Genomic DNA, 55,446 nt, shown 5'->3' on the forward strand with positions numbered 1-55,446 from the left:
GAGCGTCTCGGCCGAAGGCTTGGCCAACAAGGTATCGACCGCCTTGTCGAGCGCCTGCGCGGTGGTCAGCGAATCCTCGTATTTGGCAAGCGCGATGTCGGCATAGGTCTTGATGACCGCCTTGGGATCGCTCTCGGCCTTGGCCGGCAGCACGAACACCGCCGCCGTCAGCAGCGCCGTGGCACTGATCGCCGCAAGCCTGCTGCCATGTCGTGCCGTCATTATCACTCTCCAGTTTTTCGGGAATTTTGTGAACGGCGCGCGCGACAACCGGCGCCAGGCCATGTGCAGGCCGTCATTCGCGGGGCATGCCGCGCTGTCGCGCGGGTCGAAGAAGAAAGACACCAAAATGCCTCCAATCGAAAGGGTTCAAGGCCCAGACATCAAAGGGATGCGCCGATGCGCGAGGCCCCATAAAGCTTCAGGACCGATGGAAGTCAACGAAAATCGACAGGAAAACTCAATCGAAACAACAGTTTAGAATTATTCTAAACTGCGATAGTCAACTTTAGCCGCCTGCACCGTGTGCCGACTTCATCGCCGAACCGTCCGATTGACAGCCGCCGTTCCGGGTGCGACCCGCAAATGGCCTCTTGCGGCGGCGCCAGACAATTGCCACGTGGCGAGACATCCTAAAATCAAGCTTGGGATCGGAATGCGATGAAGAACGGCGTGGTCATTGTCGGTGCGGGACATGCGGGCGTGCAGGCGGCGGCAAGCCTGCGCGAGGAGGGTTACGACGGGCCGGTGATCCTCGTCGGCGACGAGAACGAACTGCCCTATCACAAGCCGCCGCTGTCGAAGACCTTCATCAAGGATGCCGAGGCCAAGCCGCAACCCTTGCGTGGCGAGGCATTTTACACCGGCAACGCCGTCGACTACCGGCCGGGCGTTCGGATCGACCGCATCGATGCCGGCAGTCGCCGTTTGGAGATATCAGGCGGCGGCGAACTTGCCTTCGATCATCTGATCCTCGCCACCGGCTCGCGCCCGCGCCTCCTGCCGCTGCCCGGCGCGGATCTGTCCGGTGTGGTGTCGTTGCGCTCGCTGGCCGATGCGCGGCTGATCCGGGACTTGAGCGCACGGAGCGAAGACGTCGTCATCCTCGGCGGCGGCTTCATCGGGCTGGAGATCGCGGCGACGCTGCGCGCGGCCGGCCGCACCGTAACGGTCGTGGAAGCGGTCGACCGGCTGCTTGGCCGCGCCGTGGCGCCGATCGTGGCGAGCCATGTCCGCCAACGGCTGGAAGCGACCGGCGTGCACATTCTCACCGGCACCACGATCGCAAGGCTCGAAGGCGAAAACGGCCATGTCACGGCAGCGATCACCTCGTCTGGCGAAAGGCTGCCGGCGCGCATGGTCGTCGTCGGCATCGGCGCCTTGCCCAACGTCGAACTGGCCGGGGAAGCCGGCCTCACCATCGCCAACGGCATTCGCGTCGACAACCAGATGCGCAGCTCGGTGCCGGAAATCCTCGCCATCGGCGACGCCGCCTCCTATCGGCATTGGTTCACCGGCGGCGACGTGCGGCTGGAATCGGTACAGAACGCCACCGACCAGGCGCGGCTTGCCGCGCGCACCATAACGGGCCATGCCGACGCCTATTCGGCCGTGCCCTGGTTCTGGTCCGACATCGGCGACATGAAGCTGCAGATGGTCGGCCTGACATCCGGCGGCGACAGCCATGTCGTGCTGGGCGATCTCGCCGACAACAAGTTCTCGATCTACCACTATGCCGCAGACAGGCTGCTCGGCATCGAATCGGTCAACCGCCCCGGCGACCACATGCTCGGCCGCAAGATGCTGAGCGCCGGCTTCTCGCCGGCGCCGCAGACGGTGGCTGCGGGGCCGGACGGACTGAAAGCGGCGCTGGCCGCGTTCCAGAACAAAGAGTCAGCCGAGGCCAGTGCCTAAGATTGCCAATTTTTGTCATAGACTATAAAATGCCTGAATGAGCACCATGAACATCTCCCTGCCGGAAAGCTTGAAGCATTTTGTCGATCAGCAAGTGACCGATCGCGGCTATGGCACGAGCAGCGAGTATGTGCGTGAATTGATCCGCCGCGATCAGGATCGTCAGCTTCTGCGCGGCTTGCTCCTTGAGGGCGCATCGTCCGCCCCGGGCGCTCCGGTTGACGACGACTATTTCGCCGCGCTGCGGAAACGGGCGCAGGGCCAATAGAGTAAGTGCCCATAAAGGCGATCATTCCTCGAAAACTAGCCCTGCGGGATGTCGAGGATGCTGTCGATTACTATACGCGAGAAGCTGGTTCGCGCGCGGCATTGGGCTACATCGAGGAGCTTCAAAACGCCTACAAACTGCTAGCCAGCCATCCGGCATCGGGCTCTCTGAGATATGGCTACGAAATTGGATTGCCTGGTCTGCGTAGCGTGCAAGTCAGGCGCTATCCATACCTGATTTTTTATCTTGAACAGACCGACCATATCGATGTTTGGCGGGTGCTGCACGCCAAGATGGACATTCCAGCCTGGTTACAGAATCCGAGCTCCTGACGGCACGTTCACCGGGTCCGGTGTAAGCCGTCAGGAGAAATGGGCGCCGCCCTTTCAGGCAGCGCGAACCTCGCGGATCGAGCTTTCCAGAATGTCGAGCGCCTCATTCATGATGCCGTCCTGGATGGTGAGCGGCGCCAGGAAGCGGATGACGTTGCCGTGGACGCCGCAGGTGAGCAGGATCAGCCCCTTGTCGAGTGCCTTCAGCCTGACCGCATTGGCCATCTCCGCCGATGGCAAGCCCTTCCTGACGTCGTTGAACTCGACCGCGTTCATGAAACCGGGGCCACGGATGTCGACGATTTCCGGGACGTCGTCGCGGATCGATCCCAGGCGCTGCTTCAGCCTGGCGCCGAGCGAGTTGGCGCGGTCGCACAGTTTCTCTTCCTCGATCACGTCAAGCACCGCATGCGCGGCGGCAACGCCGATCGGGCTGCCGCCATAGGTGCCGCCCAGCCCGCCGGGGCCAGGCGCATCCATGATCTCGGCGCGGCCGGTGACCGCAGCCAGCGGAAAGCCGCCGGCCAGGCCCTTGGCCATGGTGGTGATGTCGGCGGTCACCTCATGGTGCTCCATGGCGAACATCTTGCCGGTGCGGGCAAAGCCGGTCTGCACCTCGTCGGCAATGAGCAGGATGCCGTGCTGATCGCAGATCTTGCGCAGCGCGGTCATGAAATCGCGCGGCGCTTCGTAGAAGCCGCCCTCGCCCTGCACCGGCTCGACGATGATGGCCGCGACCCTGGCCGGATCGACGTCGGCCTTGAACAGGCGATCGAGCGCGGCAAGCGAATCGGCCACCGACACGCCGTGCAGCGGCACCGGGAACGGGGCGTGGAAGACGTCGGCCGGCATGGCGCCGAAGCCGACCTTGTAAGGCACGACCTTGCCGGTCAGCGCCATGCCCATGAAGGTGCGGCCATGGAAGCCGCCGGCAAAGGCGATGACGGCCTGGCGGCCGGTGGCATTGCGGGCGATCTTGATGACGTTCTCGACCGCCTCGGCGCCGGTGGTGACGAAGATCGTCTTCTTCTCGAACTTGCCCGGAAGTATGCCGTTCAGCCGCTCGGCCAGCCGTACATAGCTCTCATAGGGCACCACCTGGTGGCAGGTGTGGGTGAAGCGGTCGAGCTGCGCCTTGACCGCCTCGATGACCTTGGGGTGGCGATGGCCGGTGTTGACGACGGCGATGCCGGAGGAGAAATCGATGTAGCGGCGGCCCTCGACATCCCAGATCTCCGAGTTCTCGGCCCGGTCGGCGTAAATCTGCGTGGTCATACCGACACCGCGCGAGATCGACTGGCTCTTGCGTTCGGAAATGGCTGAGTTCTTCATGATGTCCCTCATAGGGCCGGCGCCCGTTCTGCTTGATCAGATGTCTTCTGGGCTTATTTCATGCTTTCCTCAAGTCGGCACCGCCGGCAGGCGATTGGGCCTGAGGTATCGCGCCTGACCAGCCGGCGATATCCGTACCAGGGCAACGGACTGCGTTAACGGGTTCGGAGCCTTCGCGGCGCGCTGTTGAGGATCATTGAACGGAAAAACCCGCCTGTGCGGCGGGTCCCTGGCGCAACTCAGCACCATATCCAAATATCTATCATAGTTGCCTTCACCTCGTCAAGGAAAAAATTCCTATCACGAAAAGCTGCCCGGCCGGGACTGGCCGTCGTCAGGCCTTTGCAAACCCGAGTCGGATGCCTGACACGGGTACGAGTCCGGTTTCCTTTTTCGGGAGATCGACTATCGTGCCGGGATCCGCGAGGCATCGCGATCGGCGAGCGGCCTGCGGCTGAGGGAGCCCATGAGCAGGAACGCGACATCGTCCGTCTCGCCGCCATCGGTCAAACCTTCCAATTTTTCGACTTTTTCCATCGGCGTAGCGCTTTTCACTTGCACGGCCGTCCTGCTTTTGGCCGGCTGCCAGAAACAGGAAGCGGCCGAGAAAAAGCTGCCGATCATGGTGCGCACCGAGACCGTGGCGATGGCCGACTATGCGCCGAGAACCGCGCTGACCGGGGTGATCGCGGCGCGTACGCTGAATAATCTGTCGTTCCGGGTCGGCGGCCGCGTCGCCGAACGGCTTGCCGATGTCGGCCAGCATGTCGACAAGGGCGCGGTGCTTGCCCGCATCGACCCGCAGGAGCAGGAATCCGATTTGCGCTCGGCGCAGGCCGATCTCGACGCGGCGCAAGCGCAGTTGACCCAGTCCGCCGCCGCCTTCGAGCGGCAAAAGACGCTGCTTGCCCAGGGTTACACCACCAGGCGCGACTATGACGCCGCCGATCAGGCATTGAAGGTGGCGCAAGGCAGCCTCGACGCGGCGCAGAGCGCGCTCGCCAATGCCAAGCAGAACCTGTCCTTCACCGAACTCAAGGCTGGCGCCGCGGGCGTCATCACCGCCCGCCAAGTCGAAACCGGCCAGGTGGTGCAGGCTGCGCAGACCGTCTTCACCGTCGCCGAGGACGGCGACCGCGACGCGGTGTTCAACGTCCAGGAGACGTTGGTCGCCAGGACGCCGACCTCGCCGGCGGTGACGATTACGCTTCTGTCCGACCCGCAGATCAGGGCAACGGGCAAGGTGCGCGAAATCTCCCCGGCGGTCGATCCGGCGTCGGGCTCGATCCGGGTCAAGGTCGGCATTGCCGATACGCCCGCCGGCATGCCGCTGGGCGCGGCCGTCATCGGCTCGGTCGGCGCCAAACCGGCCAAGGCGATCCTGCTGCCCTGGCAGGCATTGACGTCCAGCGCCGGCAAGCCGGCGGTCTGGATCGTCGATCCCTCGACCGGTACGGTGACGATGGCACCGGTCGAGGTGCTGGCTTTCAATTCCGGCACCGTCGTCATCGCCAGGGGATTGGAGGAGGGCCAAAGCGTCGTCACCGCGGGCGGACAGCTGCTCAGTGCGGGTCAGAAAATCGAGATATCGGGAGCGGGCCAATGAGCCGGCTGCCGCGCCTCCTGCTTGGCGTGATAGCGCTTGGCGCGCTCGCCGCCTGCTCGAAATCGGAGGAGAAGCCGCCGGAGATCATCCGGCCGGTGCTGTCGGTGGTGGTCGAGCCGCGCACCACGCAGGTCTTCGGCTTCGCCGGATCGGTCGAGCCGCAGGTCAGCGCCGATCTCGCCTTTCGCCTGCTCGGCCGGGTCGTGTCCCGCGACGTCAATGTCGGCGACATCGTCAGCAAGGGCACGACGATCGCGGCACTGGACCCGACCGCCTTGGAGCTGTCCGTCCAGGCGGCCAAGGCCGAGCTCTCCAATGCCGAGGCACAGTTTGCCAACGCCGCCGCCAGCGAGGAGCGCCAGCGCCAATTGCTTGCCACCGCCAACACCACGCAAGCCGTGTTCGATGCCGCGCAGCAGGCGAGGAAGGCGGCCGAGGCCAGTGTCGAGCGGGCCAAGGCCTCGCTGGCCAAATCGCAGGAGCAGCTCGGCTATGCCAGGCTGTTCTCGGATTTCGACGGCGTCGTCACGGCTGTCGGCGCCGAGGTCGGCCAGACGGTCTCCCCCGGCCAGACGGTCGTCACCGTGGCGCGCTCGGACCCGCGCGAAGCGGTGGTCGATATTCCAGACCAGTTGACCGGCCATCTCACGGCCGGCACGCCGTTCCAGGTCATCCTGCAATCGCTGCCGACGATCCGGACCGAGGCCAAGCTGCGCGAGATCGCGCCGCAGGCCGAGGGCTCGACGCGCACGCGGCGCGTGCGGCTGACGCTTACCGATCCGCCGCAGGCCTTCCGGCTCGGCTCGACCGTGACCGCAACGCGCATGACCACGGTGGAGCCGACGATCGAACTGCCGCTGTCGGCGCTCTTCCAGAGGAACGGCTCCGACAGGGTGTGGATCGTCGATGCGCAGACATCGAGCGTGAGCACGCGCGAGATCAAGGTTGCCTCCAGGAACGGCGGAACCTTCACGGTGGCTCAGGGACTGGAAGCGGGAATGCGCGTCGTCACCGCCGGCGTCCACAGCCTGACCGAAGGCCAGAAGGTCAAACTGCCCGCGGGAGGGGCCTCATGAAGGGCTTCAACCTCTCCGACTGGGCGCTCAACCACCGCTCGATGGTCTGGTATTTCATGCTGGTCTTCGTTGCGGCCGGCATCTTCTCCTACCTCAACCTCGGCCGCGAGGAAGACCCCGCCTTCACCATCAAGACCATGATCATCCAGGCCAATTGGCCCGGCGCTTCGGTCAAGGAGACGGTGCAGCAGGTGACCGACCGCATCGAGAAGAAGCTCGAGGAACTCGACAGCCTCGACTACACCAAATCCGTCACCACAGCCGGCCAGACCGTCATCTTCGTCAACCTGAAGGACACTACCAAGGCGCGCGATGTCGTGCCGAACTGGATTCAGGTGCGCAACATGGTCAACGATATCAAGGCGCAGTTCCCGCAAGGCGTCCAGGGGCCGTTCTTCAACGACCGTTTCGGCGACGTCTACGGCAACATCTATGCCTTCACGTCGGACGGGCTGACGCCGCGCCAGCTGCGCGACTATGTCGAGGATGTCAGGACAAAAATCCTGACCGTGCCGAATGCCGGCAAGGTGGACCTGGTCGGTGCCCAGGACGAGGCGATCTACCTCGAATTCTCGACCCGCCAGATCGCGGCCCTCGGCCTCAACCAACAGGCGATCGTGGCAAGCCTGCAAGCGCAGAACGCGATCACGCCGTCCGGCGTCATCCAGTCCGGCCCGGAACGCATCAGCGTGCGGGTCGGCGGCCAGTTCACCTCCGAAGAGAGCCTTCGCGCCATCAATCTTCGCGTCAACGACCGCTTCTTCCGGCTGAGCGACGTGGCGACGATCACGCGCGGCTATGTCGATCCGCCAACGGCACTGTTCCGCTTCAACGGCCAGGACGCGATCGGGCTCGCCATCGGCATGAAGCCAAACGCCAATCTGCTCAAATTCGGCGAGGCGCTGCATGAGGCGATGAACAAGGTGCTGGCAGACCTGCCGGTAGGCGTCGGCGTGCATCTGGTCGCCGACCAGCCGGTCATCGTCGAGGAAGCGGTCTCGGGCTTCACGCGCGCCTTGTTCGAGGCGGTGGCCATCGTGCTGGCCGTGTCCTTCATCAGTCTCGGCATGCGCGCCGGCTTCGTCGTGGCGCTGTCGATCCCGCTGGTGCTGGCCATCACCTTCACGGTCATGTCCTATCTCGGCATCTCGCTGCAGCGCATCTCGCTCGGTGCGCTGATCATCGCGCTCGGGCTTCTGGTCGACGACGCGATGATCGCGGTCGAGATGATGGTGGCGCGGCTGGAGGTCGGTGATAGCCTGCGCAAGGCGGCGACCTATGTCTACACATCGACCGCGTTTCCGATGCTGACCGGCACGCTGGTGACCGTCGCGGGCTTCATTCCGATCGGCCTCAACAACAGCGCCGCCGGCGAATACACCTTCACCCTGTTCGTCGTCATTGCCGTGTCGCTGCTGGTGTCGTGGATCGTGGCGGTGCTTTTCGCGCCGCTGCTCGGCGTCACCATCCTGCCGGCGACGATGAAGACGAAGCATCACGACCAGCCGGGCCGCTTCACCTCGCTGTTCCGGCGTGCCCTTGTCGGCTCGGTGCGCCATCACTGGCTGACCATCATCGCCACGGTGCTGTTGTTTGCCGCGTCGATCGCCGGCTTCGGCCTGGTGCAGCAGCAGTTCTTCCCGCCCTCGGACCGGCCGGAGCTGATCGTCGACTGGAACCTGCCGCAGAATTCCTCGATCGCCGACACGCGCGAGCAGATGGAGCGGTTCGAGCAGCGGGCGCTGGTCGGCAATCCCGACATCGACCATTTCTCGTCCTATATCGGCCAAGGCGCGGTGCGGTTCGTGCTCGCCTATGACGTGCAACCGGCCAATCCCTATTTCGGCCAGACGGTCATCGTCACCAAGAGCATCGAGGCGCGCAACCGGGTGAAGCCGGCGCTGGAAAAGCTGCTGCGCGAGGAATTCGTCGGTACCGACGCCTTCGTGAAGCTACTCGAACTCGGACCGCCTGTCGGCCGGCCCGTGCAGTACCGCGTCGGCGGGCCCGACATCCAGACGGTGCGCTCGCTGGCGCAGCAATTCGCCGGCGTGATTTCAGCCAATCCCAAACTCGCCGCGCCGACCTTCGACTGGAACGAGCCGCAGCGCGTGCTCAGGGTCGACGTGCTGCAGGACAAGGCGCGGCAGCTCGGCATCACCTCCTCCGACATCGCCAGCGCGCTCAACAGCACCGTCGGCGGCGCCACCATCACGCAAGTGCGCGATGCCACCTATCTGATCAATGTGGTGGCGCGCTCGCGCGAGGCCGAACGCGGTTCGATCGAGACGTTGCAGAACATGCAACTGCCGACCAGCACCGGCGAGGCCATCCCGCTCGCGGCGGTGGCCAACTTCCGCTACGAGCTCGAACAGCCGACGGTGTGGCGACGCGACCGCATCCCGACCATCACGGTGCGGGCCGGCCTGGTCGGCGACGTTCTACCGGCAACGGTGGTCAACGAATTGAAGCCTTCGGTCGATGCCTTCATCGCCAAGCTGCCGCCGGGCTATTCGATCGAGACCGCCGGCTCCGTTGAGGAAAGCGCCAAGAGCCAGGGGCCGATCGCGGCCGTCGTGCCGCTGATGCTGTTTGTGATGGCAACCATCCTGATGGTCCAGCTGCAGAGCTTCCAGCGCCTGTTCCTGGTCGTTGCGGTGGCGCCGCTCGGGCTGATCGGCGTGGTGGCGGCCCTGGTGCCGAGCGGCGCGCCGCTCGGCTTCGTCGCCATTCTCGGCGTCCTGGCGCTGATCGGCATCCTGATCCGCAACTCGGTCATCCTGATCGTGCAGATCGAGGACCTTGTCGCAGAGGGCAAGGACCGCTGGGCCGCCGTCATCGAAGCGACGGAACACCGCATGCGGCCGATCGCCCTGACGGCCGCCGCCGCCAGCCTGGCGCTGATCCCGATCGCGCGCGAAGTGTTCTGGGGACCGATGGCCTACGCGATGATGGGTGGCATCATCGCGGGTACTGCGATCACGCTGCTGTTCCTGCCGGCGCTTTATGTGACGTGGTTCAGGATCAAGGAGCCGAAGCGTCGGGATGAGCCGCCCGCTCTGGAGACCGGCGAACCGGTGCAAGCTCAGACCTGAGACATTGCCGAGTCATTCGTTGTCGTTGGTGGGTGTGGGACGCGATTTTGCCCGCTGCCAAGGTGACGATTTTGAGCTGCGCCAGGCATGCCAGCCTTCCGGCAAGTCGGCCAAGATTTGGATGCTTTCATCCCGCTGCAAAACGCTTTGCAGGCTCACGATCATTATGTCGCCTTCTTCAACAGGTCCGGTTTCGCTGTTGTGGAATTGCCAACTGCCGTCGTCATCGTCATGCGAGACATATGCGATCCAGTCGCCCCGGGTTACTATGCCCCTGTCCAAAAACACCCCGACGTTAGGAGGATCTGCAAACTGCCATTCCTTCATGACGTCCCCTAAGACGATCGGTTCGCAAGACAAGCGAATTCAAATAGCTCTCACAAACCCGTCGCTGGCCCGCAAGAGATTGCGCGTGTAATCCTTCGTCACGCGGCGTTCGACCAGGTCATCCGCCGTCAAATTCTCCACCGCCTCGCCGCTTTGCATCACCATCAGGCGCTCGCACATATGGGTGATGATGGCGAGGTCGTGGCTGACCATCAGGAAGGTGAGCTTGCGCCGCCGGCGGACCTCCTCGAGCAGGTTGAGCACCTCGGCCTGCACGGAGGCATCGAGCGCCGAGGTCGGCTCGTCGAGCAGCAGGACCGACGGTTCGAGGATGAGCGCGCGCGCGATCGCCACGCGCTGGCGCTGGCCGCCCGACAATTGATGCGAGTAGCGGAAGCGGAAGCCGTTGCCGAGACCGACCTCGTCGAGCGCCCGCTGGATCCGCTTTTCCCCGTCGCCAAAACCATGGATGGCGAGCGGCTCCTGCAGCAGGCGGTCGATGGTCTGGCGCGGGTGCAGCGAACCGTACGGATCCTGGAACACCATCTGCACTTCGCGGTAAAAGGCCTTGTCGCGGCGCGCGCCGAGCTTCTTGCCGTTGACCGTGATGCTGCCCGAAGCGACCGGCGCAAGGCCGGCGATCGCCCTGAGCAGCGTCGATTTGCCGGAGCCAGATTCACCGACCAGGCCGAAGGATTCGCCCGGCTGCACGTCCAGGCTGACGCCCTTCAGTGCGCGAAAGCGGTCGAAGATGACCTCCAGCCCGTCGACGGCAATTGCTGACGTCATGCCGCCCACTCCGGCTTGCGGTCGAGCACCGGCAGCGGGTGACGATCGGCGCCGATCTTGGGCATGCAGTTGAGCAGGCCGCGCGTGTAGGGATGCTGGGCGCGACCGAGTTCGGAGGCCTTGAGCTGCTCCACCACCTTGCCGGCATACATGACGATGACGCGGTCGCAAAAGGACGAGACCAGGCGCAGATCGTGCGAGATGAAGATCAGCCCCATGCCGCGCTCGCCGACCAGCCGGTCGAGAATGCCGAGCACGTCGAGTTGCACGGTGACGTCGAGCGCCGAGGTCGGCTCGTCGGCGATCATCATTTCCGGCCCGGCGATCAGCATCATGGCGATCATGGCGCGCTGGCCCATGCCGCCGGAGACCTCGTGCGGATGCAGGTCGAAGACACGCCGGGGGTCGCGGATCTGCACCGCCTCCAGCATGGCCAGCGCGCGCTCCCGCGCCTCGGCCTTGGAGACCTTCTCATGGGTGCGCAGCGTCTCGACGATCTGGCGGCCGATGCTCATCACCGGGTCGAGCGAATATTTCGGATCCTGCAGGATCATGGCGATGCGATTGCCCCGCAGCGCGCGGCGCTCACGTGGCGATGCGGCCAGAAGGTCGATGCCGTCGAAAGCCAGCCTCTTCGCCGATATCCGCGCCTGGGGCGGCGTCAGCCCCATGATGGCACGGCCGGTCTGCGACTTGCCCGAGCCGCTCTCGCCGACGATGCCGAGCCGCTCGCGGCCTAGCGAGAAGGAAACGCCGCGCACCGCCTCGATCAGCCCGGTGCGCGTCGGGAAGGTGACGCGCAGATCGTCGACTTCGAGCAATGCGCGTTCCGGCCGTGTCCTCGTTTCGCCGTTCATTGGTCGCCGCTCCGCGGGTCGAGCGCGTCGCGCAGGCCGTCACCAAGCAGGTTGAAGCCGAGGCTGACGATCAGGATGGCGAAGCCCGGCGCGCCGGCCACCCACCATTGGTCGAGCACGAAGCGGCGGCCCGAAGCGATCATCGTGCCCCATTCGGGCAGCGGCGGCTGCGCGCCGAGCCCGAGGAACCCGAGGCCGGCGGCGGTGAGGATGATGCCGGCCATGTCGAGCGTCACGCGGATGATCAGCGAGGAGATGCAGAGCGGCATGATGTGGCGCAGCACGATGCGGAAGGGCGAGGCGCCCATCAGCTCCACCGCCTTGATGTAATCGGAATTGCGCACAGTCAGCGTTTCGGCACGCGCGATGCGGGCATAGGGCGGCCAGGAGGTGATGGCGATGGCGAGCACCGCGTTCTCGATGCCGGGGCCGAGGGCCGCGACAAAGGCCAGCGCCAGGATCAGCTTGGGGAAAGCGAGGAAGATGTCGGTGATGCGCATCAGTATGGCATCGGTCCAGCCGCCGGCATAGCCGGCGACGGTGCCGACCACGAGGCCGATGGGGGCGGCGATGATGGCGACCAGGATGACGACGTACAGCGTCCAGCGCGAGCCGTAGAGAATGCGCGAGAGGATATCGCGGCCGAGATCGTCGGTGCCGAACCAGTGCTCAGCACTTGGCGCCAGCAGGCGCGCATTCTTCAGATCGCCGAAGGTCGGCGAATAAGGCGCCAGTACCCCTGCAAGGGCGGCAATGACCAGCAGCGCGATGATGATGAGCAGGCCGAGAAAGGCCAGCCGATTGGCGGAAAAACGCCGCCACGCGACATAGGCACGGCCGAGCCTCGCCTGCATGCGCGAGGCCGGCCGCTCGCTGAGCAGCCAGTCGCGGCGGGAGAGGGGGGCGGCGTCGGAGGCGGTCATGACGATGCCTCTTGGCGCTGTCGGCCCCCACTCCGGTCTGCTTCGCAGACCAACTCTGCCCCGTTCGACGGGGGAGAGGAAAGGTGGCCCGAAGGGCCGGGGTGGGCCGCAGCCGAGCCTGAAAGTGGGATTCCTCTGCTCATCTTACCTTGGTCCTCGGGTCGAGCACGCGGTAAAGCAGGTCGGACAGAAGATTGATGGCTATGAACACCGAGCCGATGACGATGGTGCCGCCGAGCACCGCGTTCATGTCGGCATTCTGCAGCGAATTGGTGATGTAGAGGCCGATGCCGGGCCAGGAGAAGACCGTCTCGGTCAACACCGAGCCTTCCAGAAGTCCGGCATAGGAGAGCGCGATCACGGTCACCATCGGCACGGCGGCATTGCGCAAGGCATGAGCCCAGATGATGCGGGTTTCCGACAGGCCCTTGGCGCGCGCGGCGACGATGTATTCCTGCGTGAGTTCGTTGAGCATGAAGGAGCGCGTCATGCGGCTGATATAGGCGAGCGAGAAATAGCCGAGCAGCGAGGCCGGCAGGATGATGTGGCGGAACGCGTCCCAGAAGACATCCCACTGCCCCTGCATCGCCGAATCGAGAAGGTAGAAGCCAGTGATCGGCGTGAAGGTGTATTCGTAGACGACGTCGAGCCGCGCCGGGAAAGCCACCCATTGCAGCTTGGCGTAGAACAGGACGAGCCCGAGCAGGCCAAGCCAGAAGATCGGCACGGAATAGCCGATCAAGCCGATGACGCGGACCACCTGGTCGATGAGGCTGCCGCGCCTGACGGCAGCCAGCACACCCAGCGGCACGCCGAACAGCGCGCCGATCAGTGTCCCCAACGTCGCCAGTTCCGTCGTTGCCGGAAGGGCGCGGCGGATGTCGGTCATGACCGGATTGGTGGTCAGCACCGAGGTGCCGAAATCACCGTTGAGAGCATTTTTGACGTAAATGTAGAACTGCTCGATCAGCGGCAGGTCGAGACCCATCTCGCGGCGCGTGCGCTCCACGACATTGGCCGGCGCCCGGTCGCCGAGCACGGCCAATACCGGGTCGATGGGGATGACGCGGCCGATGAAAAAGGTCACCGCGAGCAGACCGAGATAGGTCGTGATCGCGATCACCAGGAAGCGGCCGATCGATGAGAAAATGGTGACGGCGCGGGCGCTGCCGCGCCCTGCCGCCGCCTGATTTTCAGCTACGCTCATCCGCCGGCGCTATTCCTTGGAAACCGGCCCAACGAAATTGGTGTCGAAGCTCGGGCCGAGCGCGAAACCCTTGAGGTTCTTGCGCAACCCGGCGACTTCCAGCTGCTGATGGATGATGACGAAGGGACTGGTGTCCAGGATCTTCTGCTGCAGATCCTTGTACATGTCGGCGCGCTTGCCCGAATCCTTCTCCAGCAAAGCGGCTTCGGTTTGCTTGGTCAGGTCCGGAATATCCCAGGCGTTGCGCCAGGCCAGCGTCTTGGACTTGCCCTCATCCGAATTGTCCGGGTTCGAGGCAAAGGTCTGGGCATTGGAGTTCGGATCGAAATAGTCCTGGCCCCACTGACCGATATAGATGTCGTGGTTGCGGGCGCGGTACTTGGTCAACGTCTGCTTGCCGTCGCCGGGAATGATCTCAAGCTTGATGCCGGCCTGGCCGAGCGTCTGCTGGATCGATTCCGCCATGCCGGTTGTCGGCTGGCCGGTGCGCACATCCATGGTCACGCTGAAGCCGTCGGGCAGGCCTGCCTTGGCCAGCAGTTCCTTGGCCTTGGCGACGTCGAGCTTGAACGGGTTCTTGTCCAGTTCTCCGAGCACGCCCTTGGGCAGGAAAGTCTGGTGGATTTCACCGATGCCCTTGAGGATGGTCGAGCTCAGCGCGTCATAGTCGACCAGATATTTGAAGGCCTGGCGGACTTCGGGCTTGGCGAGGTTCTGGTTCTTCTGGTTGAGGCTGATGTAGTAGACAGTTCCCTTCGGCGCACTGGTTGTGGTGAGGTCGGCGTTCTTGGCAATGGCGTCGAGGTCGTTCGGCTCGAGATTGCGGGCGACGTCGATGTCGCCGGCCTCAAGCGCCAGGCGCTGTGCTGAGCTTTCCTTCATGTTGCGGTAGATGACGCGGGCAAGCTTTGCCTTTTCGCCGTAGTAATTGTCGTTCCGTTCGAGCACGACGGCCTCATTGGCGCGCCACTCACGCAGCTTGTAGACGCCCGAGCCGGCATAGCCGGTCTTCAGCCAGGCATTGCCGAAATCATTGTCCCATTTGTAGTCGGCGCTCGGCGTGACCGCCGCGACATGTTCCTTGACCAGCTTGGCGTCGACGACCGAGGCGACGGTGGCCGACAGGCAGTTCAACACGAAGCTCGGCGCATAGGCCTTGTCGACGATGAACTGGAAGGTGGTGTCATCGACCGCCTTGGCCTTTTCGGCGACATTGTCGCCGCTGATCCCGAACTGGTCGATGATGAAGGCCGGGCTCTTGTCCAGCTTGACGGCGCGTTCGAACGAATAGGCGACGTCGGCCGCGGTGATCGGGTTGCCCGAGGCGAATTTCAGGCCGGGCTTGAGCTTGAACGTGTAGGTCAGGCCATCGTCCGAGACGGTCCAGCTTTCGGCGAGGTCGCCCTTGACCTTGGAGGTGTCGCTGAGGTCGAGCCGGACCAGCAGGTCATAGGTGTTGCCGGTGACCTCGGCGGTCGACAGCTCGAACGCCTCGCCCGGATCCATGGAGATGATGTCGTCGATGGCAAAGCCTTCGACCAGCGTGTCGGCTGGCGTGACCGCGCCAGCCGGCGCTCCCGCGAGAAGCAGCGCCGACATTGCGGCACCCGCAAGCAGAATGCGGGATCGTAGAGCAAGCTTTTCCATCATCATGGTGATTGTTCCCTGTTTTGTTGACCTGAGTTCCCGGCTCAGGGTTGCGGTGTTTTTCCAGGCCGACAAGGGCCCCCTTTGACCACTTACCGTCGTGGTTTTTGTCCAGTTGGTCAACAGCATATCCGGCGGCCTCGCGGCGGGCAACGAGCATTTATGCGTCGGCTCACTGGATCATAGTGGCAGGCGGGCGAGCGGGAGCATGCGAAGGCCAACAGAGGCCAGCAGTCGAGAAAAAACCCTGACTTGAGAGTTACTTCAGAGCAGCGACCAGGCCGGCATCGGGAAAGCAGGTGGCGGGCTTGCCGTTCTTTTCCTGCCAGGCGCCGATCGAGCGGCGGGTCTTGAAGCCGGGCAGCCCGTCGGCGCTGCCGACATCATAGCCCTTGGCCTCCAGCGCCCGCTGCAGGGCGGCGATATCGGAGCGGTGGAGGTCACCGACCGCGCCCCAGTTGCCGGAAAAATTGGCATCGCCATGGGCGATGCGATCGGCGCCATGGCCTATGAACAGGGCATAGAGGTCGCTGGTGTTGTATTGCTTCAGCACGTAGAAATTGGGCGTGGCGATGAAGCCCGGGCCGCTGCGGCCGGCCGGCATCAGCAGGAAGCCCTCGGCCTTCAGCTCGCTCGCCGGGAATGCCTTGCCGCCGACACGCTTGATGCCCATTGCGGCCCATTGCGAGATTGTCTTGCCCTGGTCGGGGCCTTCGAGCGAACAGGAGACGCTCTCGGGAACGGTCACTTCGAATCCCCAGCCACGTCCCCTCACCCAGCCATAATGGACGAGATAGTTGGCGATGGAGGCGAGCACGTCAGGCGTCGAGCTCCAGATGTCGACGCGCCCGTCGCCATCGAAATCGACGGCATGCTTGAGGAACGACGTCGGCATGAATTGCGGCTGGCCGAGCGCGCCGGCCCAGGACGATTTCATCGCATCCACCGGGGCCAATCCGCGCTGGACGATCTCGAGCGCCGCCAGCAGCTCGGTGCGGAAGAAGTCCTTCCTCGTCGACATGAACGCCTTGGTGCCGAGCACCTCGAAGGCGTCGTAAGGCATCTTCGCCGCGCCGAACCCTGTTTCGCGGCCCCAGATCGCCAAAAGGACCTCGCCCGGCACGCCATAGCGCTTTTCGATCGCGGCGAGTGTCCTGGCGTTGGCCGCCTCGCGCGTCCGCCCGCCCGATGTGACCGCGCGGATGGTCTTCTCGGCGAAATAGGCGCCGGGCGAGCCGAACTCGGCCTGATGCTGCTTCTGCGGCGTCTTCGGCTTCTCGCCGGGCATGACAAGATCGGGCAGCTTGAGATTGGGTTTGACGCCGTCGAAAGCGGCATCGAAGGTCTGCTTGGAAATGCGCTTGGCCTTGGCGTCAGGCCACAGATCGCTCCGGAGCCAGGCGCGGAACTGGTCGTCGATCTTGGCGGCCGAGGCGGGAGGGGTGAGGAACAGTGCAGCCAGTATCGCCAGGAAAAACGCAAAGCAGAACTTGCGGAGGCCGCGTTCCTTGGCGCCCCCCTCTGGCCTGCCGGCCATCTCCCCCTCAAGGGGGGAGATCGACTGTTGTCTCTGCCTTCGCCAAACACCGCCGTTGAAAAGGAGATGCCGGCTGCGAAATTGCCAATCTCCCCCCTTGAGGGGGAGATGTCCGGCAGGACAGAGGGGGGCGCCACGGAACGCCAACTTTTGAGGATGCGGGATCATCGTGACAAGCATCCTTCCCCGCAATCGCGTCAAAACGCCGTCCTGGAGCGCAGCGCTGCCGCCAGCGTGCCTTCGTCGAGATAGTCGAGTTCGCCCCCGACCGGCACGCCATGCGCCAGCCGCGTTATCTTCACCTCGAAACCGGACAATTGATCGGTCAGGTAATGGGCCGTGGTCTGGCCCTCCACCGTGGCATTGACGGCCAGGATGATCTCCTTGACCTCGCCGCCGGCGACGCGGTCGACCAATGAGCGGATGTTGAGCTGATCGGGGCCGATGCCGTCGAGCGGCGACAGCGTGCCGCCCAGCACGTGGTAGCGCACGTTCATCGCCGCCGCCCGCTCCAGCGCCCACAGATCAGAGACGTCCTCGACGACGATCAGCGTGCCGGCGTCACGGCGCGGATCGGTGCAGATCATGCAGGGGTCCGACGTGTCGACATTGCCGCAGGTGGAGCAAATGCGCACCTTGTCGGCCGCCTCGCCCATGGCGGCGGCGAGCGGCGACAGCAGCTGTTCCTTCTTCTTGATCAAATGCAGCGCGGCGCGCCTGGCCGAGCGGGGACCGAGCCCCGGCACTTTGGCCAGGAGCTGGATCAGGCGTTCGATCTCGGGACCCGCGATTCGCTTGGACATTGCCCTGATCTAGAGCAATTCCGCGAAAAGTGCGAAGCGGTTTTGCGTCCGGACCGCGTCTCCAACCAGCACCGGCAGGCCGTCAAGTGCGGCCCGCCTCAGTTGGTTTCGAGCGGACGGCTCTGGCTGACGATCATCGCGCCGATGGCATCGGTGTTCTCAGGCGTCGACTGGAATCCCATCGCCGCTTCCTGCGGCGCGCCCTGCACCGAGGAAATGACCTTCGTGTTCAAGGTCCCGCCAAAACGAGCGGCGTCCGGTTCCTCCATCGGCTCCTGCATCGCCACCATCGTCGGCTTTTCCTGGACGCGCGCAGACTTTGCGGCCGGCGCAGCCGATGCCGTCACGTAGGTCTGCTGGGCCGCCTTGCCGGAGCGCATCGGCTCCGCCGCGGCAGTCACGTAGGCCGCAGCGGTGCGATCGGATGTCTTGGCCGCCGGCTCGGCGGAAGCGACACGAGTCGCGGCTACTCCGGGCAAGGCTGCTGGCTGCTCGGCCGAGGCGACCGCGACCGTCGGCTCGTCCGGCAGCGGCTGCCAGTTGCGGCCGCGCTTCTCGTAGAACGCATTGCCGCCGGCGACCATGGTGTAATGCATGTTCTTGTAGGGGAAGCGCAGGCCCGCGGTGTGGAAATACATCGTGTTCTTGAGCTTGGCCTTGCGCTCGCCCTTGAGCACGGCGTCGGCGGCTTCCTCGACATCGGGCATGGCACGCGAATTCATCGGCCTGGTCATGACGCCGGGCGCGAACTGGCCGCGCTCGCCCACCACCGCGCAGATGGTGTCACCATGTTTGCCGGAGCGCAGCCGGTTCATCACGACAGTGCCGACGGCGATCATGCCATCGCGGCTCGACCGGTTGGATTCGAAGAACATCGCCCTTTCCAGGCATTCCCTGTCCTTCGGCGTGTGGTAGCCGCGGGAGCTCAGGAAACTCGGCGTGATGGCGTCGGTCAGGCTGGACATGCCGTGTGACGCGGTCTGGCTGCAAGCGGCCAGGAACAGGGGAGACGTGACGACGCCGAGCAACAGCGGCGTCTTCCATCGCGTGGCAATCAACAGGTAACCCTCTCACTTCGATGCCCGCCCCCAGGCTGCGGCAAGAATGAGACACTTTCGGGCAAAATGATGGCTAAAACGTTATTAGTGAGATGCTGTTGCCAAACTGGCACAGTTACGTGGCAAGATCCGGACTTCAAGCCTTTGTTTTATGCACGCCCTTGTCCAGGCCGAGACCGCTTTTGGACGACATGCATTATCGCCCGGCTGAAATCGCTGCCGGCCGTCCTGGCTCAATTTCTTCGAATTTCTCCGAGAACAGCCCGCGCTTCAGGAACAATGCTCGCGCATTGCGGGCGACCGGCGCGATCTTTCCCGGCCAGTCGCTGTCGATGAACTCGGACCTGGTGAAATCGGGGTTGGCCTCCCCGGCAGCCTCCAGGAAATCCGCGATCTCCAGCACGATGGCGCGTTCTTCCTTCGAGAGCGCCGAAGTGCCCGCTTCGATCGAGGGGCGATGCACGAAATCCTCGAACAGGTTGAAATAGCCCTTGATGCCGACGAGATCGACGCCGGCATCAGAATCGGCCAGGATTTCCAGGATCTCGTAGATCCTGTTGCGGATACGCTGCTCGATCAGCCTTTCGGACGGCTCTTCGGCCATGGCCAACTAGTCTTTGGCTTTATGCATGTCGTTATCCCCAAAACTGTCGCACACTCTTGGGCGACATGCATCTAGAACGGCAGTTTCATTCCCGGCGGAATCGGCAGGCCGGCGGTCAGCGCCTTGGTCTTTTCCTGCATGATCTGCTCGACCTTGGCCTTGGCGTCATTGTGAGCGGCCAGAAGCAGGTCTTCGAGGATCTCGACCTCATCCTCCTTGAACAGAGACGGGTCGATCTTCAGCGACTTCATCTCAAACTTGCCGGTCAACGTGACAATGACCAGGCCGCCGCCGGCCTGGCCGACGGCTTCGACCGTGGCGATCTCGTCCTGCATAGCCTGGAACTTGGCTTGCATTTCCTTCGCCTTGCCCATGAGGCCGAGAAGATCTTTCATGGTCCGATCCTTTGCAGAGTCGTGGTTTCGTCAGGGTTCGTCGTCGTCCGCCGGCGGCTCGACCGGCACTTCGGCTTCGACCGCGTCGGCTTCCGGCGCGTCGGGGATGCGCACGTCGATGATCCTGGCGCCGGGAAAACGCGCCAGGATGGCGGCGACCGTCGGATCGCTCTTGGCGTCGAGCAAAGCGTTCTCGCGCCTGGTCGATTCCATTTCGGCCAGCGTCTGGCCGCCCTCTTCCTTCGACAGCGACACCAGCCAGTTGCGACCGGTCCAAGCGCGCAGCTTGGTCGTCAAGTCGTTGAGCAGCATTTTGGGCGCATCGTCGGTCAGGCTGACGTCGATGCGGCCGGGCTCGATGCGCACGAGGCGGATGCAGCGCTTGACCAGCACCTTAAAGGCGATGTCGCGCTGCGCGTCGGCAAGGGCGACAATATCGGCCAGCGATTTCAGCGATATTGGCTGCGCCTCCGGCGCCGGCTGCACAGGCGCAATGAAGGCGGCCGGAGCGGGCGCGGCTTCGACCAGCCGCATGGTCTGCGCGCCGCCCGACCCGCCGGGCATGCGCGCCTGCGCCACTGCGCTGGCGCCGTTGCCACCAGGAGCGCCGCCATTACCGGGGCTCGACGGCGCGCCGTTCGAACGCGGCGCGGCGCCCGGCGCCGGCAGGCCGTTCTCCAGCGACCTCAATGCCTCGTCCAGCGTCGGCAGGTCGGCCGCGTGTGCCAGCCGGATCAGCACCATCTCGGCTGCACTTACCGGCCGGTTGGAGGACTGCACCTCCGGGATGCCCTTGAGCAGCATCTGCCACGTCCGCGACAGCACCTTGATCGAGAGCGTCCGCGCGAAATCTGCGCCGCGCTCGCGCTCGTCCTGCGACAGCGCCGCGTCGTCGGCGGCGGCCGGAACGAAACGCAGCCGGGTGACGAGATGGTTGAATTCGGCAAGGTCTGTCAGCACGGCGGCCGGATCGGCGCCGGTGTCGTATTGCGCGCGCAATTCCGCCAGTGCCGCGGCAACGTCACCCTTCATGACATGTTCGAACAAATCGACGACGCGGGCGCGATCGGCGAGACCCAGCATCGCGCGCACGGCTTCGGCGCTGACCGCACCACCGCCATGCGCGATGGCCTGGTCGAAAATCGATTGAGCATCGCGCATCGACCCCTCGGCCGCGCGCGCGATCATTGCCAGCGCGTCGTCGTCCGCCTCTATGCCCTCCAGGCCCGCTATCCGGGCGAGATCAGTCTTCACCACAGCCGCATCGATGCGCCTCAGGTCAAAGCGCTGGCAGCGCGACAGCACGGTGATCGGCACCTTGCGGATTTCGGTGGTGGCGAAGATGAACTTGACGTGCGGCGGCGGCTCTTCCAGCGTCTTCAACAGGCCGTTGAAGGCCTGTGTCGACAGCATGTGCACTTCGTCGATGATGTAGACCTTGTAGCGGGCCGAGACCGGCGCGTAGCGCACCCGTTCGATGATGTCCCTGATATCATCGATGCCGGTGTGCGAGGCGGCATCCATCTCGATGACGTCGACATGGCGGCCTTCCATGATCGCCTGGCAGTGCTCGCCGAGCACGGCAAGGTCGACGGAAGGCTGGTCGATTGTTGCCGTTTTATAATTCAGGGCCCGCGCGAGAATGCGCGCCGTCGTGGTCTTGCCGACGCCGCGCACGCCGGTCAACATCCAGGCCTGGGCGATGCGGCCGGTGGCGAAAGCGTTGGTGAGCGTGCGCACCATCGGCTCCTGGCCGACCAGTTCGGAGAAATTCGCCGGACGGTACTTGCGCGCCAGCACGCGATAGGCGCCGGCCTTGCCTATCTCCAGGCTTTTTGGTCCCGAATTTCCGGCTTCGCTCATTCGCCCGCAAAACTCCAAATGGCCGCGCCAAAAGGCGGCCGATTCCTGCGCATAGTTTCGCCCGCGCTGCAATGCGTCGTCAACGTCGCGAGAAGGGCCGATGAGGTGGGAGGCTGGAACAATGACCCGTTCCGGGCTCGTTAGGGCTGCTTCCTTCCGGACCTGACCCGGTTGGCGAGTGGATCGTCCACCACCAACCTCCCTCCGTCCATATCGGCAATTCGGCGACGAAATGCAAGGGCGCAGGCAAATCGGCTGCACCAGCCACGAGATTCGCTTGCAGCCTCGATGCAGCCGCTCTAGCGTTCATGACTCTGAGGAAAACACCAAAAGCAAGGGAAACGCCGATGCTGCCGGGCCTGAAGGCCGGATTCACGCTGGATGCCCGGCTGGAGGCGGACAGCGAGCAGTTGATGTGGCTTGGGCTGTGTGAACTGCGCGTGATGAACGACCGCCGCTGGCCATGGCTGCTTCTGGTGCCGCAGCGGCCGGGCGTGGAGGAAATCCACGACATGACGCCGCTCGACCAGACAATGCTGACCTTCGAGACCAATATGGTGGCGCAGGCGCTGAAGAAGGTGACCGGCTGCACCAAGATCAACACCGGCGCGCTCGGCAACATCGTGCGCCAGCTGCACATCCACGTCATCGCCCGTTCGGAAGGCGATCCCGGCTGGCCCGGCCCGGTGTGGGGACACGGCCTGCGCGAGCCCTATCAGCGCTCCGAGCTGCGCCGGTTTGCCGAAACGATAAGGGCGGCGCTATAAGCCTTCCCGTGTCCATCCCGAACATGTCCATCCCGAACGCCCAGAGTCCGCATGAGCTTTAGCCTGTTTGACGCGCCCTTGCGCGAGCCGAGCCAATTCGTCGGCTTCGCCGGCAACAGTATCGACCGACAATCCGAGAACCGCGCCGACGATTCGGTCGACAAAGCGCTCGCCGATCCCGGAACCAGGCTGCTTTTGATGCAGGGCGGCCGGCTCTACCTGAAGGTTCGTGACGGCAGCTTCGATCCCTGGTTCGGCGTCGCCGAAAGCCTGCCCTTCCAGACCTTGCCCGGCAGCGGTGTGCTGCTTGGATTCTCCGACCAGGGCCCGGTGCTGGCGGTGACCGCCGGTCTCGAGCCGGAACAGCTTCCCGAAACAGTCAAGGCCATCGACTACCGCTCGGTCTACATGCAAGGCCTGATCGACGAAGCGGCCGCCGGAGCGATGGCGCAGGGCGCCGCACTGCTCGCCTGGCACGCCAGCCATCGTTTCTGCAGCAAATGCGGGACCGAGTCACAAATGCGGGCCGGCGGCTACAAGCGCCATTGCCCGAATTGCGGCACCGAGCATTTTCCGCGCACGGATCCGGTGGCGATCATGCTGACGGCGACGCGCGAGAAATGCCTGCTCGGGCGCGGCCGGCATTTCGCGCCGGGCATGTACTCCGCCCTTGCCGGCTTCATCGAGCCGGGCGAGACGATCGAGGCGGCGGTGCGCCGCGAGACGCTGGAGGAGGCCGGCATCCGGCTCGGCCGCGTCGTCTACCACGCCAGCCAGCCCTGGCCATTCCCCTATTCGCTGATGATCGGCTGCTTCGGCGAGCCGCTCAATGAAGACATCCAGGCCGACCTCAACGAGCTGGAAGACTGCCGCTGGTTCTTGCGCGACGAGGTGCGCCTGATGCTGGCCAGGGAGCATCCGGGCAATCTGATCACGCCGCCGAAGGGAGCCATCGCGCATCACCTGATCCGCGCCTGGGTCGACAGCGAATAATGGAAATCAGGAGAGGGAAATGATCCGCCATACCGTCGTGTTCACGCTGAAGCATCCGCCGCACTCGCTGGAGGAAAAAAGGTTCCTGGTCGACGCCAAAAAATTCCTCTCGGCGATCAGGGGCGTCACCCATTTCGAACAATTGCGCCAGATCAGCCCCAAGAACGACTACCAGTTCGGCTTCTCCATGGAATTCGCCGACCAGGCCGCCTATACCAGGTACAACGACCATCCCGACCACGTCGCCTTCGTGCGCGACCGCTGGATTCCTGAAGTCGAGACCTTCATGGAGATCGACTATGTGCCGCTTGGCGCAGTGATTTAGAAGCGCACGGCATCCAGTCCCGGTCGTGTTCCATAGCTTATCGCGGGCGCGAAACACAGCCAGTGCCGTGGCACTCCTATCAAGGCAGCGCAACCCCAATCCTGGACTTGCGATGAGTTGCCAATCGCGGTCGAATCTTGCAATTCTGCTTAAGTAGATTAAATGTAGCTACGTAACTACATTTTGCGAGGCTGATATGATCGTCACCACGCTTTCGGGCCGCGAGCTCAATCAGGACCTTGGCCGTGCAAAACGCGCCGCCAAGGACGGACCCGTGATCATCACCGACAGGGGGCGGCCGGTGCATGTCCTCTTATCATTCGATGAGTACAAACGGCTCACCGACAAAACGCGGTCGCTCGGCGAGATGCTGGCTGCGCCGGAAGCTGGAGAGCTTGATTTGCCGCTCCCGCCCCGCACGGAACATGCCAAGCCAATAGACTTGTCCTGATGCTGTTGCTCGATACCAATGTGGTGTCCGAACTGCGAAAGGTAGCGAGCGGCAGGGCGCATCCTAATGTCGTGCTATGGAACGAGACCGTCGATCCCGCCGAAACCTTTATCTCGTCCGTGGTCCTGCACGAACTGGAGATTGGCGTGCGACTAGTGGAACATCATGATGCCATTGCGGGCAAGGTGCTGCGCAATTGGTTGGAAAATGCGGTTCTTACGACATTTTCCGGTCGAATCCTGTCTCTGGACGAGGCGGCGGCCGTTCAGGCGGCCCAATGGCATGTACCCAATCCCAAACCGATCAACGACGCCTACATCGCAGCCACGGCCTTCACCCGGCGTATGACGCTGGTGACGCGCAACATCGGGGATTTCGAGGGAACCGGAGTAGCACTCGTAAACCCGTGGGACTTCCCGAACTAGGTACTTTCATGCATGTCGTTGTCCCAAAACCGCTGCGCAGTTTGGGCGACAGGCACTAATCCGCTACCTTCCACTGCTCGCGTGACTCACTCGCCGGATAGACGCCGAGGATCCGCACCTCGCGCGAGAAGAAGCGAAGCTCGTCCAGCGCCAGCTTGACCAGCGGATCGTCGGGGTGGCCCTCGATGTCGGCGTAGAACAGTGTCGCCGTGAAGGCGCCGAGTTGGTAGCTCTCGAGCTTGGTCATGTTGATGCCGTTGGTGGCGAAACCGCCCATCGCCTTGTAGAGCGCGGCCGGCACGTTGCGGACGCGGAAGATGAAGGTCGTCATCATCTTGGCGTCAGGCGACGGGCGTTCGGCCCACTGCTTGTTCTTGGTCAGGACGACGAAGCGCGTGACGTTGGAATCGGTGTCCTCGACATTCTCCTCGATGATGTCGAGGCCGTAGAGCGTGGCGGCCAATGCCGGGGACAGGGCCGCCATGGTGCGGTCCTTGACCTCGGAGACCATCTTGGCCGCGCCCGCCGTGTCGCCGGCGACAACCGCCTTCCAGCCATTTTTGCGGACGTATTTGCGGCACTGGCCGAGCGCATGGATGTGGCTGTGCACGGTTTTGATCTCGTCACGCCTCACACCTGGCAGCACCATCAGCTGGAAATGGATGGGCAGGAAATATTCGCCGACGATGTGCAGCCTCGATTCCGGCAGCAGATGGTGAATGTCGGCGACGCGCCCGGCGATGGTGTTCTCGATCGGGATCATGGCGAGATCGGCCTTGCCGGTCTCGACCGCATTGAACGCGTCCTCGAAGGTCGGGCACGGCAGCGGCTGCATCGAGGGATAGACGTTACGGCAGGCGGTGTCGGAATTGGCGCCGGGCTCGCCCTGGAAGGATATTCTGTTGGTCTTTTCAGGCATGGCCAATTCTCGTTGAAGGGGTGTCGGTTCAGCGCTCAGTTTGAAAGGATCGTTCTGGCCCGTTCCAGGTCTTGCGGCGTGTCGACGCCGAGCGGCAGCGACCGCACGATCTCGGCGTCGATGCGCATGCCGGCTTCCAGCGCCCGCAACTGCTCCAGCCGCTCGCGGCGTTCAAGCGGCGACGGCTTGAGCGCCACGAAGCGCTCGAGCGCCGAGCGGCGATAGGCATAGAGGCCGATATGATGATAGAGCGCGCCCTCGCCCCAGGGCGCGGTGGCCCTGGTGAAATAAAGCGCCCTCAGCCTGGTGGCCGACAATGGCGAGCCAACGATCTTGACCACGTTGGGATTGGTCTTTTCCTCGTCGCGCTCGATCTCGACGCCGAGCGTTGCGATGTCCACCGCCTTGTCCTCGAACGGCCTGAGCGAGGCCACGATGATCGCGGGATCGATGGTCGGCAGGTCACCCTGCACATTGACGATGGTTTCGACCTTGTTTGCCGGATCCAGCACCGTCAGGGCCTCGAATATCCGGTCCGAACCCGATTCGTGGTCCGAGCGCGTCATCACCGCCTCGAAACCATGCGCGCGCACCGCTTCCGCCACGCCTTGCGTGTCGGTCGCCACCACCACACGGCCAAGCCCGGCCTCGGCGGCGCGGCGCGCGACATGGACGATCATCGGGGCGCCGGCAATGTCGGCCAGCGGCTTGCCCGGGAGCCGGGTCGAGGCCATGCGGGCGGGGATCAGGATCAAGGTGGACATCGGTTTGGCGGGCGTTCGAAACGAGGAGGGGAAAGTGGCAAAAGGTCTCACTGGAAGCGCCCTTATAGGTGTTGCAACGCCGGAGCAAAAGACCTAGTTTCCGCGCGATTTGACCGGCTCTGGAGGGCAGGTCTCGATACCGACGGACGGAGTGGACGGATCGGTCCGCCGGAAAAGGGAGCAAGGGGCGTATGGATTCCAACGAAGTCAACAAGCTGCTCGCCGGATTGCTCGGAACCGTTTTCGTGGTGTTCTCGGTCGGCATCGTGTCGGACGCGCTGTTTGCCTCGCCCGCTCCGGAAAAGCCCGGCTTCGCCATCGAGGCCGCCGAGCCCGCCGAGGGCGGCCCCGCCGCTCCGGCAGCCGCCGAAAAGCCGATCGCGGATCTTCTGGCCAACGCAAGTGCCGAACAGGGCGCTGCCATCTTCAAGAAATGCCAGGCCTGCCACTCCGGCGAGAAGGGCGGCCCCAACAAGGTCGGCCCGGATTTGTGGGATCTCATCGACCGCCCGGTCGCCGAGCATGAGGGCTTCGCCTATTCGGCCGGCATGAAGGAGTTTTCCAAGGGCGGCACAGAGAAGTGGACCTACGACAACATCAACCACTTCATCACCTCGCCGAAAAAATTCGTGAAAGGCACGGCGATGGGCTTTGCCGGCCTGCCGAAGGAAGAAGACCGCGCCAACGTCATCGCCTATCTGCGCACGCTGTCGGACAATCCCAAGCCGCTGCCCGCGCCGGGCGCTGCCGCCGATGCATCCGCCCCCGCCAAGCCCGCCGAAGGGGCCGCACCGGCCAAGCCGGCCGAAGGCGCAGCTCCTGCCAAGCCAGCGGCGCCTGCGGCTCCCGCCGCACCAGCTCCGGCCGCCCCGGCACCGGCGCCTGCTCAATAAACCGGATCTCGTCTCGACGACCTTGAAAAAGCCGGGTTCAGCCCGGCTTTTTCGTTAGGAAAACCGCATATGCGGCGACAAAGCCGCGCATGGCGGTTTTCACGCGCGGCAAATCATCTAGATTGCCCTTTCTGGATGATGGCACGCATCGCGAAGAGGACAGTGGATGACGCTTGGCCGAGTGCTTCTCAAATCGTTGTTGGCGGCGGCCCTGCTGGCCGCGGGGTTGCAGGCGGCCCTGGCCGATGAATGGCGCACCACCTCATCGCTGATCGGCGAATCCAAATATGGCGACAATTTCCAGCACTATGACTACGTCAATCCCAACGCGCCCAAAGGCGGCACGCTGAATTCGGTGGTACTGGGCACGTTCGACAGCTTCAATCCCTATATCGTGCAGGGTTCACCGGCCGCCGGCCTGGTCGGGTTCGGCGGCGGCCTGCTCTACGACACGCTGATGGAGCAGGCGACCGACGAAGGCAGTGTCAGTCATCCGCTGATCGCCGACGCCTACAAATACCCGGCCGACTTTTCCTCGGCGACTTACCGGCTCGACCCCCGCGCGAAGTGGCATGACGGCCAGCCTATCACCGTCGACGACGTGATCTGGTCATTCCAGGTGCTGAAGGCCAACAGCCCGATGTACAGCCGCTATTTCGAGAACGTCACGGATGCCGTGGCCGTCTCGGATCGCGAAGTCGAGTTTCATTTCAGCCAGAAGGGCAACCGCGAGCTGCCTAAAATCCTGGGTGACCTCGCCGTGCTGCCGAAACACTGGTGGGAAGGCACGGATGCCAACGGCAAGAAGCGCAACGTCACCAGGCCGACGCTGGAGCCGCCGCTCGGCTCCGCCGCCTACAAGATCGCAAGCTTCAAGCCTGGCTCGGAAATCGTCTGGCAGCGCGTGCCGGACTATTGGGGTGCCAAGCTGCCGGTGAAGGTCGGCCGCGAGAATTTCGACAGGCAGCGTTTCACCTACATCCTTGATGACAATGCCGCCTGGCAGGCCTTCACCAAGGGCGGACTTGACGACATCAAACCGGAAAACAGTTCGAAGCGCTGGAAGACATTCTATGATTTCCCGGCGGTCAAGGCCGGCGATGTCATCAAGCAGGAATTCAAGACCACCTCGCCAGAGCCGATGCAGGCTTTTATGCTCAACCAGAGGCGCCCGCTGTTCCAGGACCGCCTGGTGCGGGCCGCGCTGACCTATCCTTTCGACTTCGAGACGATGAACCGTACGCTGTTCTACGGGTTCAACACCCGCACCAGCAGCTATTTCCAGGGAACTGAACTGGCCTCCAGCGGCTTGCCGCAAGGCAAGGAGCTGGAAATTCTGGAACAGTATCGCGACAAGCTGCCGCCCGAGCTGTTCACCCAGGAATTCAAGCTGCCGGTCTACGATTCGCCGCAGGCCGAGCGGAAATACCTGAAGCAGGCAGTCGACCTCTTCGCCAAGGCTGGATGGGTGATCAAGGGCGGCAAGATGGTCAATGCCAAGACCGGCGAGCCGTTCAAGTTCGAGATACTCGGCTGGAACGACACCGACCAGGTCATCTCCAGCCCCTATATCGCCAATCTGCGCAAGATCGGCGTCGACGCCACGTTGCGCATCATCGACCAGACCCAGTACGTCAACCGCGTCAACAATTTCGACTACGATGTCATTATCGGGCAACTCGGCCAGTCGGAATCGCCTGGCAATGAGCAGCGCGACTTCTGGAGTTCCAGGGCAGCCGACCGGCCGGGGTCGCGCAACTACGCCGGCATCAAGAACCCGGTCGTCGATGCCCTGGTCGACCGCATCATCTTCGCCACCGACCGCGACGATCTGGTTGCCGCCACCCATGCGCTCGACCGCGTGCTGCTGTGGAACTACTACGTCGTGCCGCAGTACTATCGAGCCGTGGTCTGGCTGGCTTACTGGAACAAATTCGGCATTCCCGCCAAACAGCCGAGCTATATCGGCGCCGACCAGAATTCCTGGTGGATCGATCCGGAGAAGGAAAAGGCGCTGGCGGCCAAATACAAGGGCAACAATTGATGGCGGTGCTGCCCCGTCGCGATTTCCTGGGCCTGGGCAGTGCCGCCGCTGTCGCCGCCCTGTTGCCCGGAAAAGCCTTTGCCAATATTGCGACCGGCACCAAACTGCACGGCCTGTCCGCCTACGGCGACCTCAAATACAAACCGGATTTCACGCATTTCGACTACGTCAATCCGGATGCACCCAAGGGCGGCCAGATGAATTTCGCGCCGCCGAACGCCACGCTCAACCAAAGCTTCCTGACCTTCAACACGTTGAATTCCCTGGTATTGAAAGGAGATGCGCCGCCGCGCACCGAACTCTGTTTCGATTCCTTGATGGCAAGCGCGCTCGACGAGCCGGATGCGGTCTACGGCCTGCTTGCCGAGTCCGTCACCTTGTCGCAAGACCGCAACGGCTTCCGCTTCGCGCTGCGACCGCAAGCGCGTTTCCACGACGGCTCGCCGCTAACCGCCGAAGACGTCGTCTTCGCGTTGAAGCTTTACAAAGAGCAAGGGCATCCGAACCTTTCCCAGGCGTTGCGGTATATGACCGACGCGGTCGCCGAGGATCCGCTCACCCTCAACCTTACCTTCAACGGCGAACAGTCCGCGCAAAACATCCTCAGGATCGTGGCGATGCCGATCGTGTCCAAGGCCTTTTATGCGGTCAATGATTTCAATGCCTCGACGATGACGCCGCCGCTCGGCTCGGGACCATACAAAATGGGGCGGGTGGCCGCGGGACAGACAGTCGAATATGAGCGCGTGCCCGACTATTGGGGCCGCGACCTCCCGGTGAATCGCGGCCAGTATAATTTCGACCGTATCCGCATCGACTTCTATCTCGACCGGCAGGCGGCGTTCGAAGCCTTCAAGAAGGGTGACACGCATTTTCGCGAGGAGTTTACCGCGCGGGTCTGGGCGACCGGCTACGATTTTCCGGCGCTCAAGGACGGCAAGGTCGTCAAACGGGAATTTCCCGGCGAGAAGACGCCAGACATGCAGGGCGTCGCACTGAACCAGCGTCGTGCGCAATTCCGCGATGAGCGGGTGCGACGGGCGATCGCCCGGTGTTTCGATTTCGAATGGATGAAGCGGGCGTTGTTTTATGGCTCTTACGAGCGCTCTCAATCGAACTTCGAACGGTCGGATTATAAGGCCGAAGGCTTGCCCTCGCCTGAGGAACTGGTCCTGCTGGAGCCATTCCGGGCCGAGTTGCCACCGGAGGTTTTTGGCGAAGCCGTGACGCAGCCTCTGTCCGACGGGTCAGGCCATGACCGCAAGCTGCTGGGCGAGGCTTCGAGATTGCTCGCGCAAGCCGGCTGGAAGCGGGCGGGCAATTTCGTCGTCAACGACAAGGGCGAGCGGCTGCGGGTGGAAATGCTGACGGAGGATGACGGCATCGTTCGCATCTACACCCCATGGTCCGAGAATATGAAGGCGATCGGGATCGACGCTTCGATCCGGCAGGTCGATTCGGCGCAATATGAACAGCGGCAGAGCGATTTCGACTTCGATCTTACCGTGCTGCATTGGTCGATCGGGGCGACGCCGACTGACGACAGCCTGGAGATGCTCTATGATTCTCGAATGGCGAAAATCCCGGGGCAGCGCAACTACCCCGGAACAGAAAGCAAGGCCATCGACGCGTTGATCGTGGCAGCCGGCAAGGCGCAAAGCCGGTCCGAACTCGTCACCGCGCTCAGAGCGCTCGATCGGGTCTTGCGCGCGCGGCTGGACTGGATTCCAACATACTATCTGGCGAATCACCGCGTCGCCTATTGGGACATGTTCGGCTTCGTCGAGCAAAAGCCCGATTTCGGCTTTCCGGTCGAGACGCTGTGGTGGTTCGACAAGGGCAAGGCGGCAAAAATTGGCAAAGGCTGAATTTCTTGCGGGCGTAAGCACCGCCCCTCACCTGCCTGCCGGCATCCTCTGCCCGTATAGTGACGGGGAAAGAGGCGCGTTCATCGACGGTTTCGCCAATCACATGCGTCGGGAGGGCACCATCTGATGGGCGCCTATATCCTGCGCCGCATCCTTTTGATGATTCCGACCCTGTTCGGCATCATGGCGATCTCGTTCGCCGTCATCCAGTTTGCGCCCGGCGGCCCGGTCGAGCAGGTCATCGCCAAGCTGACGAACCAGGGCGGCAGCGACCGTCTGGGCGGTGGCGGCGGCGATGCGGGCGGCGGTAATTTCGATGCCGCCGGTGACGTCGGTTCAAAATATCGCGGCGCGCAGGGGCTCGATCCGGAATTCATCAAGAAGCTGGAGAAGCAGTTCGGCTTCGACAAGCCGCCGCTCGAGCGCTTCGGCCTGATGCTGTGGAATTATATCCGGTTCGATTTCGGCGACAGTTATTTCCGCGACATTTCGGTGCTCAACCTGATCCTGGAAAAAATGCCGGTGTCGATCTCGATCGGGCTGTGGATCACGCTCCTGTCCTACCTGATCTCGATCCCGCTCGGCATCCGCAAGGCGGTGAAGGACGGCAGCCCCTTCGACATCTGGACCAGCGGCGTCGTCATCGTCGGCTATGCCATTCCGGGTTTCCTGTTCGGCATCATGCTGATGGTGCTGTTTGCCGGTGGTTCGTTCTGGGACTGGTTCCCGCTGCGCGGCATCGTCTCGGACAATTGGGACCAGTTGTCATGGCCGGCCAAGATCGGGGACTATCTCTGGCACATGACCTTGCCGCTGACGGCGCTGGTGCTGTCGGCCTTCGCCACGACGACGCTGCTGACCAAGAATTCCTTCCTGGAGGAAATCCGCAAGCAGTATGTGGTGACCGCCCGCGCCAAGGGCCTCTCGGAACGGCAGGTGCTCTATGGCCATGTCTTCCGCAACGCCATGCTGATCGTCATCGCCGGTTTTCCCGGCGCCTTCATCTCGGCCTTCTTCACCGGTTCGCTGCTGATCGAAAACATCTTCTCGCTCGATGGGCTCGGCCTGCTCGGCTTCCGGTCGGTGGTCGAACGCGACTATCCCGTGGTGTTCGCCAACCTCTACATCTTCTCGCTTCTCGGCCTGTTCGTCGGATTGCTGTCCGACCTCATCTACACCTGGGTCGATCCGCGCATCGATTTCGAGCGGAGAGACGTTTGATGTCGGAGGCAAGTGTTACCGCCGGGGTCGTGCCGGAGCGGATGCCGCGGCCGTTTCTGTCGCCGCTCAACAAGCGCCGCCTGCAGAACTTCAAGGCCAACCGGCGCGGCTACTGGTCGCTGTGGATCTTCCTTGTCCTGTTCGTGCTGTCGCTGTTCGCCGAATTCATCGCCAACGACAAGCCGATCATCGCCTCCTACAAGGGCGAGATCCTGTTTCCGGTGCTGGTCGCCTATCCCGAAGAGAAGTTCGGCGGCTTCTATGCCGTCACCGACTATCGCGACCCGGTGATCCAGGACGAGATCAACGCCAATGGCTGGATGATCTGGCCGCCGATCCGCTATTCATACCAGACCGTCAACAACGCCATTCCCGAAGCAGCCCCGGCCAAGCCGTCCTGGCAGTATGACGCCAAGACGCGCTGCAACCAGTACCCGCAAGGGCCTGCTGATCCGGCCTGCAGCGTCGGTAACTGGAACTGGCTGGGCACCGACGACCAGGCGCGCGACGTGCTGGCGCGGGTCATCTACGGTTTCCGTATCTCGGTGCTGTTCGGACTGATCCTGACCGCCGGCTCGGCTCTGATCGGCGTCGCGGCCGGCGCCCTACAGGGCTATTTCGGCGGCTGGACGGACCTGCTGTTCCAGCGCTTCATCGAGATATGGTCGGCTATCCCCGTGCTCTATCTCCTGCTCATCGTCGCCGCCATATTGCCGCCGGGCTTCTTCATCCTGCTCGGGCTGATGCTGCTGTTTTCCTGGGTGGCGTTGGTCGGCGTGGTGCGGGCCGAATTCCTGCGCGCGCGCAATTTCGAGTACGTCAACGCGGCGCGCGCGCTCGGCGTGCGCAACCGCACCATCATGTTCCGGCACCTGTTGCCCAACGCCATGGTGGCGACACTGACCTTCCTGCCGTTCCTGCTCTCAGGCTCGATCTCGACGCTGACCTCGCTAGACTATCTCGGTTTCGGCCTGCCGCCGGGCTCGGCCTCGCTTGGGGAATTGCTCAAGCAGGCGCAGCGCAATCTCAACGCGCCGTGGCTCGGCATTTCCGGCTTCGTCGTCATCTCGCTGATGCTGTCGCTGCTGGTCTTCGTCGGCGAAGCGACACGCGACGCCTTCGATCCGCGCAAGACGTTCCGATGAGCGAGCCTCCCCTGCTCTCGGTCCGGGACCTCAGCGTCGCCTTTGCGCAAGGCGGACAGCAGTCGCTGGCCGTCGATCACATCTCCTTCGACATCGCCGCGGGCGAGACGGTGGCGCTGGTCGGCGAATCCGGCTCCGGCAAATCGGTCTCGGCGCTGTCGGTGCTGAAGCTCTTGCCCTATCCCAGCGCAAGCCACCCCTCGGGCAGGATCCTGTTCCAGGGCGCCGACCTGCTCGCCATGAACGAGAAGCAGCTGCGGCAGGTGCGCGGCAATAAGATCACCATGATCTTCCAGGAGCCGATGACCTCGCTCAATCCGCTGCACACGATCGAGCAGCAGATCGTCGAGATCCTGAAGCTGCACCAGGGCATGGCGGACCGCGCGGCCAAGGCGCGCACGCTGGCCCTGCTCAACGAGGTCGGCATCCGCGAGCCGCAGAAGCGCCTCGACGCCTATCCGCACCAGCTGTCCGGCGGCCAGCGCCAGCGCGTCATGATCGCCATGGCGCTGGCCAACGAGCCGGAACTCCTGATCGCCGACGAGCCGACGACGGCGCTCGACGTCACCGTGCAGGCGCAGATCCTCGAGCTGCTGGCCGGCTTGAAAAGCCGCAAGGGCATGTCGATGCTGTTCATCACCCATGATCTCGGCATCGTGCGCAAGATCGCCGACCGGGTGTGCGTGATGACCAAGGGCAAGATCGTCGAGATGGGGCCTACCAAGGACATCTTCGCCAATCCGCAGCACGCCTATACGCGCCATCTCCTGGCGGCCGAGCCCAAGGGCAAGCCACCCGCGGCCAACAGCGCCGCGGCACCCGTGATGACCGGCAAGGACATCAAAGTCTGGTTTCCGATCAAGCAGGGCTTCTTCCGACGCACCGTCGACCATGTGAAGGCGGTCGACGGCATCGATGTCACCGTGCGGGCCGGCCAGACGCTGGGCGTGGTTGGAGAGTCCGGGTCGGGCAAGACCACGCTCGGCCTGGCGCTGGCGCGGATGATCTCGTCGAGCGGAACCATCCAGTTCAACGGGCGCGACATCAACCAGCTCTCGTTCAACGCCATGCGCCCGCTCAGGCGCGAATTGCAGATCGTCTTCCAGGATCCTTTCGGCTCGCTGAGCCCCCGCATGTCCATCGCCGAGATCATCGAAGAAGGCTTGAAGATCCACGAGCCGAAGCTGTCGCTCGACGAGCGCGACGACAAGGTGGTCGACGTGCTGAAGGAAGTCGGGCTCGACCCGGCGACGCGCAACCGCTATCCGCACGAATTCTCCGGCGGCCAGCGCCAGCGCGTCGCCATTGCTCGCGCCATGGTGCTCAACCCGCGTTTCGTCATGCTGGACGAGCCGACCTCGGCGCTCGACATGAGCGTGCAGGCGCAGGTCGTCGACCTCCTGCGCAGCCTGCAGGCCAAGCATGACCTCGCCTATCTCTTCATCAGCCACGACCTCAAGGTCATCCGGGCCCTGGCCAACGATGTCATCGTCATGCGCAATGGCCAGATCGTCGAAGCCGGTCCTTCCGAACAGATTTTTGAAAAGCCGCAAACCGACTATACTCGGGCGCTGATCTCGGCCGCCTTCAAGATAGAAACCGCCCCGACGGGGGTCGTCAGCGAGTGACTCCTTCCTTCGCAATTCCGGACGGAAAGCCGCCTTGCGCCTTTCCCGCAATTGCTCCAAACCGAACAACAGGACAAAATCCATAAATGGAAAAAGGCAAAATCCTGCTTGCCGTCACCGGCTTTCACCCGCAGCGCTGGCGCGAACTGCTGTCCGCAGAGCGCGAGGTGGTGCTCGAGCCGGACGGCGCCAGCGATCCTTCGATCACCTATGCGGTGGTGTGGAAACAGCGGCCGAACCTGTTGGGGTCGCTGCCCAATCTGCGCGCCATCTTCTCGATCGGCGCCGGTGTCGACCACATCTTCTCCGATCCCAGCCTGCCGGACGTGCCGATCGTCAAGGTCGTCGCCGGCAACCTGGCCCAGCACATGACCGAATATGTCGTCTGGCGGGTGCTCGATCATCACCGCCAGGGCCTGCTGTACCGGTCGCAGCAGCCGAAGAAGATATGGCGCGAGCCGGCGCAGCGCACCGCTGAAGATATCTCTGTCGGCATCATGGGGCTCGGCAGTCTCGGCCGCGCGGCGGCGTCGGCGCTGCTGTCGCTCGGCTTCGCGGTCAATGGCTGGTCGCGCACGGACCGGCCGATGGAAGGTGTCGCGACCTATTGCGGCGAGGCCGGGCTTATCCCGTTCCTCAATGCCACAGACATACTGGTCGTGCTGCTGCCGCTGACGCCGGATACCAAGGGTATCATCAATTACGGCGTGCTGAAGGAATTGCGCAAGCGCAACGGTCTTGGCGGCTCGGTGCTGATCAATGCCGGTCGCGGCCGCCTGCAGAAGGATGCCGACATCGTGCGCGCGCTGGACGACGGCACGCTGAAGGAAGCGAGCCTCGACGTGTTCGAGGTCGAACCGCTGCCGAAGACCAGCCCGCTATGGGCCCATCCGAAAGTGTTCGTGACGCCGCATGCCGCGGCCACGTCCGATCCCGTCCACCTGGCGCCGATCATGCTGCGCCAGATGGACGCCTTCGAGCGGGGCGAAAAGCTGGAGAACCTGGTGGACCGCAAAGCGGGATATTAGGCCGCTGGCATGTGGTCATCGGGATCGCCTTAGGCGACCTGCGTCAGCCGGGCAGAGCGAACTTCTTCTGCTTGTCCGGCTTGCCGCAATCGCGGCGCTCGATAGACCGGTTCATGGCGTCGATCTCGCCGCTTGCCTTGTCGGCATCGCGCTTGGTCTTGGAGCGGATATCCGGAATGAACGGGCCGAAGCCCATCGCGGGGTTGGAGAATGTCGGCTTGGCCTGCTGGGACAGATTGTATTGCCGAGCCAGGGCGTTGCGTTGCGCCAGCAACTGGCCGCAAGGCACGCTGTCATATTGCAGTGAAGACTGGACGTTTTCGTCCTGGCGCTCGGACATGGAGTTGCCGACACAGCCCGCCATAACGAGGCAAGAGGCCAAGGCCATCATGTTCCAGCGCATGGAAAATCCCTCCGTACGACACTGCCCCGACATAATCCGGCATGCGATTGGGGCTTTTTCGCAGCAGAGGCACCCACAGGCCTCAGACCGCGTCGCCTGACTGCTGCCCGGCGCTTGGCTGTAGGCCGAGTCAGCAGTCTCTTGCAACAGGCTTCCCGCGCCCGAATTAGCCACTATCTTGGAACAATGCGCGCCAGCGACCTGCTCCATCCCCGGCCCGAGGGCCTTTACTGCCCGCCGGGCGACTTCTTCATCGACCCGGTGCGGCCGGTCAACCGGGCGCTGATCACGCACGGCCATTCCGACCACGCACGCTCCGGCCACGGGTCGGTGCTGGCGACGCAGCAGACGCTGGACATCATGGAGCTTCGCTATGGCGAGGGTTTTGCAGGCACGACACAGACGGCAGGACTGGGCGAGCGAATTGCCCTCAACGGCGTCGACATCAGCTTTCATCCGGCCGGCCATGTGCTGGGCTCGGCGCAGATCGCGGTCGTGCATCAGGGCATGCGCATCGTCGCCTCCGGCGACTACAAGCGGCAGCTGGACGCGACATGCCTGCCGTTCGAGCCAATCGCGTGCGACGTCTTCATCACCGAGGCAACATTCGGCCTGCCGGTGTTTCGCCACCCGCCGGACGAGGAGGAGATCGCGCGGCTCCTGAAATCGGCGGCGCAGTTCCCCGAACGCTCGCATCTCATCGGAGCCTACGCGCTGGGCAAGGCGCAACGGGTGATGCGTCTGTTGCGCGACGCCGGCTACGACAGGCCGATCTATATCCACGGCGCGCTGGCCAAGCTCAGCGACTACTACCAGAGCCAGGGCATCGATCTCGGTACGCTGGAGCCGGCGACAGTGGAGAGCGCCAGCAAGGATGATTTCACCGGCGCCATCGTCGTCGGTCCGCCGGCCGCCTTCGCCGATCGCTGGGCGAGGCGCTTTCCCGATCCGATCTCCTGCTTCGCCTCGGGCTGGATGCGCATCCGCCAGCGCGCCAAGCAGGGCGGCGTCGAGCTGCCGCTGATCATTTCGGATCATGCCGACTGGGACGAACTGACCGCCACGATCAAGGAGACCGGCGCAGAGGAAATCTGGGTGACACACGGCCGCGAGGAGGCGCTGGTGCGCTGGTGCGAACTCGAAGGCATCGCGGCGCGGCCACTGCATCTGGTGGGGTATGAGGACGAGGGCGATTGATGGCATGAATCGCTTCGCCGAACTGCTCGACCGCCTTGTGCTGACGCCGTCGCGCAACGGCAAGCTGACGCTGCTGACCGATTATTTCCGCAGCGTCGAGGATCCCGATCGCGGGCTGGCGCTGGCTGCCATCACCGGCGATCTCAACATCGCCGCGATCAAGCCGGCGATGCTGCGCATGCTGGTGACCGAACGCATGGACCCGGTGCTGTTCGGCTATTCCTACGACTATGTCGGCGATCTCGCCGAGACCGTGTCGCTGGTCTGGCCGCAGACGCCCGGAACCATACCGAACCGTGAGCCGACGCTCGGTGAGGTGGTCGCGAAGCTGCAGGCGGCGAGCCGCTCCGACGGCCCGAAAGTGCTGTCAAACCTGCTCGACAGTGCCGGCATCTCGGCCCGCTTCGCCATCATCAAGCTGGTCACCGGCGGGTTGCGCATCGGCGTGTCGGCGCGGCTGGCCAAGCAGGCACTGGCGGATTTCGGCAAGGTCGACGTCGCCGAGATCGAGGAACTCTGGCACGGGCTGTCGCCGCCGTACACAGCCTTGTTCGCATGGCTGGAAGGCAAGGCCGCAAAGCCCGAGAGGGCCGCGCGGGCACTGTTCCGGCCGGTGATGCTGTCCAACCCGGTCGGCGACGGCGATCTCGAGAGGCTCGACCCCGCCGATTACGCGGCCGAGTGGAAGTGGGACGGCATCCGCGTCCAGGCGGTGTCGGAAGGCGGCATCCGCCGGCTCTATTCGCGCACCGGCGACGATGTCTCCGGCGCCTTTCCCGACCTCGCCGAGGCGATGATTTTCTCGGCCACGCTCGACGGGGAATTGCTGGTCGGCGATCCCCGGGAAGCGACAGGGACATTCTCGGATCTCCAGCAGCGGTTGAACCGCAAGACGGTGTCACTGAAGATGCAGCAGCAATATCCGGCTTTCATGCGTTGCTACGACCTTTTGCAGGTCGGCGCGGAGGATTTGCGGGGATTGCCCTTCCGGGAGCGGCGCGTCCGCCTCGAAAACTTCGTGAAAACGCTCGACCCGAGCCGCTTCGATCTTTCGCCATTCGTCGCGTTCTCGGACTGGCAGGCGCTGGAGGAACTGCGCCGGGCGCCGCCGCACCCGATCATCGAAGGCGTGATGCTGAAGCGCTGGGATTCGCCCTATGTCGCCGGCCGGCCGAAGGGGCCCTGGTTCAAATGGAAACGTGACCCGCACACGGTGGACGCCGTGCTCATGTACGCCCAGCGCGGCCACGGCAAGCGCTCGAGCTTCTACTCCGATTACACGTTCGGCGTCTGGTCCGGAGCGGAAGGCGAGGAGGAACTGGTGCCGGTCGGCAAGGCCTATTTCGGCTTCACCGACGAGGAATTGAGGCAGATCGACAAATATGTCCGCGACAACACGATCGAGCGTTTCGGGCCTGTGCGCTCGGTGCGCGCCGACCGTGACAACGGGCTGGTGCTGGAAGTCGCCTTCGAAGGGCTCAACCGTTCGACGCGTCACAAATCCGGCGTTGCCATGCGCTTTCCCCGCATCTCGCGGCTGCGCTGGGACAAGCCCGCCAACGAGGCCGACCGCATCGAGACGCTGCAGGCGCTGCTCGATCGTTGATCGCACCCTCTCCGGTGCCGGCGCTCAAGGCTCGACGGAGACGCGTATCTCGTAAATGTTGACCGCCTTGCCCTGCTTGTCGAAATCGGAGTTGATGGCGATCGTTCCGGCCGAGCCGGGCCGCTTGTCAGGGAATTTCACGTCGAAGAGATATTCGTTGCGCTGCTGGCCGACCGCATAGCGTTTGCGGCCGCAATCACCAAGCTCGCCGAAATTGCAGTCGACCGAGATCTGCGTGTCCTTGCCGTCCTCGGCGCGGGCGACGATATCGAACACGGCGTGCTTGCCGGCGAGCTTCTCCAGCACGCCTTGCCCGACATCGAAGCTGATCGCCGAACCGGAAGCGCCGGACTGGATGCGCAGGAATGGCCCGGAATCGTCCTTCATCGTTTCCGCCTTGGCGTCCGACGGAGCGCTGACATGCGCCGGGTCGGTGGGCGAAAACACGTTGATCCAGTTGCGCGCCTGATCGGCAGCGCCGGGCTTTTCCGGCCCGGTCTCGCCATCGGCCGGTGTGAAATCGTCGTCCTCGACGGTCGGCGGCGCTTCGGGCGGAGCGGTGTCGAGCTGAGCCTGGGTCTTGAAGACGCCGGTCTGCATGGCGAAAAACAGCCCGATGCCGACCGCGGCGAGCAGCGTCACGGTGAGGAAGATGGCGGTCAGCGGCAGCCGCCGGCCCCTGATGCGCCTCTCGTCGCGATCGGGCGCCACTTCAGCCGTCGCCTCGGACGAAGCGGGAGCCGACATGTCGATGGACGGCACGCCGGAAAGGGTCGCGTCGGGCATGATGTCTGGAACGACCGGCAAGACGCGTGAGCGCGGGGCATCGGCAGCCGGCTGCGCAGGCTCGTCGACGGAAACTGCGGGCGGTGCGGCGCTCTCGCCGGTTGCGGCGGGTGCGGCCGGGCTCGCCGGAAGCTCGACCGCCGGTGCATCGGACTCAGCCTGGGGAGCGACATCCGGCACCGCCGGCAGGAATTCGGATTCGATTTCGGTGATCTTGGCCTGTATCGCCTTGCGGCGCTTGATGGCGACTTCCACCGTCACGCCGGGATTGGCCTGGAGCGCGCGGTCGAGCGCGGCGAAAGCCGAGCGATAGACCTTCTCGCGGTATGCGCGGTCCTCGGCATTGCCTCTTTCGAGGGCGTTCCGGATCGCTTTTTCGATTGCGTCCAAGCGAGATCCCTCTGTGCGTTGCCCAAACCTCGCCATGATCGTTAGCCGCAGCCGACCAATCAATCAACGGGCGAGCGTCCGCATTCTGCCTCGTTGGAGTGTCCAAAGTCCATCTTGGCGGTATTCCGGCAACGAAATCAACATGCTTCATTGATCTTTGCCGGCAGGGAGGCACGGGGCCAGGCGCAATGTCCCGGCCGATCGGTAAGGGCGTGGCAGCCGGCTTTGTCGGCGATGTGTCGGGGCGGAACGACGCGCACACGAATTGCCGGGCCGCATCCTGAATTCGCGATCGCCCATCTTGAATTCGCCGTCGGTTGAGTCTATCACCCAGCCCATCTTGGAGGCCTAACGCTTCCCGGGCCGCTTTAGCTCAGTTGGTAGAGCACATCATTCGTAATGATGGGGTCGCGTGTTCGAGTCACGCAAGCGGCACCACTTCCCCAGCCCTGCTGACGTCGCCGTCATGGCATCTGCCCCTGCCACAAGGGTAATCCACTTTCGGCCGCGAAGTCTTTATCCTCCGCGTAGATCGGTTCGCCTCTTCTCACCACCCGCCGAAGCAGGGCCGCATCTTCGTTGGCGTGATATCGAAAGGCGTTTCGGGTGTCGTATCCGTGCCCGGCCTGGGACAGGGAAAACCCGCTGACGACGACAGGGGCAAAGCCGGCGAAACGCGCCAGTATGATCGCGAAGGCTCCGGTGGAGATCTTCCGGTGCCAGCCGCGGAACATATGATATTTGCCGCTAAGCTGCCAAACGACGTTGGCAAGCTGCCATTTGGTAAGCGCCTGCAAGGTTTCATAACGATAATTGAAGGTGCGACAACCGGCTTTCAGCTTGTCCTCGACATCGGGCCAAACCGGGATGATCAGGTGCTTTGCCTGCCGTCCATTTAACAGATCACGCTTGTAGAAATCCTGTTCGCTGGCGTCGACAAAAATGCCGCGGCGGATAACGGCGATATCAGGAACGGGGAGGCCGACGGTTTCCGCCAAAAGCTGGGAAGCATTGACGGTCACAAGTGCCCAATCGGCATCATATCCCTGCGGGAGGCGAAAATTCGGAGCCGAGCCCATCACCAAGGCGGGACCTGTGGCCCTGGGCAGGCGAAGAATTGGTTTTTGGAAGATTGGCAAGAGATCCGAAAGCGGAGTTTTCATCCGGGAATCTGAACCGCCTGTTCCTCAAACGCGCGCAGGATGCTCTCTTCCCGGCTCCACAATTCGTCCCATTGCGTGGTGCCGGACCAACCCGCAAACCAAGGGCCGCCGAGCGTATAATGCGCCAGCGAGACATCGGCGGGATCGAGTTCGGAAGCCGAAGCCCCGACGAGGTAGTTCCACGCCAGGGGCAATTCGCCGATCTCATGGTCCTCAAGCCATTTGAAGGCGTGGAGGTCACGTCCGGGCCACGTATTGAGCATCTCATTGGTCAGCCGCTTGTTGGCGGGATGATCCAGATTCCATAAAACGACCGACGACCAGTTCTTGCGGCGATAGAACGTCTGCGTTTGTCCGTCCATCTTGACCGCTTCGGATTCGCGTTGCTGGTGCTTGACCGCCATGATCGCGTAGGAAGGATCGAGCAGATCGAGCAGTTTGACCGGATCCTTTAGAAACAGGACGTCGCAATCGCAGAACATGGCCCAGCCGCTTTGCCCCATGAACGGAACGGCAAAGCGCGATATGGCAAACTCGGTCGCCATCGGCGCCTCGGAAATCGGGCACCAGAGCTTACCGTCACGTACTTCCATCGGTCGCGTCATGATTCCTTGGGCTACAAGGTCCTTGAGCACGAGCGGCTGTATCTGCAACGGGGTGCTTGTCCGCCGATAGGCGCTCCATCGCGCCACGTCCAGAACTCGGGATTCGCGCGGATCATAGCCAATGTAGATTGGTATCATGTGGCAGTTCTATAATCTGATGTGAATTTAGACGAATCTAGCATGGCAGCACTGCACGCGGAAGACCAGAAGCACATTCGCAATGCCGTGTGTCCGGGTTGCCACGAGCGTTTCATCTCTGAAGGTGTCGATGGTGTTTTTGCGCGACAAGTGCCAAGCCGGCATCGCACCTCTTCACGACGGAGCTGTCGAGCGGATCGTCGCACTCACATTTGAGACAACTCACCAGCGAGCCACATCGACCGTTGTTATTGGACCTCACATCTCCCGAACTGGCCTGTCCAGAGTGGCAGACCGAGCGAGTCCGCCACATGCGGATCGCTCGTATAAAGGGGGAAACCGAGCGCCAACAGCGCCAGCAGGGTGGCACGATCGGAACCGACGTGCATCCGGTCGATGTTCAGTTTGTTGTACACATGGCCGTGCGAACCTGGGTCAATACCCGTGATGATCACGGCCGGCGCGCCGTTATGCAAGGCGTAAAGGACCGCCGTGATCCCGGTCGAGAACTTCTCCTCCAGATGCATCTCGAAATTGGGCACACCCATCACTGCTTCGTAGAGCGCCATGCGCTGGTGACGGGTCATCGTGCGCAGGTCGCGACAGCGGTAGTTGAAGGCCGCGATGTTGCAGCGCAATTCCTCCATCGTGCGGTGTGCACGCACAATCCAGAGCAGATCGGTCTCCTGGCCGGTCAAGACGGCGCGCACGGCCACAGCGTTGGGCTTGGTCGCGTCAAGTTGGTTGACGTAAAGAAATGTCGCGTCAGGAGTACCCATCCCCCAGCGGGCAGTCACGGTCTGCGAGCCATTCACGGTAAAGAGTGTGAAAGCATCGCGCTGAAAACCCACCGGCGGGTTCGAGACCGGCGCGGAGCCCACGACGAGGACCGGCTTTGTAAGCGGCACAGGGTGCCGTGGCGCCTGGGGGTGCAGCAGGCGATATAACAGTTTCCGCTTAACCACGAGAAGCGGGTGATCGAACAAGCGCTTGCGCAGCGGCTTCTGTGCATCGGGATTCGCTGCGCTATGCTCTGCAATCTCCAGAGCGATCCCCTTGGCCTTCGCCAAACCGGCCTCCTCTCAATGCTTTCCCGGGCATGTACTCCCCCCTGCCAGCCGGCGTTGATCAGCGGCTTGATCGTTGGGGCAGGCAGCAACCATAACGTGACGAATCATTTCCTCCGGCGCTCTGATGGGAACCCTTCGCTTTTCCCCAAGCGCTTCAAGCCTCTCTCGCTCAATGTCGCAACTCTACTGTATTCGGCACGAGACTGCATGCGGGTTGCTGTTGTTTGTTGCTTCTGATCACGGTTCGATAGAACTCCGTCCGAAACTCATGGTGCCAGATCGGCAGCATCGCCGAAGCGATAGCCGCGCTCAATACTCAGCAGAGGATCAATCTCCACCAGCCGAACAGGAATTTCAACATCCAATTTCGACAACAAACGGCAAGACACATTGCTGCAACTGCGACCGAATCTACAACTGGGACCGAGACCCGACCTCAAAACGCCGCCTGGCACTGTGGATCGCGATGCTGGCCGAATGCATCCGCCATTGTCGAGACCGAGGTTTGATGTGAAACTCCCGGCGTCAGCATGGGAGGTCAAAATGCCCACCAGTTTCAAGACCGGAGACGTCGTCAAGCTGAAGTCCGGAGGCCCGAAGATGACGATAAGCGACGGTGCCGCCTCCGGCACATATATGTGTCATTGGTTCAACCGCGAGGGCGATGTATGGACCCCGCAGCATGCCGGCTTCAAGCCGGACCAGTTGGTGGTGGCGGACCAATCGACATAGAGCGGTTCACCGTTTCGCGGAAACGGCGAAACGCTCTATCTCTTTGTTTTTGCGCAATTCCCAACGAAAAGCGCTACGCGCTTTTCCCGGGAAAACCGTACACATTTTTCTTGGAATTGCTCAAGTTCCTGCCCTTCAGCTGAAGGGTTCGAACAGGGCGCAAGCAGCGCCCGATCGGGCGCGTTGTTGCGGCATGCGCCTGCCGGCCCAAAAGTCACCGACGGATTTCTACCGCCGCTGCGTTTAACGGGAGAAGCGTCGCCACGGCACAATGCCATGGCAGCGCGCCAACCGGAGACGCCAGCATGATACGCCGTTCGATCCTTGCCGCTGCCTTGAGCCTGCTGACCGCCACGCGTTCGCCCAGACGGCGACACAGCCTCCGGCCGCGACGTCCCCTTCTGCACCGCCCCCCGCTGCCGCGCCAGCCACGTCAAAGACCAGGCCCGACATCACGCTGGCCAAGTTCCAGAAGCGGCGTGAGAAGGCGATCATGGCCGCCGACACGGATGGCGACGGCAAGATCAGCCTGCTGGAATGGGAGGCCCTCCAGGCAAAGCGCGGCACCAAGGGCGACCCGACACAGTCCTTCGCGCGCGCGGACTCGAACCATGACGGCTTCATCGACCGCGCCGAGCTCGATGCGTTCTTCGCCCAGCGCTTCGCCAGGCTGGACAAGAATGGCGACGGCGTTCTGAGCATCGACGAAATGCCGGGCCATAAAACCGCTCCCAAGGCGGAGCAATGAACGGGGGTAATGGCACGCGATGACCATCAGGGGTGCGCCAGCCGATGAGCGCGGATCCGGACGAGGAGCTGGTTCGCCGTGTCGGCGCCGGCGATCCGGCGGCCGTGCAAACGCTCGTCGCGCGCAAACTGCCGCGTATCCTGGCGCTTGCCGTGCGCATGCTGGGCGACACGGCAGAAGCCGAGGATGTCGCGCAGGAGACCTTCGTCCGAATCTGGCGCCATGCCTCGGGCTGGCGGCGCGGCAATGCACGCTTCGACACCTGGATCCACCGGGTGACGCTGAACCTCTGCTACGACCGGCTGCGCCGCCGCCGCGAATGGGTGACAGACGATCTGCCGGAGGTGATGGACCCGGCGCCGCTTCCGGATGCCCAGCCGCGGGAAGACGCGCAGCGCGTCGAACAGGCCCTGCAAGCCATCGCCCCGCGCCAGCGCGAAGCCATCATCCTGGTCTACTATCAGGACATGTCGAACATCGAGGCGGCCACGACCCTGGAGATCAGCGTCGATGCCCTGGAGAGCCTGCTTTCGCGCGGCCGCAGGGCGTTGCAGGCGATCCTGGCCAGGGACGGTGTCCATGAATGAAAACCGCGCCGCCATGAAGGCGCAGCGTTCGCGCCTTGCCGACACCGCCTGGCGGCCGGCTCCGATGATCGCCGCGCCGTGCGGGCACGCGATGCCAGCGGGCAAGGGGCCAACAGGCAAGGGAAAGACCGATGTCTGACCGATCCAGGGACGCACCGACGATGGATGCCGAACGCTTTGCCGTGCTGGCGGCAGCCTATGGCGGCGACTTGCGGCGATGGCCACAGGCCGAACGCGCGGCGGGCAGCATCCTTGCCGCAAGCGACGCGGGCGCGGCTATTCTGAGGAATGCCGGCAAGCTCGACGCCCTGCTCGACAGCTATCGCGTCGAGGCGCCCGGCAAGGCGCTGCACGGCGGCATAGTGAGGGCTGCCGACCGGCATCTTGCCCAACGCTCGCGCCAGCGTTTGTGGTGGCTGGGACTGGGACTTGCCGGCATCGGCCTGGCCGGCGCGGTTGCCGGATCGGCTTTGGTGATCGCCACGCCTGAGGTTCAGCCCGATCAGTATGTGCTGGACGCCAATGCGACGGCGTTCGGCGATGCCGGTCCCGACGACACGATCGAGGAAAACCTATGAGCACGGGCCGCAAGCTCCTCATCGCGTCCGTGGCGCTGAACGTCTTCCTGGCCGGCGCCCTTGCCGGCGGGGCCGTCTGGCTGAGAAGTGGCAAGGCGGGCCAGGGCTATTCGCTGGAAGCGGCCGGAGGCCGGCTTCCGGACCAGGAACGCAGGATCTTCCGCAAGGCGTTGCGTGAGGTCCGGCGCGAATCCCGCCAGGTCATTCTCGACGGCCAGCAGGCCAGGCGCGAGGCCGCCGACCTGCTGCGGCAGCCCACCCTCGACACTGCAGCCCTGACAGCCGCGCTCGAGCGGGCCCGCAACGCCGACGTCACCATGCGCATGCGGCTGGAGCAGCGCATCGTCGAGTTTGCCGCGGCAAGTTCGGCAGAGGATCGCGGCGTTCTGGCTGAGGGGCTGACAAGACGCGCCGGGCTGCCGCCGGCGCCAAAAAAATCGCCATAAGCACCGACGGAATGCGCCGAAGCCGCCGTTTAAGGCAAGAAGGGCACACCTGCCGGACCGCCTGGTGCGAACAGGTCTTCAACTTCGAGACCATTTGGAGTATCGTCATGAACCGTCTGACACAATACGCGGCGGCCGCCGCGCTTGCCTTGACCGGAACGGCCGCGACCGTTGCGGCGGCATCCGCCACGCCGATGCTGGCCCAGCCAAGCGCCCCGGCGCTGATCGAGCATGTGGCATGGGGTTGCGGCCCCGGCTGGCATCCCAACCACTGGGGGCGCTGCGTGCCCAATCGGGGGGTTGTGTATCCGCGTTATTACCGGCCCGGCCCGGTCTTCCACGTCTGGCACCCCCATCCTGTCTGGCACCCACATCGGGTCTGGCACCGCTGGCGTCATTGGTAAGCGTGCGCGGGGGCCAGCCGCTTCACCGGCCTGGCCCCCTCGACCGCAGCAACCGATCCGACCTGAGCGCATCGCGCCGAAAACGGGTTCATGCGCCGCGCTGGGCCTGAACAAGGAGCTGACGTGGCTATCCCGGCCAAAGGCTCCATGCCGCCGGACGCCGCCCTGGTCGGTGGTGCTGCTCGCCGGCGGCGCGATCAAGGGCGGCCGCGTCATAGCCGACTGGCCGGGCCTGAAGCCGGCCCAGCTCTACGAGCAGCGCGACCTGGCGCCGACCAGCGATGTCAGGGCGGTGCTGAAAGGCCTGCTCGCCGACCAGTTCGGGCTTTCGGCGGCGGTGCTCGTCGACAAGGTGTTCCCGGAGTCCGCGACGGTGAAGCCGATGCGCGATCTGGTCGTCTGAATTCCCATCGCACATGGCGATTAAGGTTAAATTTACTATGGAATTGTTCGAAAGCTGCAAATGACACAAAGCTCCCCCAAAGGAACGCACAGACATGTTCGTGGGGAAAGCCATATCTCGACTTCAAGGGCCTTTGCGGGCCCTCTGCCATCCGCTGGCGTTGGTGCTGATCAGCCTCGCGGGCGTTTTTGGTGCCGGCCGGGCCGAGCATGAATGGCTGTCGGTGCCGTTCTCGCTGACATTGGTGGCGGCGCTCGCGGGAGCGGTGTTCCTGACATCGGGGCGCCTCGCCTTTTCCGTCTATCTCGCCTGGATGGCCGTTGCCCTGGTGACGCTGATCTCGGCGGTCAAGTTCCGGATGAAGGGGTTCTCGCTGCACTTCTACGACACGATCTTCGTGTCCTCGGATCCGGGAGTGTATCGCTTCCTGCTCGGCTCCTATCTCCACCTCATCCTGCCTGTCGCCGCGGCGTTGGTGGTTGGCATCGCCGCGGCGATGCTGATCTTTCGCGCCGACCGGAAGCTTGGCTGGCCCGCATCGGCGCGCGCCCTGCTTCTGGCCCTCCTCGTCACACTGGTGCCGCTGACCTTTCCAGCCGAGGCTTCGAAGGACCGGTACTTCTATTATATGCAGGGCCGGCACATGTCGGCCTTCTTCATCTCACTGATGGATCTGCGCAACCTGGTCGTCGAGCCGGCGTTCGAGCAGCGGCTGCAGGCCATCGCGCCACAGCCACCCTTCGCCGACACGGTCGACTGCGGCGACCGGGCAGCGCTTCCCGATATTTTCTTCGTGTTGAGCGAAAGCCAGTCCGATCCAAGCTATTTTCCGCAGATCGCCAGCGGCGCGGGATTCCTGCAGCGATTTGCACCTGCCGCTGGCGAGCCCCGCCCGATGCAGGTCGAGACGTTCGGCGGCGGCACCTGGATCAGCAATTTGTCCTTGATGACCGGGGTTTCGGCCAGCGATTTCGGCTGGCGAAGTCCCTATCTGACGATCACGCTACAGGACAAGGTCGCCGGCGCGTTGCCGGAGTTGCTGGCGCGCTGCGGCTATCGAACGGCCGCCATGACGCCGATGGACTTTACCTTCGTCAACGAGGGGCCTTTCTTGAAGTCGATCGGGTTCGAGAACGTCCTCGACATCAAGGATATCGCCGCGCCCTTCTACCATCTGCGCGACAGTTTCTATTACCACGCGGCGGAGGCATTCATCGCCAGACACCGCCGGGAAGACGGCCGGCCACTGTTCCTCGAAATCCAGACCATGTTTCCGCACTCGCCCTATGAGGGGCGGATGGAGCCGGGATTGAAGATGGAAGACGAGCCCTTCTCGGACGATTTCCAGATCGGCGAATATCTGCGCCGCATGGCGATCGCGCGCGGCGACCTTCAGGATTTTCTCAAGCAACGGGAAGCGGAGGCCGGCAGGCGCGGCGCCGTGGTGCTCGAATTCGGCGACCACCAGTCCTCGGCGACCAAACCGTTTGTCGATGCGACCGCAGGTAGTGACGCGCTGGCCAAGCTTGACTCGCTCGCCTATCGCACCTTCTACACCCTCACGACCTTCCATCATCCACTGCGTCATCCGATGCCCGATATGGCGTCGCTCGATATTGCCTTTCTCAGCGCAAGCCTGCTCGATGCCGCCGGCCTGCCGATGTCACCCGTCATGTCTGATCTGGTGCGGTTGCGTGACCATTGCGGCGGCAGGTTCCATGGCTGTGCTGACCGGGCCGAGGTGGATGCACATCTGCGCCGCCGCGCCGATTCAGGACTGCTGCATCTTTTCCCGCAAGCTGCGCCGCTTCATTCACAAGTCGAAACACAGTGACGGCGCGACGCGGCCTCAGTGTGTCGGCCCGGCCCCCAGCGTCGCCACCGTCTTGAGGGCGCCGTCGAGCATGTCGCCCTTCTCGTCCTTCAGTGCCGCCTCGCGCAGCCGCCTGATCCAGTCAGCGGCGTCGGCGCGCCCCTTGAGCAGGTCGAGCGCCGACAGCACGCGGTCGAACTTCGACTGGGCACGGACATGGGTGTCGCTGTAGCCCTTGATCAGCCGGCGGCAGTTCAGGATCTCGACGGCCAATGCATAGTCCTCACGCGCATGGCCCAGCCCCAGCGCGTACCAGCTCTCCAGATGTGCGGCTTCCACCTTGTGGCGCAGCAGGCGGCGGCGCCAGCGGCGCAGGCCGCCGATGAACCACAGAGCGGTGAAGCCGGCAAAACTATCGGTACGGATGCGTCGGCCGCGATTGATGCGACGGTCAAGGAAGGCGGCGAGCTTCGGCCGGTTCTCGATGTAGCTGCCCAGCCCCGCCGGCAGCGTGCCGCAGAACTCCTCGATGCGCGGATGGAAATACTCGGTCACCTGCAGGACCGAGCCATCCCTGACGCCGACCTCCTTGCGCACGCGCCTGTCGCGGGTCGAGCGCGTCTTCAGGTCGGCGACGCGGATCATGTCGTCGTAGCATAGGGCGTTCGCCAAATGCTTGGCGGCGGCGATCGAGAGGGCATAGGCTCGATCAGGCCCGTCCAGCACGACGGCTTTGTCCAGGCGGTCGAGATATTCGCGTCCGTAGGCAATGTCCTGATAGTCCACGACCTTTCGCAGACCGCGCAGCGCCATGTCGCGCACCGCCACGGGCATCACGTCGATGCGGGCGGCCAGGGCCTGCCAGCCTCGCAGGAGGTCTTGCGGGCCACTCACCTGTCCAGCGGCCAGGGCGGAGCCGACGACAGCCGCTTCTGCCGGCTTTGGCGCAGCCGATGATGCCGTGCCGCGCGCGCGATCATAGGCGGCGGCGAAGGCGGCGAGGCTGGCCTTGACGCCGCGGCCACCGGCGCCGATCGCCTCCTGGTAGCTTTCGCGCGTGAACGGCAGAGCGCCGGAGCCGGCCAGCGCGCCAAGCAGGCTGGCCGAGATCATCGAGCCGCTGTCGGCGGCGATCTTTTCCATATCGAAAGCGATGAAGCGCTTCGATGCGGCTTCAGCCGTCGCGTACACCTTCGACGACGACGCCCTGCCGTCGCCGGGCTCGATCTTTTCCGACACGGCGGCGATGCGGTGCGAAGAGGTGATCAACGTCGTGCGGTCGGGAGTGACAAAGCCGCGGATGATGGCGCGGCCGGCTTCCATCAGCTCGGCGGCAATCAATATGTCGACGTCGCCTTGCGAGGGCGACAGCGCGAAGACCGGCAGGCGGCCGGTGTCACGGGCCATCTCGACATAGTAGATGGTGGCGCCGGTGCGCTGGGCGACGCCGGCCACCGAGGTCGATTGCGCGACGTAACCGTTGCGCTCCGCGACGTCGGTGATCCAGTCGGCAAGCACGCCGCCGCCCTGGCCGCCGACGGCGAGCACCGCAAGCTTGATAACGCGTTCGTCGTCGGCGGCGCCTGTCTTCGGGCGCAGTGAGGCGTTGTGATCAAGCATCGGCGAACACCAGACGGCGGCCTTCGCGGCGACGCTGCAAAAGCCCGATGACCGCGCGCCGGGCGCTCTCGAGGAAGCGGTCCCAGCGGCTCGGATTGTGCACGACATCGGCGCGATAGAAGGACGGGCACAGCACCGCCGCATCGGCGACTTCGCCGCAATTGCCGCAGCCGACGCAGTTCTGATCGATGCTCGCGACAGGATCGTCGCGCAGCGGATCGTCGAGCGACTTCACCGACAGCGACGGACAGCCGGACAGCCGCATGCAGGCATGGTCGCCGGTGCAGATATCCTCGTCGACACCGAACTTCGGCTTGACGACGCGCGTCCCACCCTTGATCGCCTTGTCAACCAGGGGCTTTTCGCGGCGCTGGCGGTTGAGCATGCATTCCGACGAGGCGACGATGACTTTCGGGCCTTTCTCGTCCGTGGTCAGCGCCTCGCGCAGCGTGTCCTGCATCTTGCCGACGTCATAGGTGCGGTCGACATGGCGCAGCCACTTGACGCCCATGCCTTTCACGGCCTCGGTGATGGGATGCTTGGTCGACTTGGTCTTGTTGCCGGCGCGGGACGACAGGATATCCTGTCCTCCCGTGGCGGCCGAGTAGAAATTGTCGACGATGACGATGACGCCGTCGTTCTTGTTGAACACCGCATTGCCGATCGAGGAGGTCAGGCCATTGTGCCAGAAGCCGCCATCGCCGACGAAGGAGATCGAGCGGCGCTTGGCGTCGGGCGAATTGAAGGCCGAGGCCGAGGCCGGGCCGAGCCCGTAGCCCATTGTGGTGGCGCCGAGTTCGAAGGGCGGCATGATCGAGAACAGGTGGCAGCCGATGTCGGACGCGATGTGGTGCTTGCCGAGTTCCTGTTCGACCAGTTTTGTCGCGGCAAAGATCGGCCGCTCCGGGCAGCCGATGCAGAAACCGGGCGGTCGACCTGGAACGACATTGATCAGGTCCGCCGTGTCGACGCCGTCGCCGACCTTGTTGGGAGCCCGCACTTCGCCGGGCAGAAGATGCGGCGCCTCGGTGCGCAGGAAGGCGCCGATGCCGTCGAGCATGACCTGGCCGGTATATTCGCCAGCCATAGGCAGGTGCTCCTTGCCGACCAGGCGGGTGCCACGCCCGGCCTTGTGCAGCATGGCGGCAAAGGCCTGTTCGATGTAGTTGGGCTGGCCTTCCTCGACGACCAGCACCGCCTGCTTGCCTTCGCAGAAAGACAGGAATTCGTCGTCGATCAACGGATACACGGCATTGAGCACGTAGAGCGGCACGTCGGTCTCGCCATAGGTGTCGGCAAGGCCGAGCCGCTGCAAAGCGCGGATGACGGAATTGTACATGCCGCCCTGCATGACGATGCCGACGGAGCCGTGATCGGAACCGAAGATCTCGTTGATCTTGCGGCTCTTGATGAAATCCACCGCCGCCGGCCAGCGCTTCGCGACCTTCTCCTTCTCGTGCAGGAAGGAAGCGGGCGGCAGCACGATGCGGCCGGTGTCGCGGCGGGGCGCCTCCAGCGCATCGGCCACCGTCATCGGCGGCCGCTTGTTGTCTTTGGCGGTGAAATGACCGTGGACATGGCAGCAGCGGATGCGCACCTGCAGCATGACAGGCGTGTTGGAGGCCTCGGACAACTCGAAGCCGTCTTCCACGGCCTTGACGATCGAGGGCAGGTTCGGGCGCGGGTCGAGCAGCCAGACCTGGCTCTTCATGGCGAAGGCATGGCTGCGCTCCTGCATGATCGAGGAGCCCTCGCCATAGTCCTCGCCGACGATGATCAACGCACCGCCGGTGACGCCGCCGGAGGCGAGGTTGGCGAGCGCGTCGGAGGCGACGTTGGTGCCGACCGTCGACTTGAAGGTCGCCGCGCCGCGGATCGGATAATGCACCGAGGCCGCCAGCATGGCGGTGGCGGTGGCTTCCGAGGCGCTCGCCTCGAAATGCACGCCGAGTTCGCCCAGAATGTCCTGTGCATCGGCCAGCACGTCCATGAGATGGCTGATCGGCGCACCCTGGTAGCCGCCGACATAGCCGACGCCGCATTGCAGCAGCGCCTTGGTGATGGCGAGGATGCCTTCGCCGGCAAATTCCTCGCCCGCGCCGAGCCTCAGCTTTTCGACTTCCTTGGCAAAAGACCGTTCGGCCATTTTTGGCCTCCTTCCGTTGCCGCCCGGCAGCGGCGGCGCGTACGTCTAGATGTCGTGCTTGCGAATGTTCTTCAGCATTTTCTGCAATGTCGCGATCAGCGCGGCGTATTCGGCGTCGTCGACATCGTCGAACATAGCCTCGAAAGCGTCATGCATGGCCGGCCAGGCGCGGGTGAACTCGGTGCGGCCTTCGTCGGTCAGGAACACATGGCGGATGCGACTGTCGCTAACCCCCTGCTCGCGCCGCACAAGCCCCTGCCCCTCAAGCGTGTCGAGCGTGCGGCTCAAGGTGGACTGCTCGATCACCGTGTAGACCGAGAGGTCGTTGACGGTGACGCCGTCGGTGACCGACAGCACCGCGAGCGCCCGCACCTGCGAAATGGTCAGGCCCTGCTTGCGGAAATCGTCGCGCAAGGTGGCGTTGTAGCGGCCCATGATGCGGTTCATCAGATAGGGCGCGAATTGCTGCAGGCCGATCTGACCCAAGGTCGATATGCGCTGGCGCTTTTCCGCGATTTTCTGCTCCATCATAGTCTCCCCGCCAGGAGAAAGCCGGAGCCGCCGCCGAGGCCCGCGCCCGGATGGGTCGAGGCGCCGATATGGTAGAGGTTCTTGATGCCGGTCTGGTGATTGCGGCTGGTCTTGAACGGCCGCCACAGGAAGGACTGGTCGACGGTCGAGGACCCGCCATAGGGGTCGCCGCCGACCAGATTGATGTTCATCGCTTCGAGATCGGCAGGCGAATAGGCGCGGCGCGCGATGACGCTGTCCTTGAAGCCATCGATATGACTGGCAAGGATCGCTTCGGCGCGATCGGCATAGGCCTCGCGCAGCGCGTCGGTCCATTGCCCGTCCGCCGGCGCCTGCAGCTTGCCGGCGGCATCACCCTTGATGTGACGGGGAGCCTCGGGCAGTTGCAGCCACAGGATCGCCTTGCCTTGCGGGCAACGCGAGGGATCGAGCGCGTGCGGCTGGCCGACGCAGATGGTCGGCACTTCGGGCAGCATGCCCCGCACCGCCTCGTTGCAGGCCTTCGATACCCCGTCCAACCCAGGCGTCAGATGCAGCAGCGCCACCTCGTCCAACCCCTGGCCTCGCCATGAAGGCGGCTTGTCGAGGGCATAGTGGATCTGGAAATTGCTTTTGCCGTAGCGGTATTTTTGCGTCGCCTCGATGTCATTCCTGGGGCTGTCGCTGCCGAGCAGCCGACCGTAAAGCTGCGTCGGCGTGACCGAGCAGATGACGCTCTTCTTCGCATTGACGGTCTCGCCCGAGGCCAATCGCACTCCGGTGGCGCGACCTTCGGTCAGGATGATCGAGGCAACGTCGGCCTCGGTGGAGATGACCCCGCCGCGCTCTTTGACAAGCGCCTCGAACGCCGACAGCAGGTTCTTCGCCCCGCCCTTGACGATCGGCGCGCCCGCAGCCTCCAGCGCGAACGCGATGACCTTGGCGATCTGGCCGGAGAAAGCATCTTCCGGCCCAAGTCCGGCATGCAGCACCCACGGTGCCCACAGCGCGCGTATGGTTTCGGACCGATAGGTGCTTTCCAGCCATCCGCGCGCCGGCACCAGCGCATCGCCGAGAAAGGCGGCCAGCCCGCGCGGGCTCCGCCGCCAGGCATCACCGGCGAGCAGCTTCATTGTCGGATAAGACCAAAGGCTGCCGCCGAGCAGGCCGAACAGCAGCCCGGCATTGCGCTCGATGCCGCCGACATCCTCGGCGTGCCGGTCGCCGTTGCCTGCGGCGATCGCATTGAAGGCGGCGATGTTGGCGGCGCGGTCGGTGCTGAGCACGGCATGGCTGCCGTCGGGCCGCAGCACCCCCGTCGGGGTGGCCGCGTGACAGAACTCCAGGCCATGCCGGGCCAAGTCCTTGCCCAGCGCCGCGTAAGCCGGCGAGGTAATGAACAGCACGAATGTCGTCGCCATCACATCATGGATGAAACCGGGCGCGGTGATTTCCTCGGTGCGCATGCAGCCGCCAATGCGGTCGTTGCGCTCCAGCACGAGTACCTTTGCGCCCTTGCCGCCCAGCATCGCCGCGCAGACCAGCGCGTTGATGCCGCTGCCGACGATGATGTGGTCGGGGGCGTTCATTGGCGGTTCCCCGTGGGCAGCGGATAGGCTTGGGAGGTCAGTCCTCTACGGCGCCCCCCTCTGTCCTGCCGGACATCTCCCCCTTTTGGGGGGAGATTGGCTGTCATCACCGCTTTCGCCAATCTCCAACGTTGCAGGAATGAGAGGGGCGCCGAAGCTGCCAATCTCCCCCCTTGAGGGGGAGATGTCCGGCAGGACAGAGGGGGGCGCCGTAGGGCGCGAGTGCCGCCAACCTGCCTCCCTATCGCATCGCCCGCGCGCATGATCTTCTCCCGAAGATCCACTTCGCCCTATTTGCCCGGCACCAGCGCCAGGGCGCGGATCGGGCTGCCGGTGCCGTGCTCGATCTTGAGCGGCGCGGCGATCAGGATGGCGCCCTTCGGCGGCAACTGGTCGAGGTTGCACAGG

The 55,446-nt window shown here is 63.8% G+C and carries 54 protein-coding genes, 1 tRNA gene, 1 other RNA gene and 1 pseudogene (2 of these 57 cut by a window edge); 30 read left to right on the plus strand and 27 right to left on the minus strand.

Annotated features, from left to right (window positions below):
- On the minus strand, nt 1–222 hold the beginning of the coding sequence (locus FJ979_RS07730) for an imelysin family protein (RefSeq protein WP_140556727.1). It extends 1,068 nt beyond the left edge of the window; 222 of the gene's 1,290 nt are visible here — the first part of the coding sequence; the start codon lies at nt 220–222; its stop codon lies off the left edge, out of view.
- Between the two features lie 438 nt (nt 223–660).
- On the opposite strand from FJ979_RS07730, the gene FJ979_RS07735 reads away from it, so the two are divergent.
- Genes FJ979_RS07735 through FJ979_RS07745 form a run of 3 tightly spaced genes read left to right on the plus strand, consistent with a single transcriptional unit; the run spans nt 661 to nt 2,514 of the window.
- The gene (locus FJ979_RS07735) at nt 661–1,914 is read left to right on the plus strand and encodes an FAD-dependent oxidoreductase (protein WP_140580444.1); all 1,254 of its coding nucleotides are present in this window, start codon (nt 661–663) and stop codon (nt 1,912–1,914) included.
- Between the two features lie 37 nt (nt 1,915–1,951).
- A complete protein-coding gene (locus tag FJ979_RS07740; protein ID WP_140496834.1) occupies nt 1,952–2,182 on the plus strand; it encodes a type II toxin-antitoxin system ParD family antitoxin in 231 nt (76 codons plus the stop codon).
- A gap of 11 nt (nt 2,183–2,193) precedes the next feature.
- Nucleotides 2,194–2,514 (plus strand): type II toxin-antitoxin system RelE/ParE family toxin, encoded by a 321-nt coding sequence (locus FJ979_RS07745; protein WP_181167355.1) that lies wholly within the window; start codon nt 2,194–2,196, stop codon nt 2,512–2,514.
- A gap of 54 nt (nt 2,515–2,568) precedes the next feature.
- Here the strand turns inward: FJ979_RS07745 and FJ979_RS07750 are convergent, their stop codons facing one another.
- Nucleotides 2,569–3,846, minus strand: a complete 1,278-nt coding sequence (locus tag FJ979_RS07750; protein WP_140496838.1) for a 4-aminobutyrate--2-oxoglutarate transaminase — start codon at nt 3,844–3,846, stop codon at nt 2,569–2,571.
- Nucleotides 3,847–4,312: 466 nt separating this feature from the next.
- On the opposite strand from FJ979_RS07750, the gene FJ979_RS07755 reads away from it, so the two are divergent.
- From FJ979_RS07755 to FJ979_RS07765, 3 genes are read left to right on the plus strand one after another with little or no spacing between them, the layout of a single operon-like run.
- Nucleotides 4,313–5,452, plus strand: a complete 1,140-nt coding sequence (locus FJ979_RS07755; RefSeq protein ID WP_140523840.1) for an efflux RND transporter periplasmic adaptor subunit — start codon at nt 4,313–4,315, stop codon at nt 5,450–5,452.
- Entirely contained in the window at nt 5,449–6,528 is a 1,080-nt protein-coding gene (locus FJ979_RS07760) for an efflux RND transporter periplasmic adaptor subunit (protein WP_140564868.1), read from the plus strand. The genes FJ979_RS07755 and FJ979_RS07760 overlap by 4 nt, the downstream gene beginning before the upstream one ends.
- Nucleotides 6,525–9,623 carry an efflux RND transporter permease subunit gene (locus FJ979_RS07765; RefSeq protein WP_140580446.1) on the plus strand — a complete coding sequence of 1,033 codons (3,099 nt, stop codon included), beginning with the start codon at nt 6,525–6,527 and terminating at the stop codon, nt 9,621–9,623. Before FJ979_RS07760 ends, FJ979_RS07765 begins: the two co-directional genes overlap by 4 nt.
- Nucleotides 9,624–9,635: 12 nt before the next feature.
- Here FJ979_RS07765 and FJ979_RS07770 read toward each other — a convergent pair whose 3' ends face one another.
- The 13 genes from FJ979_RS07770 to ffs form a co-directional block, all read right to left on the minus strand.
- On the minus strand, nt 9,636–9,950 hold the full coding sequence (locus tag FJ979_RS07770) for a hypothetical protein (RefSeq protein ID WP_140523831.1): 315 nt from the start codon (nt 9,948–9,950) through the stop codon (nt 9,636–9,638).
- A 39-nt stretch (nt 9,951–9,989) separates the two neighbouring features.
- Entirely contained in the window at nt 9,990–10,739 is a 750-nt protein-coding gene (locus FJ979_RS07775) for an ABC transporter ATP-binding protein (protein ID WP_140580448.1), read from the minus strand.
- The gene (locus tag FJ979_RS07780; protein WP_140513126.1) at nt 10,736–11,596 is read right to left on the minus strand and encodes an ABC transporter ATP-binding protein; all 861 of its coding nucleotides are present in this window, start codon (nt 11,594–11,596) and stop codon (nt 10,736–10,738) included. The genes FJ979_RS07775 and FJ979_RS07780 overlap by 4 nt, the downstream gene beginning before the upstream one ends.
- On the minus strand, nt 11,593–12,519 hold the full coding sequence (gene nikC, locus FJ979_RS07785; protein WP_140496850.1) for a nickel transporter permease: 927 nt from the start codon (nt 12,517–12,519) through the stop codon (nt 11,593–11,595). The genes FJ979_RS07780 and nikC overlap by 4 nt, the downstream gene beginning before the upstream one ends.
- 139 nt (nt 12,520–12,658) lie before the next feature.
- Nucleotides 12,659–13,726 (minus strand): ABC transporter permease, encoded by a 1,068-nt coding sequence (locus FJ979_RS07790; protein ID WP_140564874.1) that lies wholly within the window; start codon nt 13,724–13,726, stop codon nt 12,659–12,661.
- Nucleotides 13,727–13,735: 9 nt separating this feature from the next.
- A complete protein-coding gene (locus FJ979_RS07795; protein WP_140496855.1) occupies nt 13,736–15,379 on the minus strand; it encodes an ABC transporter substrate-binding protein in 1,644 nt (547 codons plus the stop codon).
- Between the two features lie 253 nt (nt 15,380–15,632).
- Nucleotides 15,633–16,910, minus strand: a complete 1,278-nt coding sequence (locus tag FJ979_RS07800; protein ID WP_140564877.1) for a lytic murein transglycosylase — start codon at nt 16,908–16,910, stop codon at nt 15,633–15,635.
- 197 nt (nt 16,911–17,107) lie between these two features.
- Nucleotides 17,108–17,713 carry a recombination mediator RecR gene (gene recR / locus FJ979_RS07810; RefSeq protein WP_140513120.1) on the minus strand — a complete coding sequence of 202 codons (606 nt, stop codon included), beginning with the start codon at nt 17,711–17,713 and terminating at the stop codon, nt 17,108–17,110.
- A gap of 98 nt (nt 17,714–17,811) precedes the next feature.
- Entirely contained in the window at nt 17,812–18,771 is a 960-nt protein-coding gene (locus FJ979_RS07815) for a cell wall hydrolase (protein WP_140523817.1), read from the minus strand.
- A 196-nt stretch (nt 18,772–18,967) separates the two neighbouring features.
- Nucleotides 18,968–19,375: a hypothetical protein gene (locus tag FJ979_RS07820; protein ID WP_140496863.1), complete on the minus strand. Its 408-nt coding sequence runs from the start codon at nt 19,373–19,375 to the stop codon at nt 18,968–18,970.
- A gap of 71 nt (nt 19,376–19,446) precedes the next feature.
- Nucleotides 19,447–19,770 carry a YbaB/EbfC family nucleoid-associated protein gene (locus tag FJ979_RS07825; RefSeq protein WP_140496865.1) on the minus strand — a complete coding sequence of 108 codons (324 nt, stop codon included), beginning with the start codon at nt 19,768–19,770 and terminating at the stop codon, nt 19,447–19,449.
- A gap of 30 nt (nt 19,771–19,800) precedes the next feature.
- On the minus strand, nt 19,801–21,633 hold the full coding sequence (locus FJ979_RS07830) for a DNA polymerase III subunit gamma/tau (RefSeq protein ID WP_140580450.1): 1,833 nt from the start codon (nt 21,631–21,633) through the stop codon (nt 19,801–19,803).
- A 105-nt stretch (nt 21,634–21,738) separates the two neighbouring features.
- Nucleotides 21,739–21,835: signal recognition particle sRNA small type (gene ffs, locus FJ979_RS07835), an RNA gene on the minus strand.
- A 145-nt stretch (nt 21,836–21,980) separates the two neighbouring features.
- Here ffs and FJ979_RS07840 point away from each other — a divergent pair.
- The 5 genes from FJ979_RS07840 (at nt 21,981) to FJ979_RS07860 (ending at nt 24,594) form a co-directional block, all read left to right on the plus strand.
- Nucleotides 21,981–22,400 carry an HIT family protein gene (locus FJ979_RS07840; RefSeq protein WP_140496869.1) on the plus strand — a complete coding sequence of 140 codons (420 nt, stop codon included), beginning with the start codon at nt 21,981–21,983 and terminating at the stop codon, nt 22,398–22,400.
- A gap of 51 nt (nt 22,401–22,451) precedes the next feature.
- Nucleotides 22,452–23,393, plus strand: coding sequence for an NAD(+) diphosphatase (gene nudC, locus FJ979_RS07845; RefSeq protein ID WP_140496871.1), 942 nt, complete (start codon nt 22,452–22,454; stop codon nt 23,391–23,393).
- Between the two features lie 19 nt (nt 23,394–23,412).
- Nucleotides 23,413–23,718 carry a Dabb family protein gene (locus tag FJ979_RS07850; protein WP_140580452.1) on the plus strand — a complete coding sequence of 102 codons (306 nt, stop codon included), beginning with the start codon at nt 23,413–23,415 and terminating at the stop codon, nt 23,716–23,718.
- 196 nt (nt 23,719–23,914) lie between these two features.
- Nucleotides 23,915–24,169, plus strand: coding sequence for a type II toxin-antitoxin system Phd/YefM family antitoxin (locus FJ979_RS07855; RefSeq protein WP_140513114.1), 255 nt, complete (start codon nt 23,915–23,917; stop codon nt 24,167–24,169).
- Entirely contained in the window at nt 24,169–24,594 is a 426-nt protein-coding gene (locus FJ979_RS07860; protein WP_140513112.1) for a type II toxin-antitoxin system VapC family toxin, read from the plus strand. Before FJ979_RS07855 ends, FJ979_RS07860 begins: the two co-directional genes overlap by 1 nt.
- Before the next feature lie 55 nt (nt 24,595–24,649).
- Here the strand turns inward: FJ979_RS07860 and FJ979_RS07865 are convergent, their stop codons facing one another.
- Entirely contained in the window at nt 24,650–25,513 is an 864-nt protein-coding gene (locus tag FJ979_RS07865; RefSeq protein WP_140496876.1) for a prephenate dehydratase, read from the minus strand.
- A 35-nt stretch (nt 25,514–25,548) separates the two neighbouring features.
- Nucleotides 25,549–26,277: a 3-deoxy-manno-octulosonate cytidylyltransferase gene (locus tag FJ979_RS07870; RefSeq protein WP_140496878.1), complete on the minus strand. Its 729-nt coding sequence runs from the start codon at nt 26,275–26,277 to the stop codon at nt 25,549–25,551.
- Nucleotides 26,278–26,468: 191 nt separating this feature from the next.
- On the opposite strand from FJ979_RS07870, the gene FJ979_RS07875 reads away from it, so the two are divergent.
- The 7 genes from FJ979_RS07875 to FJ979_RS07905 all read left to right on the plus strand — a co-directional run bounded on the left by FJ979_RS07875 (nt 26,469) and on the right by FJ979_RS07905 (nt 36,104).
- The gene (locus FJ979_RS07875) at nt 26,469–27,170 is read left to right on the plus strand and encodes a cytochrome c family protein (protein ID WP_140496880.1); all 702 of its coding nucleotides are present in this window, start codon (nt 26,469–26,471) and stop codon (nt 27,168–27,170) included.
- A 166-nt stretch (nt 27,171–27,336) separates the two neighbouring features.
- The gene (locus FJ979_RS07880; RefSeq protein WP_140523803.1) at nt 27,337–29,214 is read left to right on the plus strand and encodes an extracellular solute-binding protein; all 1,878 of its coding nucleotides are present in this window, start codon (nt 27,337–27,339) and stop codon (nt 29,212–29,214) included.
- Nucleotides 29,214–31,082, plus strand: coding sequence for an extracellular solute-binding protein (locus tag FJ979_RS07885; protein WP_140496884.1), 1,869 nt, complete (start codon nt 29,214–29,216; stop codon nt 31,080–31,082). The genes FJ979_RS07880 and FJ979_RS07885 overlap by 1 nt, the downstream gene beginning before the upstream one ends.
- 126 nt (nt 31,083–31,208) lie before the next feature.
- A complete protein-coding gene (locus FJ979_RS07890) occupies nt 31,209–32,303 on the plus strand; it encodes a microcin C ABC transporter permease YejB (protein ID WP_140496886.1) in 1,095 nt (364 codons plus the stop codon).
- Entirely contained in the window at nt 32,303–33,448 is a 1,146-nt protein-coding gene (locus FJ979_RS07895) for an ABC transporter permease (RefSeq protein WP_140523799.1), read from the plus strand. Before FJ979_RS07890 ends, FJ979_RS07895 begins: the two co-directional genes overlap by 1 nt.
- On the plus strand, nt 33,445–35,076 hold the full coding sequence (locus tag FJ979_RS07900) for an ABC transporter ATP-binding protein (protein WP_140580454.1): 1,632 nt from the start codon (nt 33,445–33,447) through the stop codon (nt 35,074–35,076). Before FJ979_RS07895 ends, FJ979_RS07900 begins: the two co-directional genes overlap by 4 nt.
- Before the next feature lie 86 nt (nt 35,077–35,162).
- Nucleotides 35,163–36,104: a glyoxylate/hydroxypyruvate reductase A gene (locus tag FJ979_RS07905; RefSeq protein WP_140496893.1), complete on the plus strand. Its 942-nt coding sequence runs from the start codon at nt 35,163–35,165 to the stop codon at nt 36,102–36,104.
- A 43-nt stretch (nt 36,105–36,147) separates the two neighbouring features.
- Here the strand turns inward: FJ979_RS07905 and FJ979_RS07910 are convergent, their stop codons facing one another.
- Nucleotides 36,148–36,507 (minus strand): hypothetical protein, encoded by a 360-nt coding sequence (locus FJ979_RS07910; RefSeq protein WP_140513098.1) that lies wholly within the window; start codon nt 36,505–36,507, stop codon nt 36,148–36,150.
- A gap of 186 nt (nt 36,508–36,693) precedes the next feature.
- On the opposite strand from FJ979_RS07910, the gene FJ979_RS07915 reads away from it, so the two are divergent.
- Together FJ979_RS07915 and FJ979_RS07920 are read left to right on the plus strand one after the other, a co-directional pair.
- A complete protein-coding gene (locus FJ979_RS07915) occupies nt 36,694–37,704 on the plus strand; it encodes a ligase-associated DNA damage response exonuclease (protein WP_140580456.1) in 1,011 nt (336 codons plus the stop codon).
- A gap of 4 nt (nt 37,705–37,708) precedes the next feature.
- Nucleotides 37,709–39,310, plus strand: a complete 1,602-nt coding sequence (locus tag FJ979_RS07920) for a cisplatin damage response ATP-dependent DNA ligase (RefSeq protein ID WP_140580457.1) — start codon at nt 37,709–37,711, stop codon at nt 39,308–39,310.
- 24 nt (nt 39,311–39,334) lie between these two features.
- Here FJ979_RS07920 and FJ979_RS07925 read toward each other — a convergent pair whose 3' ends face one another.
- Nucleotides 39,335–40,486 carry a hypothetical protein gene (locus FJ979_RS07925; RefSeq protein WP_140496901.1) on the minus strand — a complete coding sequence of 384 codons (1,152 nt, stop codon included), beginning with the start codon at nt 40,484–40,486 and terminating at the stop codon, nt 39,335–39,337.
- Nucleotides 40,487–40,848: 362 nt separating this feature from the next.
- Here FJ979_RS07925 and FJ979_RS07930 point away from each other — a divergent pair.
- Nucleotides 40,849–40,924 (plus strand) — tRNA-Thr (locus FJ979_RS07930).
- A gap of 26 nt (nt 40,925–40,950) precedes the next feature.
- Here FJ979_RS07930 and FJ979_RS07935 read toward each other — a convergent pair.
- The 3 genes from FJ979_RS07935 to FJ979_RS07945 form a co-directional block, all read right to left on the minus strand.
- Nucleotides 40,951–41,649, minus strand: coding sequence for a hypothetical protein (locus tag FJ979_RS07935; RefSeq protein ID WP_140556760.1), 699 nt, complete (start codon nt 41,647–41,649; stop codon nt 40,951–40,953).
- Nucleotides 41,646–42,242: a hypothetical protein gene (locus FJ979_RS07940; protein ID WP_224680244.1), complete on the minus strand. Its 597-nt coding sequence runs from the start codon at nt 42,240–42,242 to the stop codon at nt 41,646–41,648. Before FJ979_RS07940 ends, FJ979_RS07935 begins: the two co-directional genes overlap by 4 nt.
- A gap of 398 nt (nt 42,243–42,640) precedes the next feature.
- The gene (locus FJ979_RS07945; RefSeq protein WP_224680245.1) at nt 42,641–43,462 is read right to left on the minus strand and encodes a membrane-anchored protein; all 822 of its coding nucleotides are present in this window, start codon (nt 43,460–43,462) and stop codon (nt 42,641–42,643) included.
- 543 nt (nt 43,463–44,005) lie between these two features.
- Between FJ979_RS07945 and FJ979_RS07950 the strand changes: the two genes are divergently transcribed.
- From FJ979_RS07950 to FJ979_RS07985, 9 genes and pseudogenes are all read left to right on the plus strand, one after another.
- Nucleotides 44,006–44,194: a DUF2158 domain-containing protein gene (locus FJ979_RS07950; protein WP_140580459.1), complete on the plus strand. Its 189-nt coding sequence runs from the start codon at nt 44,006–44,008 to the stop codon at nt 44,192–44,194.
- A gap of 493 nt (nt 44,195–44,687) precedes the next feature.
- Nucleotides 44,688–44,942 carry an EF-hand domain-containing protein gene (locus tag FJ979_RS32910; protein WP_246679286.1) on the plus strand — a complete coding sequence of 85 codons (255 nt, stop codon included), beginning with the start codon at nt 44,688–44,690 and terminating at the stop codon, nt 44,940–44,942.
- A 44-nt stretch (nt 44,943–44,986) separates the two neighbouring features.
- A complete protein-coding gene (locus FJ979_RS07960; RefSeq protein WP_140496943.1) occupies nt 44,987–45,529 on the plus strand; it encodes an RNA polymerase sigma factor in 543 nt (180 codons plus the stop codon).
- Complete coding sequence (locus FJ979_RS32465) at nt 45,522–45,668, plus strand: hypothetical protein (RefSeq protein WP_181165287.1); 147 nt, start codon at nt 45,522–45,524, stop codon at nt 45,666–45,668. Before FJ979_RS07960 ends, FJ979_RS32465 begins: the two co-directional genes overlap by 8 nt.
- Nucleotides 45,661–46,107 carry a hypothetical protein gene (locus tag FJ979_RS07965; RefSeq protein ID WP_140580461.1) on the plus strand — a complete coding sequence of 149 codons (447 nt, stop codon included), beginning with the start codon at nt 45,661–45,663 and terminating at the stop codon, nt 46,105–46,107. Before FJ979_RS32465 ends, FJ979_RS07965 begins: the two co-directional genes overlap by 8 nt.
- Nucleotides 46,104–46,553 carry a periplasmic heavy metal sensor gene (locus FJ979_RS07970; protein ID WP_140580463.1) on the plus strand — a complete coding sequence of 150 codons (450 nt, stop codon included), beginning with the start codon at nt 46,104–46,106 and terminating at the stop codon, nt 46,551–46,553. The genes FJ979_RS07965 and FJ979_RS07970 overlap by 4 nt, the downstream gene beginning before the upstream one ends.
- 107 nt (nt 46,554–46,660) lie before the next feature.
- Entirely contained in the window at nt 46,661–46,957 is a 297-nt protein-coding gene (locus FJ979_RS07975) for a hypothetical protein (RefSeq protein WP_140496949.1), read from the plus strand.
- 169 nt (nt 46,958–47,126) lie between these two features.
- Nucleotides 47,127–47,360: pseudogene (locus tag FJ979_RS07980) on the plus strand (hypothetical protein); the annotation flags it as partial.
- Between the two features lie 94 nt (nt 47,361–47,454).
- Nucleotides 47,455–49,194: a sulfatase-like hydrolase/transferase gene (locus FJ979_RS07985; protein WP_246679287.1), complete on the plus strand. Its 1,740-nt coding sequence runs from the start codon at nt 47,455–47,457 to the stop codon at nt 49,192–49,194.
- A 15-nt stretch (nt 49,195–49,209) separates the two neighbouring features.
- On the opposite strand, the gene FJ979_RS07990 is transcribed toward FJ979_RS07985, so the two are convergent.
- The 5 genes from FJ979_RS07990 to FJ979_RS08010 all read right to left on the minus strand — a co-directional run.
- Nucleotides 49,210–50,793 carry an indolepyruvate oxidoreductase subunit beta family protein gene (locus FJ979_RS07990; protein ID WP_140580465.1) on the minus strand — a complete coding sequence of 528 codons (1,584 nt, stop codon included), beginning with the start codon at nt 50,791–50,793 and terminating at the stop codon, nt 49,210–49,212.
- Nucleotides 50,786–52,939, minus strand: coding sequence for an indolepyruvate ferredoxin oxidoreductase subunit alpha (locus FJ979_RS07995; RefSeq protein ID WP_140523774.1), 2,154 nt, complete (start codon nt 52,937–52,939; stop codon nt 50,786–50,788). The genes FJ979_RS07990 and FJ979_RS07995 overlap by 8 nt, the downstream gene beginning before the upstream one ends.
- A gap of 45 nt (nt 52,940–52,984) precedes the next feature.
- On the minus strand, nt 52,985–53,467 hold the full coding sequence (locus FJ979_RS08000) for a MarR family transcriptional regulator (RefSeq protein ID WP_140496955.1): 483 nt from the start codon (nt 53,465–53,467) through the stop codon (nt 52,985–52,987).
- Nucleotides 53,467–55,038 carry an NAD(P)/FAD-dependent oxidoreductase gene (locus tag FJ979_RS08005; RefSeq protein ID WP_140580467.1) on the minus strand — a complete coding sequence of 524 codons (1,572 nt, stop codon included), beginning with the start codon at nt 55,036–55,038 and terminating at the stop codon, nt 53,467–53,469. Before FJ979_RS08005 ends, FJ979_RS08000 begins: the two co-directional genes overlap by 1 nt.
- A gap of 290 nt (nt 55,039–55,328) precedes the next feature.
- Nucleotides 55,329–55,446: the final stretch of a cyclase family protein gene (locus tag FJ979_RS08010; RefSeq protein ID WP_140559697.1), read on the minus strand. Its footprint extends 674 nt past the window's final position; 118 of the gene's 792 nt are visible here — the last part of the coding sequence; its start codon lies off the right edge, out of view; its stop codon occupies nt 55,329–55,331.

Origin of the sequence: Mesorhizobium sp. B1-1-6 (genome assembly GCF_006443035.1) — a bacterium.
In the GTDB taxonomy this organism is placed as follows: domain Bacteria; phylum Pseudomonadota; class Alphaproteobacteria; order Rhizobiales; family Rhizobiaceae; genus Mesorhizobium.

Excerpts from the sequence above, each read along its gene's own strand:
- FJ979_RS07890 (WP_140496886.1), top strand. The coding sequence starts at position 31,209 with ATGGGCGCCTATATCCTGCGCCGCATCCTTTTGATGATTCCGACCCTG.
- FJ979_RS07965 (WP_140580461.1), top strand. The coding sequence starts at position 45,661 with ATGTCTGACCGATCCAGGGACGCACCGACGATGGATGCCGAACGCTTT.
- FJ979_RS07940 (WP_224680244.1), bottom strand. The coding sequence starts at position 42,242 with ATGGAAGTACGTGACGGTAAGCTCTGGTGCCCGATTTCCGAGGCGCCG.
- FJ979_RS07775 (WP_140580448.1), bottom strand. The coding sequence starts at position 10,739 with ATGACGTCAGCAATTGCCGTCGACGGGCTGGAGGTCATCTTCGACCGC.
- FJ979_RS07910 (WP_140513098.1), bottom strand. The coding sequence starts at position 36,507 with ATGCGCTGGAACATGATGGCCTTGGCCTCTTGCCTCGTTATGGCGGGC.
- FJ979_RS07880 (WP_140523803.1), top strand. The coding sequence starts at position 27,337 with ATGACGCTTGGCCGAGTGCTTCTCAAATCGTTGTTGGCGGCGGCCCTG.
- FJ979_RS07820 (WP_140496863.1), bottom strand. The coding sequence starts at position 19,375 with ATGGCCGAAGAGCCGTCCGAAAGGCTGATCGAGCAGCGTATCCGCAAC.
- FJ979_RS07790 (WP_140564874.1), bottom strand. The coding sequence starts at position 13,726 with ATGAGCGTAGCTGAAAATCAGGCGGCGGCAGGGCGCGGCAGCGCCCGC.
- FJ979_RS07875 (WP_140496880.1), top strand. The coding sequence starts at position 26,469 with ATGGATTCCAACGAAGTCAACAAGCTGCTCGCCGGATTGCTCGGAACC.
- FJ979_RS07860 (WP_140513112.1), top strand. The coding sequence starts at position 24,169 with ATGCTGTTGCTCGATACCAATGTGGTGTCCGAACTGCGAAAGGTAGCG.
- FJ979_RS32910 (WP_246679286.1), top strand. The coding sequence starts at position 44,688 with ATGGCCGCCGACACGGATGGCGACGGCAAGATCAGCCTGCTGGAATGG.
- FJ979_RS07905 (WP_140496893.1), top strand. The coding sequence starts at position 35,163 with ATGGAAAAAGGCAAAATCCTGCTTGCCGTCACCGGCTTTCACCCGCAG.
- FJ979_RS07895 (WP_140523799.1), top strand. The coding sequence starts at position 32,303 with ATGTCGGAGGCAAGTGTTACCGCCGGGGTCGTGCCGGAGCGGATGCCG.
- FJ979_RS07970 (WP_140580463.1), top strand. The coding sequence starts at position 46,104 with ATGAGCACGGGCCGCAAGCTCCTCATCGCGTCCGTGGCGCTGAACGTC.
- FJ979_RS07840 (WP_140496869.1), top strand. The coding sequence starts at position 21,981 with ATGCTGCCGGGCCTGAAGGCCGGATTCACGCTGGATGCCCGGCTGGAG.
- nikC (WP_140496850.1), bottom strand. The coding sequence starts at position 12,519 with ATGACCGCCTCCGACGCCGCCCCCCTCTCCCGCCGCGACTGGCTGCTC.
- FJ979_RS07920 (WP_140580457.1), top strand. The coding sequence starts at position 37,709 with ATGAATCGCTTCGCCGAACTGCTCGACCGCCTTGTGCTGACGCCGTCG.
- FJ979_RS07740 (WP_140496834.1), top strand. The coding sequence starts at position 1,952 with ATGAGCACCATGAACATCTCCCTGCCGGAAAGCTTGAAGCATTTTGTC.
- FJ979_RS07950 (WP_140580459.1), top strand. The coding sequence starts at position 44,006 with ATGCCCACCAGTTTCAAGACCGGAGACGTCGTCAAGCTGAAGTCCGGA.
- FJ979_RS07865 (WP_140496876.1), bottom strand. The coding sequence starts at position 25,513 with ATGCCTGAAAAGACCAACAGAATATCCTTCCAGGGCGAGCCCGGCGCC.
- FJ979_RS08000 (WP_140496955.1), bottom strand. The coding sequence starts at position 53,467 with ATGGAGCAGAAAATCGCGGAAAAGCGCCAGCGCATATCGACCTTGGGT.
- FJ979_RS07975 (WP_140496949.1), top strand. The coding sequence starts at position 46,661 with ATGAACCGTCTGACACAATACGCGGCGGCCGCCGCGCTTGCCTTGACC.
- FJ979_RS07830 (WP_140580450.1), bottom strand. The coding sequence starts at position 21,633 with ATGAGCGAAGCCGGAAATTCGGGACCAAAAAGCCTGGAGATAGGCAAG.
- FJ979_RS07870 (WP_140496878.1), bottom strand. The coding sequence starts at position 26,277 with ATGTCCACCTTGATCCTGATCCCCGCCCGCATGGCCTCGACCCGGCTC.
- FJ979_RS07915 (WP_140580456.1), top strand. The coding sequence starts at position 36,694 with ATGCGCGCCAGCGACCTGCTCCATCCCCGGCCCGAGGGCCTTTACTGC.
- FJ979_RS07780 (WP_140513126.1), bottom strand. The coding sequence starts at position 11,596 with ATGAACGGCGAAACGAGGACACGGCCGGAACGCGCATTGCTCGAAGTC.
- FJ979_RS07995 (WP_140523774.1), bottom strand. The coding sequence starts at position 52,939 with ATGGCCGAACGGTCTTTTGCCAAGGAAGTCGAAAAGCTGAGGCTCGGC.
- FJ979_RS07735 (WP_140580444.1), top strand. The coding sequence starts at position 661 with ATGAAGAACGGCGTGGTCATTGTCGGTGCGGGACATGCGGGCGTGCAG.
- FJ979_RS07885 (WP_140496884.1), top strand. The coding sequence starts at position 29,214 with ATGGCGGTGCTGCCCCGTCGCGATTTCCTGGGCCTGGGCAGTGCCGCC.
- FJ979_RS07760 (WP_140564868.1), top strand. The coding sequence starts at position 5,449 with ATGAGCCGGCTGCCGCGCCTCCTGCTTGGCGTGATAGCGCTTGGCGCG.
- FJ979_RS07750 (WP_140496838.1), bottom strand. The coding sequence starts at position 3,846 with ATGAAGAACTCAGCCATTTCCGAACGCAAGAGCCAGTCGATCTCGCGC.
- FJ979_RS07825 (WP_140496865.1), bottom strand. The coding sequence starts at position 19,770 with ATGAAAGATCTTCTCGGCCTCATGGGCAAGGCGAAGGAAATGCAAGCC.
- FJ979_RS07755 (WP_140523840.1), top strand. The coding sequence starts at position 4,313 with ATGAGCAGGAACGCGACATCGTCCGTCTCGCCGCCATCGGTCAAACCT.
- nudC (WP_140496871.1), top strand. The coding sequence starts at position 22,452 with ATGAGCTTTAGCCTGTTTGACGCGCCCTTGCGCGAGCCGAGCCAATTC.
- FJ979_RS07985 (WP_246679287.1), top strand. The coding sequence starts at position 47,455 with ATGTTCGTGGGGAAAGCCATATCTCGACTTCAAGGGCCTTTGCGGGCC.
- FJ979_RS07795 (WP_140496855.1), bottom strand. The coding sequence starts at position 15,379 with ATGATGATGGAAAAGCTTGCTCTACGATCCCGCATTCTGCTTGCGGGT.
- FJ979_RS07935 (WP_140556760.1), bottom strand. The coding sequence starts at position 41,649 with ATGAAAACTCCGCTTTCGGATCTCTTGCCAATCTTCCAAAAACCAATT.
- FJ979_RS07900 (WP_140580454.1), top strand. The coding sequence starts at position 33,445 with ATGAGCGAGCCTCCCCTGCTCTCGGTCCGGGACCTCAGCGTCGCCTTT.
- FJ979_RS07765 (WP_140580446.1), top strand. The coding sequence starts at position 6,525 with ATGAAGGGCTTCAACCTCTCCGACTGGGCGCTCAACCACCGCTCGATG.
- FJ979_RS07770 (WP_140523831.1), bottom strand. The coding sequence starts at position 9,950 with ATGAAGGAATGGCAGTTTGCAGATCCTCCTAACGTCGGGGTGTTTTTG.
- FJ979_RS07960 (WP_140496943.1), top strand. The coding sequence starts at position 44,987 with ATGAGCGCGGATCCGGACGAGGAGCTGGTTCGCCGTGTCGGCGCCGGC.
- FJ979_RS07850 (WP_140580452.1), top strand. The coding sequence starts at position 23,413 with ATGATCCGCCATACCGTCGTGTTCACGCTGAAGCATCCGCCGCACTCG.
- FJ979_RS07800 (WP_140564877.1), bottom strand. The coding sequence starts at position 16,910 with ATGGCCGGCAGGCCAGAGGGGGGCGCCAAGGAACGCGGCCTCCGCAAG.
- FJ979_RS32465 (WP_181165287.1), top strand. The coding sequence starts at position 45,522 with ATGAATGAAAACCGCGCCGCCATGAAGGCGCAGCGTTCGCGCCTTGCC.
- FJ979_RS07855 (WP_140513114.1), top strand. The coding sequence starts at position 23,915 with ATGATCGTCACCACGCTTTCGGGCCGCGAGCTCAATCAGGACCTTGGC.
- FJ979_RS08005 (WP_140580467.1), bottom strand. The coding sequence starts at position 55,038 with ATGAACGCCCCCGACCACATCATCGTCGGCAGCGGCATCAACGCGCTG.
- FJ979_RS07990 (WP_140580465.1), bottom strand. The coding sequence starts at position 50,793 with ATGCTTGATCACAACGCCTCACTGCGCCCGAAGACAGGCGCCGCCGAC.
- recR (WP_140513120.1), bottom strand. The coding sequence starts at position 17,713 with ATGTCCAAGCGAATCGCGGGTCCCGAGATCGAACGCCTGATCCAGCTC.